This window comes from Neobacillus citreus (assembly GCF_018343545.2).
In the GTDB taxonomy this organism is placed as follows: domain Bacteria; phylum Bacillota; class Bacilli; order Bacillales; family Cytobacillaceae; genus Neobacillus; species Neobacillus citreus.
Map to the genome: position 1 here is coordinate 13,931 of NZ_JAGYPE020000007.1, position 57,671 is coordinate 71,601.

The 57,671-nt window shown below is 34.9% G+C and carries 55 protein-coding genes (1 of these 55 cut by a window edge); 46 read left to right on the forward strand and 9 right to left on the reverse strand.

Annotated features, from left to right (window positions below):
- Positions 1-395 precede the first annotated feature (395 nt).
- Complete coding sequence (locus tag KHB02_RS05925) at positions 396-827, reverse strand: VOC family protein (protein WP_213147753.1); 432 nt, start codon at positions 825-827, stop codon at positions 396-398.
- 143 nt (positions 828-970) lie between these two features.
- Here KHB02_RS05925 and KHB02_RS05930 point away from each other — a divergent pair, with 143 nt between their 5' ends.
- Entirely contained in the window at positions 971-1,504 is a 534-nt protein-coding gene (locus tag KHB02_RS05930) for a DUF1697 domain-containing protein (protein WP_213147752.1), read from the forward strand.
- A 449-nt stretch (positions 1,505-1,953) separates the two neighbouring features.
- Here the strand turns inward: KHB02_RS05930 and putP are convergent, their stop codons facing one another.
- Positions 1,954-3,432, reverse strand: a complete 1,479-nt coding sequence (gene putP, locus KHB02_RS05935; RefSeq protein ID WP_213147751.1) for a sodium/proline symporter PutP — start codon at positions 3,430-3,432, stop codon at positions 1,954-1,956.
- Positions 3,433-3,655: 223 nt separating this feature from the next.
- On the opposite strand from putP, the gene KHB02_RS05940 reads away from it, so the two are divergent.
- Positions 3,656-4,210 carry a thioredoxin family protein gene (locus KHB02_RS05940; RefSeq protein ID WP_213147824.1) on the forward strand — a complete coding sequence of 185 codons (555 nt, stop codon included), beginning with the start codon at positions 3,656-3,658 and terminating at the stop codon, positions 4,208-4,210.
- Positions 4,211-4,256: 46 nt separating this feature from the next.
- Here KHB02_RS05940 and plsY read toward each other — a convergent pair whose 3' ends face one another.
- Positions 4,257-4,883: a glycerol-3-phosphate 1-O-acyltransferase PlsY gene (plsY, locus tag KHB02_RS05945; RefSeq protein WP_213147750.1), complete on the reverse strand. Its 627-nt coding sequence runs from the start codon at positions 4,881-4,883 to the stop codon at positions 4,257-4,259.
- Positions 4,884-5,180: 297 nt separating this feature from the next.
- Here plsY and KHB02_RS05950 point away from each other — a divergent pair, with 297 nt between their 5' ends.
- The 3 genes from KHB02_RS05950 (at position 5,181) to KHB02_RS05960 (ending at position 8,351) form a co-directional block, all read left to right on the forward strand.
- A complete protein-coding gene (locus KHB02_RS05950; protein ID WP_213147749.1) occupies positions 5,181-6,122 on the forward strand; it encodes a diacylglycerol kinase in 942 nt (313 codons plus the stop codon).
- Between the two features lie 144 nt (positions 6,123-6,266).
- A complete protein-coding gene (locus KHB02_RS05955) occupies positions 6,267-6,818 on the forward strand; it encodes a cysteine hydrolase family protein (RefSeq protein WP_213147748.1) in 552 nt (183 codons plus the stop codon).
- A gap of 63 nt (positions 6,819-6,881) precedes the next feature.
- Positions 6,882-8,351: a nicotinate phosphoribosyltransferase gene (locus KHB02_RS05960; RefSeq protein WP_213147747.1), complete on the forward strand. Its 1,470-nt coding sequence runs from the start codon at positions 6,882-6,884 to the stop codon at positions 8,349-8,351.
- Positions 8,352-8,557: 206 nt separating this feature from the next.
- Here the strand turns inward: KHB02_RS05960 and KHB02_RS05965 are convergent, their stop codons facing one another.
- Complete coding sequence (locus tag KHB02_RS05965) at positions 8,558-8,878, reverse strand: hypothetical protein (protein ID WP_213147746.1); 321 nt, start codon at positions 8,876-8,878, stop codon at positions 8,558-8,560.
- A gap of 235 nt (positions 8,879-9,113) precedes the next feature.
- On the opposite strand from KHB02_RS05965, the gene rlmD reads away from it, so the two are divergent.
- Positions 9,114-10,499 (forward strand): 23S rRNA (uracil(1939)-C(5))-methyltransferase RlmD, encoded by a 1,386-nt coding sequence (gene rlmD / locus KHB02_RS05970; protein ID WP_213147745.1) that lies wholly within the window; start codon positions 9,114-9,116, stop codon positions 10,497-10,499.
- A gap of 24 nt (positions 10,500-10,523) precedes the next feature.
- Here rlmD and KHB02_RS05975 read toward each other — a convergent pair whose 3' ends face one another.
- On the reverse strand, positions 10,524-10,970 hold the full coding sequence (locus KHB02_RS05975) for a hypothetical protein (RefSeq protein WP_213147744.1): 447 nt from the start codon (positions 10,968-10,970) through the stop codon (positions 10,524-10,526).
- Between the two features lie 658 nt (positions 10,971-11,628).
- Here KHB02_RS05975 and KHB02_RS05980 point away from each other — a divergent pair.
- Both KHB02_RS05980 and KHB02_RS05985 read left to right on the forward strand, forming a co-directional pair.
- Positions 11,629-13,137 carry a zinc-ribbon domain-containing protein gene (locus tag KHB02_RS05980; RefSeq protein ID WP_213147743.1) on the forward strand — a complete coding sequence of 503 codons (1,509 nt, stop codon included), beginning with the start codon at positions 11,629-11,631 and terminating at the stop codon, positions 13,135-13,137.
- Positions 13,138-13,192: 55 nt separating this feature from the next.
- Entirely contained in the window at positions 13,193-14,020 is an 828-nt protein-coding gene (locus tag KHB02_RS05985) for a hypothetical protein (protein ID WP_213147742.1), read from the forward strand.
- Positions 14,021-14,062: 42 nt separating this feature from the next.
- Here KHB02_RS05985 and KHB02_RS05990 read toward each other — a convergent pair whose 3' ends face one another.
- The gene (locus tag KHB02_RS05990; RefSeq protein ID WP_213147741.1) at positions 14,063-14,854 is read right to left on the reverse strand and encodes a hypothetical protein; all 792 of its coding nucleotides are present in this window, start codon (positions 14,852-14,854) and stop codon (positions 14,063-14,065) included.
- A 406-nt stretch (positions 14,855-15,260) separates the two neighbouring features.
- On the opposite strand from KHB02_RS05990, the gene KHB02_RS29740 reads away from it, so the two are divergent.
- The 6 genes from KHB02_RS29740 to KHB02_RS06015 all read left to right on the forward strand — a co-directional run bounded on the left by KHB02_RS29740 (position 15,261) and on the right by KHB02_RS06015 (position 17,993).
- On the forward strand, positions 15,261-15,392 hold the full coding sequence (locus KHB02_RS29740) for a hypothetical protein (protein ID WP_277398176.1): 132 nt from the start codon (positions 15,261-15,263) through the stop codon (positions 15,390-15,392).
- A gap of 322 nt (positions 15,393-15,714) precedes the next feature.
- Positions 15,715-16,257 carry a hypothetical protein gene (locus KHB02_RS05995; RefSeq protein ID WP_213147740.1) on the forward strand — a complete coding sequence of 181 codons (543 nt, stop codon included), beginning with the start codon at positions 15,715-15,717 and terminating at the stop codon, positions 16,255-16,257.
- 53 nt (positions 16,258-16,310) lie between these two features.
- Positions 16,311-16,502, forward strand: coding sequence for a hypothetical protein (locus tag KHB02_RS06000; protein WP_213147739.1), 192 nt, complete (start codon positions 16,311-16,313; stop codon positions 16,500-16,502).
- Between the two features lie 41 nt (positions 16,503-16,543).
- Positions 16,544-16,735: a hypothetical protein gene (locus KHB02_RS06005; RefSeq protein WP_213147738.1), complete on the forward strand. Its 192-nt coding sequence runs from the start codon at positions 16,544-16,546 to the stop codon at positions 16,733-16,735.
- Between the two features lie 90 nt (positions 16,736-16,825).
- On the forward strand, positions 16,826-17,578 hold the full coding sequence (locus KHB02_RS06010) for an HNH endonuclease (protein ID WP_241113745.1): 753 nt from the start codon (positions 16,826-16,828) through the stop codon (positions 17,576-17,578).
- Positions 17,579-17,624: 46 nt separating this feature from the next.
- A complete protein-coding gene (locus KHB02_RS06015; RefSeq protein ID WP_213147736.1) occupies positions 17,625-17,993 on the forward strand; it encodes a DUF2442 domain-containing protein in 369 nt (122 codons plus the stop codon).
- 103 nt (positions 17,994-18,096) lie between these two features.
- Here KHB02_RS06015 and KHB02_RS06020 read toward each other — a convergent pair whose 3' ends face one another.
- On the reverse strand, positions 18,097-18,534 hold the full coding sequence (locus tag KHB02_RS06020) for a hypothetical protein (RefSeq protein WP_213147735.1): 438 nt from the start codon (positions 18,532-18,534) through the stop codon (positions 18,097-18,099).
- A gap of 170 nt (positions 18,535-18,704) precedes the next feature.
- Here KHB02_RS06020 and KHB02_RS06025 point away from each other — a divergent pair, with 170 nt between their 5' ends.
- The 11 genes from KHB02_RS06025 (at position 18,705) to KHB02_RS06075 (ending at position 33,569) form a co-directional block, all read left to right on the forward strand.
- Entirely contained in the window at positions 18,705-19,178 is a 474-nt protein-coding gene (locus KHB02_RS06025) for a hypothetical protein (RefSeq protein WP_213147734.1), read from the forward strand.
- 171 nt (positions 19,179-19,349) lie between these two features.
- Positions 19,350-19,718 (forward strand): HNH endonuclease, encoded by a 369-nt coding sequence (locus KHB02_RS06030; protein ID WP_213147733.1) that lies wholly within the window; start codon positions 19,350-19,352, stop codon positions 19,716-19,718.
- 71 nt (positions 19,719-19,789) lie between these two features.
- Positions 19,790-20,509, forward strand: coding sequence for a hypothetical protein (locus KHB02_RS06035; protein WP_213147732.1), 720 nt, complete (start codon positions 19,790-19,792; stop codon positions 20,507-20,509).
- 489 nt (positions 20,510-20,998) lie between these two features.
- Positions 20,999-21,970: a PD-(D/E)XK nuclease family protein gene (locus KHB02_RS06040; RefSeq protein WP_241113746.1), complete on the forward strand. Its 972-nt coding sequence runs from the start codon at positions 20,999-21,001 to the stop codon at positions 21,968-21,970.
- A gap of 223 nt (positions 21,971-22,193) precedes the next feature.
- Positions 22,194-22,637, forward strand: coding sequence for a helix-turn-helix domain-containing protein (locus KHB02_RS06045; RefSeq protein ID WP_213147730.1), 444 nt, complete (start codon positions 22,194-22,196; stop codon positions 22,635-22,637).
- Positions 22,638-22,697: 60 nt separating this feature from the next.
- The gene (locus tag KHB02_RS06050; RefSeq protein WP_213147729.1) at positions 22,698-23,699 is read left to right on the forward strand and encodes a hypothetical protein; all 1,002 of its coding nucleotides are present in this window, start codon (positions 22,698-22,700) and stop codon (positions 23,697-23,699) included.
- Between the two features lie 210 nt (positions 23,700-23,909).
- Positions 23,910-24,149 carry a TIGR04540 family protein gene (locus KHB02_RS06055; RefSeq protein WP_213147728.1) on the forward strand — a complete coding sequence of 80 codons (240 nt, stop codon included), beginning with the start codon at positions 23,910-23,912 and terminating at the stop codon, positions 24,147-24,149.
- A gap of 93 nt (positions 24,150-24,242) precedes the next feature.
- The gene (locus KHB02_RS06060) at positions 24,243-27,344 is read left to right on the forward strand and encodes a DUF499 domain-containing protein (protein WP_213147727.1); all 3,102 of its coding nucleotides are present in this window, start codon (positions 24,243-24,245) and stop codon (positions 27,342-27,344) included.
- 12 nt (positions 27,345-27,356) lie between these two features.
- A complete protein-coding gene (locus tag KHB02_RS06065; protein ID WP_213147726.1) occupies positions 27,357-27,917 on the forward strand; it encodes a DUF3780 domain-containing protein in 561 nt (186 codons plus the stop codon).
- A gap of 15 nt (positions 27,918-27,932) precedes the next feature.
- On the forward strand, positions 27,933-30,854 hold the full coding sequence (locus KHB02_RS06070) for an anti-phage-associated DUF1156 domain-containing protein (RefSeq protein WP_213147725.1): 2,922 nt from the start codon (positions 27,933-27,935) through the stop codon (positions 30,852-30,854).
- A 15-nt stretch (positions 30,855-30,869) separates the two neighbouring features.
- Positions 30,870-33,569, forward strand: a complete 2,700-nt coding sequence (locus tag KHB02_RS06075) for a phospholipase D-like domain-containing anti-phage protein (RefSeq protein ID WP_213147724.1) — start codon at positions 30,870-30,872, stop codon at positions 33,567-33,569.
- Between the two features lie 58 nt (positions 33,570-33,627).
- On the opposite strand, the gene KHB02_RS06080 is transcribed toward KHB02_RS06075, so the two are convergent.
- Both KHB02_RS06080 and KHB02_RS06085 read right to left on the reverse strand, forming a co-directional pair.
- Positions 33,628-33,924, reverse strand: coding sequence for a hypothetical protein (locus KHB02_RS06080; RefSeq protein ID WP_213147723.1), 297 nt, complete (start codon positions 33,922-33,924; stop codon positions 33,628-33,630).
- On the reverse strand, positions 33,893-34,885 hold the full coding sequence (locus tag KHB02_RS06085; RefSeq protein WP_213147722.1) for a ParM/StbA family protein: 993 nt from the start codon (positions 34,883-34,885) through the stop codon (positions 33,893-33,895). The genes KHB02_RS06080 and KHB02_RS06085 overlap by 32 nt, the downstream gene beginning before the upstream one ends.
- 1,464 nt (positions 34,886-36,349) lie before the next feature.
- Between KHB02_RS06085 and KHB02_RS06090 the strand changes: the two genes are divergently transcribed.
- The 21 genes from KHB02_RS06090 to KHB02_RS06190 all read left to right on the forward strand — a co-directional run.
- Positions 36,350-37,651: a hypothetical protein gene (locus KHB02_RS06090; protein ID WP_213147721.1), complete on the forward strand. Its 1,302-nt coding sequence runs from the start codon at positions 36,350-36,352 to the stop codon at positions 37,649-37,651.
- A 111-nt stretch (positions 37,652-37,762) separates the two neighbouring features.
- Entirely contained in the window at positions 37,763-38,521 is a 759-nt protein-coding gene (locus tag KHB02_RS06095) for a hypothetical protein (protein WP_213147720.1), read from the forward strand.
- Between the two features lie 16 nt (positions 38,522-38,537).
- On the forward strand, positions 38,538-39,314 hold the full coding sequence (locus tag KHB02_RS06100; RefSeq protein ID WP_213147719.1) for a four helix bundle protein: 777 nt from the start codon (positions 38,538-38,540) through the stop codon (positions 39,312-39,314).
- A gap of 162 nt (positions 39,315-39,476) precedes the next feature.
- Positions 39,477-40,244, forward strand: a complete 768-nt coding sequence (locus KHB02_RS06105) for a four helix bundle protein (protein WP_213147718.1) — start codon at positions 39,477-39,479, stop codon at positions 40,242-40,244.
- A 265-nt stretch (positions 40,245-40,509) separates the two neighbouring features.
- A complete protein-coding gene (locus KHB02_RS06110) occupies positions 40,510-40,923 on the forward strand; it encodes a hypothetical protein (RefSeq protein WP_213147717.1) in 414 nt (137 codons plus the stop codon).
- Positions 40,924-41,137: 214 nt separating this feature from the next.
- Positions 41,138-41,437 (forward strand): helix-turn-helix transcriptional regulator, encoded by a 300-nt coding sequence (locus KHB02_RS06115; protein ID WP_213147716.1) that lies wholly within the window; start codon positions 41,138-41,140, stop codon positions 41,435-41,437.
- A 2-nt stretch (positions 41,438-41,439) separates the two neighbouring features.
- On the forward strand, positions 41,440-41,667 hold the full coding sequence (locus KHB02_RS06120) for a hypothetical protein (protein ID WP_213147715.1): 228 nt from the start codon (positions 41,440-41,442) through the stop codon (positions 41,665-41,667).
- A gap of 170 nt (positions 41,668-41,837) precedes the next feature.
- On the forward strand, positions 41,838-42,539 hold the full coding sequence (locus KHB02_RS06125) for a recombinase family protein (protein WP_241113747.1): 702 nt from the start codon (positions 41,838-41,840) through the stop codon (positions 42,537-42,539).
- A gap of 193 nt (positions 42,540-42,732) precedes the next feature.
- A complete protein-coding gene (locus KHB02_RS06130; protein ID WP_213147714.1) occupies positions 42,733-43,527 on the forward strand; it encodes a TnsA endonuclease N-terminal domain-containing protein in 795 nt (264 codons plus the stop codon).
- A 15-nt stretch (positions 43,528-43,542) separates the two neighbouring features.
- The gene (locus KHB02_RS06135; RefSeq protein WP_213147713.1) at positions 43,543-45,684 is read left to right on the forward strand and encodes an integrase catalytic domain-containing protein; all 2,142 of its coding nucleotides are present in this window, start codon (positions 43,543-43,545) and stop codon (positions 45,682-45,684) included.
- Positions 45,677-47,182, forward strand: coding sequence for an ATP-binding protein (locus tag KHB02_RS06140; RefSeq protein ID WP_213147712.1), 1,506 nt, complete (start codon positions 45,677-45,679; stop codon positions 47,180-47,182). The genes KHB02_RS06135 and KHB02_RS06140 overlap by 8 nt, the downstream gene beginning before the upstream one ends.
- Positions 47,179-48,696, forward strand: a complete 1,518-nt coding sequence (locus KHB02_RS06145) for a TnsD family Tn7-like transposition protein (RefSeq protein WP_213147711.1) — start codon at positions 47,179-47,181, stop codon at positions 48,694-48,696. The genes KHB02_RS06140 and KHB02_RS06145 overlap by 4 nt, the downstream gene beginning before the upstream one ends.
- A gap of 264 nt (positions 48,697-48,960) precedes the next feature.
- On the forward strand, positions 48,961-50,940 hold the full coding sequence (locus KHB02_RS06150; protein WP_213147710.1) for an ATP-dependent nuclease: 1,980 nt from the start codon (positions 48,961-48,963) through the stop codon (positions 50,938-50,940).
- A complete protein-coding gene (locus KHB02_RS06155) occupies positions 50,937-52,727 on the forward strand; it encodes a UvrD-helicase domain-containing protein (RefSeq protein ID WP_241113748.1) in 1,791 nt (596 codons plus the stop codon). The genes KHB02_RS06150 and KHB02_RS06155 overlap by 4 nt, the downstream gene beginning before the upstream one ends.
- A 59-nt stretch (positions 52,728-52,786) precedes the next feature.
- On the forward strand, positions 52,787-53,632 hold the full coding sequence (locus KHB02_RS06160; RefSeq protein WP_213147709.1) for an Nmad3 family putative nucleotide modification protein: 846 nt from the start codon (positions 52,787-52,789) through the stop codon (positions 53,630-53,632).
- Between the two features lie 53 nt (positions 53,633-53,685).
- Positions 53,686-54,222 (forward strand): hypothetical protein, encoded by a 537-nt coding sequence (locus KHB02_RS06165; RefSeq protein WP_213147708.1) that lies wholly within the window; start codon positions 53,686-53,688, stop codon positions 54,220-54,222.
- A 9-nt stretch (positions 54,223-54,231) separates the two neighbouring features.
- Positions 54,232-54,567, forward strand: coding sequence for a hypothetical protein (locus KHB02_RS06170; protein ID WP_213147707.1), 336 nt, complete (start codon positions 54,232-54,234; stop codon positions 54,565-54,567).
- A gap of 75 nt (positions 54,568-54,642) precedes the next feature.
- Positions 54,643-55,515, forward strand: coding sequence for a hypothetical protein (locus KHB02_RS06175; RefSeq protein WP_213147706.1), 873 nt, complete (start codon positions 54,643-54,645; stop codon positions 55,513-55,515).
- A gap of 31 nt (positions 55,516-55,546) precedes the next feature.
- Positions 55,547-56,272, forward strand: coding sequence for a hypothetical protein (locus tag KHB02_RS06180; protein WP_213147705.1), 726 nt, complete (start codon positions 55,547-55,549; stop codon positions 56,270-56,272).
- Between the two features lie 103 nt (positions 56,273-56,375).
- Positions 56,376-57,578: a hypothetical protein gene (locus tag KHB02_RS06185; protein ID WP_213147704.1), complete on the forward strand. Its 1,203-nt coding sequence runs from the start codon at positions 56,376-56,378 to the stop codon at positions 57,576-57,578.
- An 87-nt stretch (positions 57,579-57,665) separates the two neighbouring features.
- On the forward strand, positions 57,666-57,671 hold the 5' portion of the coding sequence (locus tag KHB02_RS06190) for an SMEK domain-containing protein (RefSeq protein WP_213147703.1). Its footprint extends 975 nt past the window's final position; only the first 6 of its 981 coding nucleotides appear in the window; it begins with the start codon at positions 57,666-57,668; its stop codon lies beyond the right edge, outside the window.

The window sequence follows — 57,671 nt, forward strand, 5'->3', positions numbered from 1 at the left end:
CAGGTAGTTATGAAGGGTTTATAACGCCCGAAAGGCAGGCGGGCCCGTGGACCAAGTAGTTATGAAAGGGTTCATAACGCCTTAAAGGCAGTTGAACCCGTGGCTCAGGTAGTTATGAATGGTTTATAACACCCGAAAAGTAGTCGAACCTGTGGCTCAGGTAGTTATGGATGGTTTATAACGCCCGAAAGGTAGTCGAGCCCGTGGCTCAGGTAGTTATGGATGGTTTATAACGCCTGAAAGGCAGCTGAGCCTGAGGACTAGGTAGTTATGAAATTTGCACAACGCCCGAAGGAGCACGGAATTCGATGCCAGGGAGTTATAATATGTTCATAAAGCCCTAAGTAGACTAGGCTCAGATTCCAGGTAGTTATGAAAATACCAAATCAAAATAATTAGAAAGAAATCATAGCTCCCCGCTCATCAAACACGGAACTCGGATTCCAGGCGACTTCCCAGAGGTTATTTTCTGGATCGGCGAAATAGGCTGTCCGCCCGCCCCAAAAGGCATCGCTTGGTTCCCTTAAGATTCGGGCCCCTGCCCCGCGGATTTCCCCAATCACTTCATCTACCTGTTCCTTATGGTCCACATTAATCGCCAAGGTAACAGGTCGATAATGTTCAACAGAGCCTCCAAATTCAATCCCGGCATCCTTCGCCAGCTCCTCAATAGGAAACAGAGAAAGAAGTACCCCAGCCGTTTTAAAAACAGCATATTGGTCAGAACTGAACTCAGTTTCCTCCCAGCCCAAAGACTTATAAAAGGCACGCAGCGCAGGCAGATTATAGGCACCAATGGTAACCAGGCTTACTCGTTGTGGAATCATCAATAAAACCTCCAAAAAATGTTTATTACTTATTTTTTCTCTAAACGTTCAAAAAACTCCTTCTCATACCAATTTCAATTCGTTTATCCATGATAAGAAATGGTAAGATTGAAAGAAAAGCGGGAAAAAGTGAGGGGCTAACTATGACCATTTATATTGCTCTGTTAAGAGGCATAAATGTTGGCGGGCACAATATTATCAAAATGGCAGACTTAAAAAGTCTATTGGAAGAGCTAGGGCTAAAAAAGGTCAAAACCTATATTCAAAGTGGGAACGTCCTATTTGAATCAAACGAGAAGCCGGAAAAGCTTACCAAACTTTTGGAAGATGAAATCGCCAAGAAATTTGGATTTCCGGTTCCGGTTGTTTTAAGGACAGCAGAGGATTTTGAACGAATCATCCGGACATGCCCATTCCCGACGGAGTCATTAAAAGAAGACGAAAGTGTACAGGTAGCTTTTTTGGCAGGGGAACCGTCACAGGAAGGAATCCAACAATTAGCCTCCATCCAAAGTAATCAGGATGAATTTAGAATAGAGGGAAAAGATGTCTATTTGTATCTCCGCCAAAGTATTCGGACCTCCAAGCTGGCACAACAGCTTCCGAAGTTAGGTGTTCCTGCGACCGTGAGGAACTGGAAGACGGTAGTTAAACTCGATTCTCTGGCAAAAGCATAAAGGTTGAGAACATTGGTGTTTTTTGTGGCTGGAACAGTATTCTTTTCAATGTGTTCAGTCGTATATTAAGGCTATATGAGCTCGAACCGCTGAACCCATAAGAGTTCGGTCGCATATAAAAGCTATATGAGCCCAAACCAACGAGATCCATAAGAGTAGGGTAGCATATAAAGGCTATATGGGCCCGAACCGACGAACCCCATAAGAGTTGAGTAGCATATAAAAGCTATATGAACCCGAACCGATGAACACTAGAAGAGTTAAGTAGCATATAAAGGCCATATGAACCCGAACCACTGAACCTCAGAAGAATTGAGTAGTATATAAAGGCTAAATTTAACCGAACTCGGTTAGTTTTTCTATTTTTAGGGAGGAAAATGCGATAAGCTACACTAGAAAATGCAAAAAAAACGCTCGGATCAAATATTCCGAGCGTTTCCCTCATAAATCTATTCCTGTTTCAACAACCGTACGCTTTCGTCAAACTCTTTCTCAACTACATCATTTTTCTTATATGTGATCATGCTGATAACAACAGATACGACAAGGTTGAAAACAAAGCCTGGGACAATTTCGTACAGCGTATCGCCAAGTCCGATATTTTTCCAAACGATAACTGTGATAGCCCCTACAATCATTCCAAACAGGGCGCCCCAGTTCGTCATCTTTTTCCAGAACAAGCTTAATAGGATGACCGGACCAAACGCAGCACCGAAGCCTGCCCATGCATAAGCAACAAGGTCAAGGATTGTGCTGTTTTGCTTAAAGGCAAGTGCAGAGGCAACAACAGCTACGATAAGTACTGCCATTCTCCCTAAGAAAACTAAGTGTTTATCAGATGCCTTTTTGTTCACGACTACTTTGTACAAATCCTCAACCAGCGCACTGGAAGTAACGATCAACTGAGAAGAAATTGTACTCATAATCGCTGCCAGAATCGCGGCTAAGGCAAAGCCGGCAAATAACGGATGGAAGAAAATCTGGCTTAGTGAAATAAAGACAGCTTCCGGATTTTTTAACACCTGCTCAGTATGCTCATGAAAATAAGCAAGTCCAATGAATCCGGTAAAAATTGTTCCAATCAACGAGATAATCATCCAGCTCATACCAATGCGGCGGGCACTTTTTGTTTCTTTAACTGTTTTAATGGCCATAAAGCGGACAATGATATGCGGCTGGCCAAAGTAGCCAAGTCCCCAAGCCATTGCTGAAATAATTCCAAGAGTAGTAGTTCCTTTAAAGAAGTCAAGTAAGGTCGGATCGATGGCGCGAATCGTATCAAACGTTTCTGCTGGGCCGCCTGTTTTAAAAATCCCAAGTGCTGGAACAAGAAGTAAAGCAATCAACATCATTAAGCCTTGAATGAAGTCAGTATAGCTTACGGCTAAGAATCCGCCAAACAAGGTGTAGGCCACAACAACGCCGCCAACAATATAAAGTCCGGTATGATAGCTTGTACCGAAGGAATTTTCAAAAAAGACTGCTCCAGAAACCATCCCTGATGAAACATAGAAAGTAAAGAAAATAAGAATGACAATACCAGATACAATACGGAGCAATTTCGTGTTGTCTTTAAAGCGGTTTTCTAGATAACTAGGAATTGTGATGGAGTCATTTGCTACTTGCGTGTAAGAGCGAAGGCGCGGTGCAACTAATAACCAGTTCAGGTAAGCACCAATTGTTAAACCGACAGCAATCCAGGCATCGGCTAAACCGGTTACATAAATTCCCCCAGGCAGTCCCATTAAGAGCCATCCGCTCATGTCGGCAGCACCGGCACTTAAAGCGGTTACAGCAGGACCCAAAGAACGTCCTCCGAGCATGTAATCAGTTAGGTTACTTGTTTTTCGATAGGAATACCAGCCAATAAACAGCATCGCGGCCAAGTAAATTCCAATCGAAACAAGTTGTAAAGTTTCATTGGTCATACATTTACCCCCTTTTTTTAAAAACAGAAAATATTTAGAATAATATTTTCTGCAGTATTTATATTTTATCTGTTTGCTGTATAAAATTCCACTACCAAAATATTGATTTACTAAAATAATTATTAATATTTTTAGAATAATATGATAACCAGCTGTAAGCGGTGTTTTAGTAATTCATATTTAAAATGTTTATCATAAAAGGAAAAAGAAGCGTTGGGAAATGATGAATTTAAATGAATGGTTCGAAAAAGGAATGACGGCCAATGAGTACATTGGCGCGATGACTCGAAATAAGGAACAAATGCTTTCAATCTATGAGAAGTTTGCTTTAAAAAAAGAGGATACAGCCAGGCTGGAAACGCTAAAGCCTCGGAAGTTGAGGGCGATTGTTTTGACAGAGGATTGGTGCGGGGATGCGCTGCTGAATAATCCGGTATTGCTGCGAATTGCCGAGGCAGCGGACATGGACGTACGGATGGTCCTGCGCGATCAAAATCTGGAATTGATGGACCAATACTTGACCAATGGTACATCAAGGGCGATTCCAATCTTTATTTTTATCGACCAAGAAGGAACTGAAATCGGAGTCTGGGGTCCGCGCGCACCGGAAGTGCAGGCGAGGGTGGAAAGAGAACGTGCTGCCCTGCCGGACAAGGATGCAGAGGATTTTCAGGAAAAACAGCTTGCTATGTATAAGCAACTAGCTGCCTCTTATCAAACGGATGCCTCCATTTGGCAGACGGTTGCAAACAGCATCATGGCTGTTTTATTAAAGTAATATGAAGGGCCCCGGCGACAAATACAGTTGATTCGGGGCCCTTTTTTTAAAATTTAATTCCGCTATTTTTAGGAGGAATCCGGTCTTTGCTTAAATTTTTGTCATTGATTTTTGGCTCAATCCCTAGAATGAAGTTTCTAATATTAGAACGGTGCAGAAAGATTAAAAAGAAGAAGAATAGGAGAAATATCAGTTCAAAATCCAGTTTCGGCGACATTAGATCAACGACCAGCAGGCTGAGACCGACAGATATAGAACCGAAAAATACATACTTGGTCAAAAAAATAACGGCAAAGAAAGTAATGTAAGCTATTGCGAGCAATGGAAGATTGGCAACCAACAAAGCGCCAGCGGTTGTGGCAATGGCTTTGCCGCCGCGAAAGCCGGCAAAGATGGGAAAGCAATGGCCAACTACTGCTGCGAGACCAAAGTAAAGCGGTTCTGCATCAAGCTGGAAAAAGTACGGGAGTGCCGCAGCCAATGCTCCTTTGGCTAGGTCGATCACCAGCACAAAGGCGGCGGACTTTTTGCCTAAAACTCTCAGCGTATTGGTAGCGCCGGGGTTTTTACTGCCGTGGTCACGGATATCAATACCGTAGACCAGTCTTCCTATAATCAATGCAGTTGGAATGCTTCCGATAATATAGGAAGCTAGCAGCAGCCACCAGAACATTAAATCATTCCCTTATAATAGAATTTTCTTTTATTCTATCATAAATAAATGGAATTATTTTGATTAATTTTCACGAATTGGAAACTATACGATATATGAAAGAGTTCGGGTCAGTGTCCGTACGTTTTTTATTTTTAAATTTAGTCCGCTTATTTTTTGCAAAAAAATAAAACAAAGGTATTATAGTAAAGGGACGTTTTTGCCTAAAAATAGGATGTAAGGCATAATTGTAACGCATTACAATAATTGGTAGAATATAGAAATAACAAGCCGATATTAAAATTAGGATGATGATGGATGAAAAGAGCAAGACTGATTTATAATCCTACTTCCGGACGTGAAATGATTAAACGTCATTTACCGGAAATCCTTGAAAAATTAGAACTCGCCGGATATGAAGCATCTTGCCACGCGACAATAGGTGCGGGCGATGCGACAAAGGCGGCGCGAATTGCTGTGGAACGTCAGTACGATGTGGTCATTGCTGCTGGCGGTGACGGAACAATTAATGAAGTGGTTAATGGTATTGCTGAGCAAGACTACCGTCCGAGACTAGGGATTATTCCTGCCGGTACGACCAATGATTTTGCCAGGGCTCTGCATATACCGCGTGATATTACGGCAGCAGTTGATATTATCACACGCGGGGAACTCATTCCTGTTGATATTGGCCGGATTAATGATAAATATTTTATTAATATTGGCGGCGGGGGCAGGATTACCGAATTAACCTATGAGGTACCCAGCAAGTTAAAAACAATGCTCGGTCAGCTTGCCTACTACTTAAAAGGAATGGAAATGCTGCCGTCAATTAAGGCTTCCCATCTCAGGATTGAATATGATGGAAAAATATTCGAAGGGGAAGCGATGATGTTTCTTATTGGGTTGACCAATTCCATTGGTGGATTTGAAAGGTTAGCTCCAGATGCATCAATTAACGACGGATTATTTTCACTGCTGATTTTGAAAAAAGTAAATTTGGCTGAATTTATTAGGGTTGCAACGCTAGCTGTTCGCGGTGAGCATGTCAATGACCCAAACGTCCTTTATACCAAAGCAAACCGAGTGAAAGTGTACTCAGATGAAAAGGTGCAGTTAAATTTAGACGGAGAATTTGGCGGCTTGCTGCCGGCCGAATTCGAAAACCTGTACCGCCATTTGGAAGTATTCGTCCGATTTGATGATATCCGTCCAAATGACCGGCCGACGGATTGGGTTCCGGGAAAGCGATATAGTTAGAGGAAAAATAAATACAATCGCAAAAGTTCGTTCCAGATGGAGCGGACTTTTTTATATGTTCTAAATTGTGTGAAAAGGTTTAAAAGACTGTGTATAATGAATTAAAGACATAAGTCATGACACGATTAAAGGGAGCGATTTCACATGGGTAAAAGGGCGTTAATAAATATTGATTATACGTTTGATTTTGTTGCCGATGCCGGGGCATTAACCTGTGGCGCACCAGGGCAGGCTATTGAGGGGAAGATTGTAGACCTGACAAAAGAGTTTATTGCAAGCGGCGACTATGTTGTTTTTGCGATTGATGTCCACGACCAAGGTGATGAATTTCATCCGGAAACAAAGCTATTTCCGCCGCATAACCTGCGCGGCACCTCCGGTAGGGATTTATTCGGGGCGCTGCAGGAAGTATATGAGGAAAATAAGGAACGGGAAAATGTCAAGTATATGGATAAAACCAGATACTCTGCCTTTGCTGGGACAGACCTTGAAATCAAGCTGCGCGAGCGCGAAATCACGGAGGTTCACCTAGTTGGTGTATGTACCGATATTTGTGTCCTCCATACCGCTGTTGACGCCTATAACAAAGGCTTTAAGATTGTTGTTTACAAGGATGCGGTTGCTTCTTTTAATCCGGCGGGGCATGAGTGGGCTCTCGGCCACTTCGAACAGTCGCTAGGCGTTGTGGTTAAATAGACTTATTAATGGTAATATGGGATATAATAGTAAAAAGCTGTATTAGTACCTCGGAGGTCAATTATGAAACACATTTATCATGATGATAGTTTAAGTCTGCATACAGATCTTTACCAGATTAATATGGCAGAGACGTATTGGAGGGACGGCATTCACAATAAACGGGCTGTCTTTGAATTGTTTTTCCGCAAGCAGCCGTTTGGTAATGGCTATGCCGTTTTTGCCGGTCTTGAAAAAGTCATCCAATTTATTCAAGGCTTTCGTTTTAGTGAGGAAGACCTCGAGTATTTGAAAAATGAAGTAGGCTACCAGGCTGATTTTTTAGACTATTTAAAAGGGATGAGTTTCACTGGAACCATTCGGTCCATGAAAGAAGGCGAACTAGTTTTTGCCAGTGAGCCAATTTTGCGAGTGGAAGCACCACTTGCGGAGGCGCAGCTCATTGAAACAGCCTTGCTTAACATTGTGAACTATCAAACATTAATCGCCACGAAGGCATCAAGAATCAAGCAGGTTGTCGGCAATGAAGTAGCGATGGAGTTTGGGTCAAGACGGGCTCAGGAAATGGATGCCGCTATTTGGGGAACGAGAGCTGCATATCTAGGCGGCTTTGAAGCTACCAGCAATGTTAGAGCGGGGAAAATGTTCGGGATCCCTGTGGCTGGGACACATGCTCATTCCATGGTGCAAGCCTATAAGGATGAGTATCTTGCTTTTCATAAATATGCCGAGACCCATAAAGATTGTGTTTTTCTAGTGGATACGTATGATACGCTTCGCCTTGGCGTACCAAATGCCATCAAGGTGGCAAAGGAACTGGGGGACACGATTAATTTCATCGGCATTCGCCTTGACAGCGGGGACCTTGCTTATCTTTCCAAGGAAGCAAGGAAAATGTTGGATGAGGCAGGTTTTAAGGATGCAAAAATCTTTGCCTCGAGCGATTTGGACGAATATACGATTATTAACTTGAAGGCGCAAGGCGCGAGAATCGACAGCTGGGGAATTGGCACGAAATTGATCACTGCCTATGACCAGGCTGCGTTAGGTGCTGTTTATAAAATCGTCTCGATTGAAAACGATGCGGGTGAAATGGAGGATACGATTAAAATTTCTTCCAACCCTGAAAAGGTAACAACCCCGGGCCTGAAAAAGGTTTACCGGATTATCAATAATACAAACCATCATGCGGAAGGGGATTATATCGCGATGGAGGGTGAAAAGCTTCCGGAAAAGAAGCTGCGCATGTTCCATCCGACCCATACGTATCTAAATAAGGTGGTCACGAATTTTACAGCAAAAGAACTTCATGAGGATATTTTTGTAAACGGGGAGTATGTTTATGAAATTCCTTGTTTGGAGGAATCCCGGGATTATTTAAAACAAAATTTGGCTGCTCTTTGGGATGAATACAAGCGGATGCTGAATCCAGAGCATTATCCAGTGGACTTAAGCCAAAAATGCTGGGATAACAAAATGAGAAATATCGAAGAAGTGAAAGATAAAGTAGAAGCGATGAAAGAAGAAGAATAACAAAAAGGCTGCCCCCGAGGTTCATCCTGATTGAGGGGGCAGCCTTATTTTTATTTTTACTTTTGTTTAAAGAAGTCGATAAAGGCATGGTAAATTTCGATGCCTTGGAAGGTCAGAAGTCCAGCTGCTGTTAAGGAAAAGTAACCAATCATTAATAGTCGGAACCACATTGCCATTTATATTTCCTCCCTTATTTTTAAATTTATTTAAAAAAGGGAGGCTTTAATCACATAGTTAGCTTGATAAAAAATGGGGATAAGAAAACTTTGCCTTCTTCTGAAGTTGGTCTGAAAAAATTGGAGAGGTATTGCTGCGAAAGGCATAATGGATGTAAGCAGGAAAAATAGATGCAGGTCAAATGGCTGTTTTTTCTCATCGTTCCATTGATGCTTGGCTGTCCAATCATCTAATTGAATGATTGCCTTGCTTTCTGGATGGTGGTGGGGAGGCGAATTTGAAGAATGTAAAAAGGTGAAGGCCAGAAAGGCAAGGAACATGATGATTGAGAAGCCTTTTATCATCTTCATCGCGATCCACTCCTTCCAAAAGGGATAATTTAATCATATACACTATCATTATATTTTAAAACAAAAATATTCTGACAATTTTTGTGCCTATTTTACAATATTATTTTTTCAAGGACAAATTCGCATCCAAATCAGATGAAAATGTCCTTGATAAGCTGGAAAAGGGTCTTTTCGCATTTGATACTGCTTTATGATAAAATTTTGCTAGTAAATAGAGACGTAAAGGAAGAAGCAAATGAACAGAGCATTGCCAGTCAATAAAAATGATTATATAGATGTTGTATTTGAAGATTTAACTCATGACGGGGCAGGGGTGGCGAAGGTGGAAGGCTATCCGCTGTTCGTGCCCAACGGCCTGCCGGGGGAAAAGGCGAAAGTCAAAATCATCAAGGTTAATAAAAGCTATGGGATTGGGCGGTTAATTGAGCTTTACGAACAAAGTCCGTATCGGGTGGATATCCCTGACAGTGAGAAAACGAAATACGGAGGCTGTCAGCTTGAGCATATCAGCTACGAGGGGCAGCTAAAGTACAAGGAAAATCAAGTCAGGCAGGTACTCACACGGATTGGTAAATTGGAGGATGTGACAGTTCACCCGATTTTAGGAATGGACAACCCTTTGTCTTACCGAAACAAAGCCCAGGTGCCTGTCGGTGAAAAGGACGGAAAGTTGGTTGCCGGCTTTTTTAAGCAAAGAAGCCATGAAATCGTCGATATGGATGAAAGTGTCATCCAGTTGCCTGAAGTAAATGAAGCTATCCAGACGGCCAAGGAAATCTGCAGACGGCTCGGGATTCCGGCTTATAACGAGGAAACGCATAAAGGTGTTTTAAGGCATATTATGGCCCGGTATGGAAAACAAACCGGAGAACTCATGGTCGTGCTGATTACCAGAACACCGGAAATCCCGCATAAAAAGGAGTTAATTGAAGAAATCATCGCCCGTCTTCCGAAAGTAAAGTCGATTGTCCATAACGTGAATTCGAAGCGGACAAATGTCATCCTGGGTGAGAAAACCAACCTTTTATGGGGCAGTGAAGTGATCTATGATTATATTGGCGATGTGAAATTCGCAATCTCAGCGTTATCCTTTTATCAGGTTAATCCTGTTCAAACGAAGGTGCTTTACGATAAAGCTTTGGAATATGCGGATTTAGACGGTGAGGAAAGTGTCATTGATGCGTATTGCGGAATTGGTACCATCTCTTTATTTTTGGCACAAAAGGCCCGGAAGGTTTTTGGTGTCGAAGTGGTTCCGGAAGCGATTGAAGATGCGCGCAGGAATGCGGCATTGAACGGAATGACTAATGCTGAATTCGCAGTCGGGGAAGCCGAGGTTGTTATCCCAAAATGGTACAAGGAAGGCAATAAAGCGGATGTGCTGGTCGTGGACCCGCCGCGCAAAGGCTGTGACGAGGCCCTCCTTCAAACCATCATCGACATGAAACCGAGAAAAGTAGTGTACGTCTCCTGTAACCCGGCAACATTGGCAAGGGATTTACGGATATTAGAGGACGGCGGCTACAAAACACTGGAAGTCCAGCCGGTTGATATGTTTCCGATGACAACTCACGTAGAATGCGTGGCGCAACTAATTTTAAAGTGTGACACCGTAAAATAAAAGCTACACGTTATAATAAACTCGCTACCACCTGCAACCGCCAGTGAAAATAAAGTCTGTACCGAAAAGCATGAGCAAACAGCCCGTCAGGGCTGTCCTATCAACATTCGAGAAAAAAGTCAGAAGGAAAATCTTTATTTTAACTCGATAAAAAACGTGAAAAAAAGCGTGAAAAAATCCCGAAAAACTGATGGTTTTTGAAGAGAAAAAGGGTGAAAAGCGGGAGAAAAGGAAAGACTTTATTTTAACAGCAAACGGTGGAATGCGGGTTTGAGTGGGGGAAAAATGTAGGGTGTATTTTTTAACGGCACATAGTAGTAAACAAAAATAGAAGAAAAAATTAAGATTTTTTTCTTTTTTGTTAAGGTATAAGGATTGAAAAATATCTCTGTTGATATGCGATGAAACTTTTGAAAGAGAATTACTGTAGTATTTTGGTTTAATGAGTGTTTTGTCTTGTTGTCTCACCATAATAATACCGCTTCTTACACAATTACAACGTACCTAAAATAAACAGAACATTTCAGAACCGAAGGTTTACTGATCCGATTCAGCAGACCTTCGGTCTTTTTATGCCCGAAAAAAGAAGGGGGGAAAAGGCGAGAAAAGCATGAGAGAAAGCATGAGTAAAAGTGGGAAAGAAAGCGGGAACGTTATTATTATTTAACGTGATTTGAGAAAGGGTGAGCAAAGGGCGTTAGCCTCAGAGTGAGAAGAGATTGAGGGGTGAAGGAGGGAGGAAGGGAGTGGGAAGGGTTATTTTAATTTGGGGACATAGTAGAGTATAAGGGTTAAGGATTTTAAATGAAAGTGAGTTTTATAGGAAAAGAAAAGTAGGCAAGAGAATTGGCATACCTACTTTGTTGCAGGATATGGCAAGAATACAAAATCTAAAAACGATCAGAACTCCCTTTACAAGTATCACAATTGTATATTCAACAAGGAAGGTTAAAGATACTTACTGATTAATGAGTTTGAAAACTTAAGACATCAGTATATATTCCTTGGGGAACATTTCAATGTTTCGTTTAAAAAGATTTTGGAAGAGAAAATTCCTCTAATAACCCAATTGGGCCACAGGTAGTGGTATTCTTGAATTAATGAAATGTTAAGATACATGGAGAAAAAGATGAAGAATACAAGAGGGTTCATTGCAAATGAACGACCAGATTTAATTGAAGAATGGCATCCATTAGAAAATAATGAGAACGCACCATTCAATGTAAGAGTTGGTTCAGATAAGAGAGTTGTTTGGAGTTGCAAAGAGTGTAAGCATGTTTGGGAAACGCAAGCTAAAAGTAGAGCAATAAAGAATACTGGATGTCCAAAATGCCATGAGAGATATAATGTTGGCTTTCCAGAACTCGCAATTTATTTTTATATTAAACAACTTTTTAGGGATACCAAGCTAAATGCTCCTATTAAGGAAATTGGTACGTATAAATCCGTAGATGTTTTCATCTCTTCACTGAATCTTGTCATTGAATATGATGGTGGACATACTCATAGGGAAAGAATAGTAATTGATAAGAACAAGAGCCAATTATTAATAGATAAGGGATATCGTCTAATAAGGGTTAGAGATAATGGACTACCGCCTCTTGATATTGAGGGAGTACAGGAATATCTATATGAACGCTCTTCTAATAAGACGATAGGTAGCATGATAAAACACCTATTATGTATAATTGACGAACAATTTATAGGATTTACAAATGATATTGATAGATTAATAAAGAAGGTCAATGTTGATATTGACAATATCCCTATTCTTGCTCAGATTCCCCCTATCATTGAAAAAGATAATCTATTAGAAAATTGTCCAGAAATAGAAGCAGTATGGGACTATGAGAAAAACTATCCTTTAAGACCTGAACATTTCAAGCGGTATTCCAATTTCAAGGCTTGGTTTATCTGTGAGGAAAACCACACTACGTTAGCCCAAATTGGTAGTAAAGCAAAAGGTCATGGATGTAAGGTTTGCGATGGTCAAGTAGCAACGGAAGAATATAACTTGGAACTATTATTCCCCCAAATTGCTAAAGAATGGAATTATGAAAAAAACGACAATACTTCACCTAATTCATATTTACCTTTTTCAAATCAACTTGTGTATTGGGATTGCCCAATATGTCAATCAACTTACGATAAGATGATTAATGAGCGTACTGGTGGAGGAGAGAACTGTCCTTATTGTGCAGGTAAAAGAATAAATGAAACGAATTGCCTTTCTACTACGCACCCGCAATTGGGGTTGGAATGGGATTACAAAAAGAATGGTGATTTAACACCAAATGATGTGACAAAAGGTTCTCATGATAAAGTTTGGTGGATTTGCGAGAGAAACCATAGCTACCCGTCTGTTGTTTACAGTCGAGTTGACGGAAAGAGTTGTCCTAAATGTTATGAACTTTATGGGCGTTATAAGCCTAAAAAAGCCAAAAGGGAAAACTCCTTGGCTGTTAAAAAAGCAGAAATAGCTAAACAATGGCATCCAATCAAAAATGGTGATATTACTCCTTATGAAGTAGGAGCATATGCGAGAGAAGAATATTGGTGGCAATGTGAGAATGGCCATGAATGGAAGAATGCACCTAATAGTAGAAGAAGTGTTAAGTGTAGATATTGTAAAATCTAATAAATTTACTAATTTTGATCATCGTCTTAAATAGATCAAATAGATGGAGTTATTTATGACAGAAAAATCTTTAAATGACCAGACACTAAGATTCATTATAGAATTTGAAAAAAGTATTCCATATGGCACTCGACTTGAAAACAAAAAGTTAGTTGAATTGTTTCGGCAATCATCGTTTTACAATAGAAAATTTGATACATATATTGTGAATGCGATAAATAAAGCAATTTGGTATGCAATAAAGAGGAGCGGAAACTGGTCTATGGAAAGAGGAGTATATATCAAAGGATATATTGCAGATCAGAATGTAGGAGAAGTGACTATAGAGAATACTCCAGATCCGAATAGAAATATTGTTAGTAAAGGATTTATTTCAGATTCGAATAGAGACATTTATATAAAGCACCTAAGTGTAAATTTATACAATGTCCTCATGTTGAAGAAACATATCGATGACGAAGTTTTAAAAGCGTACCACCTTAGTGCAAAAGGAATTGGTGACGATCTGTATTATCTTACTGAAAGTTACTATAGGCAATTGGGTGTTTTTAAGGGAAAACACAGTATGTCTGACTTTATCACTCCAAAAGCAAAGATGATTTTGGATACAGGACAAATTTCAAAGAAGCTCATGTATGAGCATATGGTTCCTAAGAATCTTTATATCGGGGAGATTGCACAAGCAACCAAGATGGGTGATCTTAGAGAAGAAAGAATTAATGAGCTACTATCAAATTATTACTATGTCTGTACTGTTACTATTGAAGAAGATAAAATTCTTCCTTCAATAAAAATGCATGAAGATTGGGATAGTAAAAATCCATTTCATAGGTATGAAAAAGCGGGGATAACCTTCTTCAGTAATGTGGAGAGATATGCTTAGATTGTGAAGTCATGAAAAAGAACCGAACTTGTACAGTCGGTTCTATTTATTTGTTTCATTGTTTATCAGGTTAATTATTGTTTTTTCAATTGGAATGAATACCTCATTTTCTTTACGAAGTGAATAGCCTGGATGATAAGTCCTGTATGTATGATATGGTAGGACAGGGTGAATTAAACGTATTAATTCGTTTTTCTTGAATCCATTAATTAACTCAAATTTCAGATGGTCTCCTAATACATAAGAATTAATGAATGTTTCTCTTAATCTATCATCATAATCAGGCCCCGTTAAAAAGATGACAATATCGGGATCTAAAGCCTTAATTTCCATAGGTAATACATTGTATTCCTTTTGTAGCAAATCCTCGACATCTTGTGGCAGTCTCTTTTGGTTTAAATCGAAACGTACCAATTCAGTATGTAGAAAACCATCATCAATACCATTCGCATCAATTGCTTGATAAAGTCTTCGCATCCCCTTCCAAAATGGAGTGTAATCCCATTTACGATGAAATCTGAGATCCTCATACATCCATTGAAGATAATTAATGATATCATCCCTATTTGATTCTTGATTTCCACCATGAAATGTTTCTAATGTTACACGAAAGGATTCCCAACCATTTGTTTCTTGACCAACAAAAAGAACCTTCTTCTTTGCTTTTTTGTAAGCAGGTAAGCATTTGATTAAGAAAGGATTAGATAAATGGGAGAAATCCTCATTGGACAAGTTAGGAACAGCTCTGATTAATCTTGACCAGCATTCCTTATAAGCATCTTGAAGTTTTAGATCGAATTCTGTCTCTTTTATAAATGAGTTAATACTTTCCAATTGCAACACCACCAATTATAGATACCACTTTTTACGATGTAGATTAAGATAAGTTTCAAATTTATTGATAGTACATGTTGAATAACCGATATTTATGTATCAAAATCTCTCTGTTGACGTAGATAAGCAGATGGAATATGATAAAAATATTAATAAATACAATAATTGGTTATAGGATGATTGCTATGGATATTACCATTGATTCGACAATTCTATATTCAAAATTTTTAACCGCTTAGTCCTTTGGGCTATGCGGTTTTTTGTTTTTTCTGATGTCGTTACTCTGACAACAGAGTAATAAGGGATTATTTTCAAATAAGTAGGGAATGAAAGAGGAACTGATAATTGGTGACAAAGATTATATGGAAATCCAAAAGATAATTAGAAATAAAGGAGGCGAAACAAAGTGAAGAATTTAGTTGAAAAGATTGGTTCTCATGTATATATGCGTTGGTTCTTTATTGAAAACATAATTAATTTATCTGCTTTAATCGTAGGGCTTATGATTGGTGCATTCCTAAAAATGCTATTTTTCTAAGCCCATTCTTTCAAGGAACCAAGTCAATGACAGAAATTAAATAGAGTAGGGGAGTCCAATCATGTTTTTAAACAAAAAAGTAGGAAGTGAAATCCATGGTAGCTTCAATGAAAAAACAAGAGATTGTGGTAAGAGTGTATGTTCAATCCTATGATAATGAAACTATTTTGCTAATGTGACAGGCTTTACCTTAAATCAGGCCAATAAACAGATTCACGTTAAAAGTGGTGTGCTAATAAAGAGCTTCGAAATATCTTAGAAGGATGTAGAAAATGATTGGGATTTCAATTAAATAGCTTTTTAAGAATTGGAGGTATCAATAATGGGGCAATATCTGCAAATGGGAATATGTAATCGCATCGTTATCGAAAAAGAAAGTATGAATAAATTAAACATTTCAATAGAAAAAGTGATTGAATCAATAAACAAAGAAATGGAAATATCCTTATTCGAACAAAGCGAAACAGAGAATCAGTTCATATTCACTATAAGGGATGCTATCGTGACGGAACAATTACTGGAATTTTTACGGTTCCAGTATTCTCTTTATGACCAAGAAGAGCCGTATAAGCAATGTTTTGAATCTGTGCTAAAAATGGTTTCTGAAAGTTCGACGCTACAAGAAATAGAAGAAATTGCAAAGGATAAGAGTTTCGCATGCTTTCAGAAGAGTGTAATCGATGATGAAATAATGGTCAATGAGTGGTATTGGTTAAGAATTGAATATTCGATTTGGGTAATGTTTGTGGAAGGAAAAATATATATGGAAGCCTACAGTAATTTTCTGAGATATCTTGAACATCAAGTAAGGGTTTCGAGTAATAAGTGGTCAATCGCAGGGGTATTTCGGAGCTTTATTCAATAAAATATTTCAAGTTCCATTCTTTCTATAATCATGCAATTTGGAGGTTTGGAAGGATGAATACTGTACAGATAGCAATGCTTTTTATAGCAGGAGGTTTTATCCTTTCAATAATGGGAGTTAATCAGATTCTAAAGTGTTCGAACGTTGTAAGTATAGTAAGGAAAAAGGTTGTAATTGCTTTGTTTACATTAGCGATTATAGTTCAAGGCTTACTTACAATTGTATTGTGGAAATTAAGTATGTAATGTAAAAGCAATTTAATTAGAAGTTATAGGAGCGATTAATTATGAAGGAATATCTTACACCAAAATATGAACAATGGGAGACAGTAGGTACTTGTCCTAATTGTTTGACTGGCGAAGTTCATTACCGATATGAGATACATCCAGACAGTTCTGATTTAGCGGATTGGGGCCAGTGTGATTGGTTGTTATGTAGTGCAGTTTTAGATATTCCCCTGCAAAAAGCAAAAGGTTGATTTTAATATATTTGGTAAAGTAGCAGATTAAGGAGGTACATGGGGGAAAGCCAATAAAATAGTAAAATAAATAGGATTGAAGGTGTGGAAATGGAGGTAGGATGCTACTGTAAGTTGTATAAAACATGCGTTGACTGCTGTCGTACCCTTCATTATAGAAACTTTAAATCAAGAGGGAAAAGGAAAAGAAGATCATTCTGCAAAGAGTGTGGATTAAAAAGAAAAGAAAATCTGAACAAAAGGGTGTATAGACCAACCTTAAAAGAGGGTTCAGAAATAAAAGTCAAAGCAAAACTATCGAATAAGAGAACGATTAGTTATAAGGTCTCGTATGACAAGGCTATTCATTTAGTTGCTGAAGGAATGGCGGAGATTATTCATGATAACTTAATCTATAAGCTATACGACAGAGTAACCTTTCGAAATATGATTTTCGAACGAGACAATTACAAATGTGTGTATTGTGCGAAACCAGGAACAACGATTGATCATGTTATTCCTTATAAGTTTGGTGGAATTACTTCCTTTTCCAATTGTGTTTGTAGCTGTAGGCGGTGCAATCAGATAAAGTCTGACATTCCTTTGGAGGACTTTCTATTTTATTATGAACCGTTTAAAGAGAAATCGAATATTACCATTGAACAATATTTAAGTAATGCGATGAACAAATTGAGCGAGAAAATTAAGGAGATCGAAGAGGTAATCAAGATTTATACAGTAATAATAGAAAGAAATGAATTAAATGATTTATCCAAACAAATACAAAATCTTGAAAGAAGCCTACTTAATCTGAAATTACAATTGATTTGGCAAAAGAAAAATCGTAGAGTTATAGGTATTTGAATTTTGGCAATGAGTTATGTATTCTCTAAAAAAAGGAGAGGTAGAATTGAAAATCCTATCTTTTTATCCAACCAAATCATTCAAGCTCATTATGGAATTTGAAAATCAAGAATATCGATTATTAGACACAAAGGAATTTTTGAAAAATGAAGATGGGCTTTTACAAGGATTGTGTAATGATATAAATTTGTTTATGACTGCCGAATTAGATGAAATTACAGGGAATATTAAATGGAGAAATGGTGTAGAATTCGAGCCAGAAAGTTTATATAATTCTGCACTTGATTTAGATAGATTGAAGAATCGTCAAAAGAAAGGTATTACCCCTCGAAAAATTACAAGGTTGCCAGAAGATTATAAATCAAAAATATCAATAGAGAATGCAAAACTACTTAAATTACTTAGACGTCTTTGATATCCGAAATGAACCCCCCCTTTTTGAAAAGGGGGATTTTTCATTAATGTATCCTAATTGAATTAGGTACTTACTTTCAATTATATTTTTTATATTTACGGAATTAATAAACAATTCCCCAACGCTCAGACGCACAACCAAAGCACGTATCTTTATCAAATCGATGTTCTACTGGTAATTTTTCCTCGCAAAATTGGCACTTACGATATTGCCTTTTTCTGGAGTGAATCGTCTTCATAAGTAATTCAAGAATCATTTCTTGCTGTTTCTCGTTATTTAATGACTGCAAGGTCTCCCAGGTTAATAAATGTTTTTTCATCAAACCAGCAACAGGCGTATGTCCATCCAACCACAGAGTAGCTTCATATCCAATCTCTAATCCTAAAAGAGTCGATTTTATATATACCTCTGGTTCATCAGCAAATCCCTCTAACTTAAAATTAAAGAAACAATCCATTAATAATTTCTCTTTATCATTTATTGAACACTGTTCGCATATTGAAATAATCCAGTCAATTGCCTTTGCTTTCAGCGGTTTCATATCATTCAATCCTTTTAAGTATCATAGTGTTTAGCTTAATTATAACATCTGCAAATCATTAGATTCCTATGGATAAAAATTACTATTGGTGTTCAAGGGTTTTGAATGCTTTTGTCGAATAACATTATCAAGAGCGATAGAACATTAGGATTATAGGGGTTGTTGTTTAGATGGCAAGGCATGGGGAAAGTGGTTTAGGATATGAAATTGTTAAAGCCGTTATCAGTGGTGAAATAATCGAGCCAATTACATATGAAAAGATAAAACTCTTTTGCAAGAAGAATAACATTGATGCTACCGAAAGTCATATGCGTGTTATTCTATCAAATTCGAGTGAAAATACGCATAGTCCAACTTATAAGAAATATTTTAAAAGAGTTGGTCGAGGTGAATATGAAGTTCTTTCTGAATACAAAAATCAAATGCAATTCTATTGGCTAAATGTTGATTCATCGGGATACGACTGGACTTTTTCGGATATAAAGATAGGCAAAACCCAGACATATTCTAATTTCAATCCTAATGGGAACCAACGTAAAAATCCAAGATGTTTTCAAGAGATTGATGTTGGGGATTTAGTAGTTGCCTATGAAACAGGCGATGTAAAAGCGATTACTACTCTGTGCAAAGTGTCCGATAAATAAGAAGAGGATGAGGAAATCTTTGTTGAGTTTCAAAAAATTAGCGATTACGAAAATGTTTTAGAATGGAGTATTTTAAGAGACTCCGAGCAATTAGAAAATTGCCAAGCAGTCCATTTTCATCGTGGGACATTATTTGAACTTGATAAAGAGCATTATGAAATTATCATCCAAATGCTTGAAGAGAGAAACACAACCGTAGAGACCGAGGAAGAACTTTATCAAGCTGTTAAACAAGCGATGAAGGATGACAGAATAGAGAGAAAGAGACACTTAGAAAATAGGAAATCCATTTATCCAGAGGTATATGAAGTGGCAACAAAGGCTTTTAAACGCAATCCTTATGTGATAACAGAGGTGTTAATTAGAGCTAAAGGTGTTTGTGAAAAGTGTAATAAGAAAGCACCGTTTAATAGAGCATCCGATGGTAGTCCCTATTTAGAAGTTCATCATATAAAAAGACTGGTAGATGGTGGAGAAGATACAGTTGAAAATGCAATGGCAGTCTGTCCGAATTGCCATCGAGAGTTACATTATGGTTGATCAACTGCGAAGTTAAGTAAATTAACTTTATATACTCAGGTTTAAATAAGAAAGAGATGGAGGAAGGAACTTTGGAAATAGACTATGGAAATATAGAGTTTACCCCAATATTAAGAGAGGACACTTTAACAAAGTTTAAAGAGTTTTGTAGGGAAGAATATATTGATTTTATGAAAACCTTTGCGATATTTGCTGATGTTGACAAGTTTTTAAATTCCAAGTGTCAGGAAGGGGATAATTCTTCCATACAATATTTCACAAGAATCATGAATATCAGAGTTAAGGATCATTTTTCATCATCAATTATCTTAATTTCACAGGGATATACTGTAGATGCTCTTTCATTAACAAGGGCATCCCTTGAAGATTTATTTGTAATATTGAATTTCTATTTAGAGCCAGGTTATTTTGGTAAATGGAAAGCTAATAAAAGGTCGTTCAAGATAGTGCCTGCGGAACTAAGAACACATCCTAAAATAGATCCTGATGATCAAAAATTATATCAAAAGGTTTATAAGCTACTTTCAAACAGTATTGTTCATCCAAGAATTGATAGTTTAAGTCACATGCTAAAATATCATCCTACTGCTTACTCAGAAGGTTCAGAAGGAGTAATTCAATTAAAAAAGGATACGAGATTAATCAACCTCTCCTTTTTCGTATATTTGCATAATTTATGTAGGCTTCTAAAATTAGAATATAAGGATAAAGTTGATGAAGAAAATTTAGATGACATTCTCAATCAATTAAAATCCCTTCATATTGGACTGGTAAAATACTTTGATAATTAATCACAAGAACTTGAAAAGGAATGAATGCAGTATTCAGTGACGTTATTTCATCTGGATGATTCTTCACTAAGGATAAATAAGCAGTAGTAATAGCTGATGTTTAAGAAACCAACTGAGAATAAAACTATGAAATAATATAGATATGTTTTATCAATTTATTAGATAAAGTGGCTCTATTTTGTAATTAAGTGTTATTGGTCAGCATTATTTAAAGTAGGTAATTACTGACTACTTTTTAGATATAAGAGGCTTATAATGAACATAATGTTCTACTTAGAAGTTTCGTTTACGAACGAACGTTCCTATGATATAATGCTTGAAAAGTAATGATTATATAGGAGTTAATAACAATGACTATTTCTAAAAAGAAATGTTCAATTTCATATAAAACGGGTAAGGCACTTTCCAATCAATAATTGGCAAGTGTCTTTTTTTAATACAGTTACTCTGGCAACAAGAGAAATAGAATCTGAAATAGGGGTGAGTTTTTTGTATAAAAATCAACAACCTTCCTGGTCGCTGTCGAAACACAGGATGCTGATGGAATGTGAATTAAAATGGGTATTAAATTATTATGTTGCAAAGTGGGGAGAGACGAATAGTAAATCAATAACACTACAACTTGCTTGGAGATTAAAACATTTGAAAAATATGTATATGCTTTTTGGGGAATTGATGCATCAAATTATTGAATCAGAGATAAAGACACTTTTGGAGACGGGAGAAGTGTTATCGGAAGCTAAAATAAAGAAACTGTTACGAGATATGCTCAATCGAAATTATAGTCAAACTAAATATGGTCTAAACTTGTGGTACAAAGAACCGAGAGTTAATCCAATGATTTTTGAAATCTATTATGGTGGGAATTTAGATAAGACTTTAATCCAGATTATTGCCAAAAAGATAGATGAATGTGTTAGTGGGTTTATACAATCTAAAACAATAAATGAGGTTATTGCTAAACGAAATGTAAAAATAGTGGAGGCTGAAAAATATAAATCTTTTTATTTGGATGGAGTGAGAGTGGTTCTTTCAGCCGATCTTGTTTATCTTGATCAAAATAATGATATTTATGGAATAGTAGACTGGAAGAGTGGAAAGAGGTCAAAGGATGATTCACTACAGCTTACTACTTATGCACTCTACTTAGAAAAGACCTATGGAGCAGACTTATCCGATATCGAATTATCCAATGAATACTTGGAAGAGGGCATAAATAAAAATTATACGGTAGATACATATGATTTTGAAAACCTAAAAAGTATTATTCAAGCAAGTTCCAAGCGGATGACAGAATTAGAAGAAAATCTTCGATATCCTGATGATAAAATTTTGAGTACATTTCAGAAAACAGAAAATGAGAGAGTTTGTGAGTGGTGCAATTTTAAGGCTATTTGTTCAGATGAACTAAGGAATACACATATGAACAATTTTCTAAAAGATAAAGGGAGAAAACATTGAAATAAAAGGATTTTTAGATAATGCGAGAATGTATGAAGGCCATGGAAAATGGTTTGATGTCGTTAAAAGGGTAACATTATCATATTTAAACTTTGTAATTTTCCTTCAATATTCTACATATTTCACCTGTTTCTAAGTTATTTTTTTGAACTAACTATCTACAATATAGGGTTCAGCATAAAAAGGAGTTTCGCTTAGCGAAATACAGGAGGAGTGGTAGGAAATGAAAGAGGTAAGATCAATTAATCAGAATTTTGGAAAAATGTTGAAATATTTAAGAAGTAAGCAGGGGTTAAGCCTCAGACAAATCAGGGAAATGACGGGGATAAGTGAAAGCTACGTAAACCGTTTGGAGAACCATGGTCGTCTTTGTCCAAGTTATCCAGTCATTGAAAAATTAGCTTCTGCATTATCAGTCGAACCTGCTGATCTTTTAGAGGTAGGTTCAAATAAGACAAATGGCAGTGTAATTCCATTGGAACAGCTATTATTTTCTTGCGAATTTACAATTGATGGAGTTAAAACAGTTAGTCCAAAAGTGATTGAACAGCTTTTAAATTTGATTGATGTCATAAATGACGTTGCTTGGGAAAAAGACACCTTAATTGCAGATATTTATGAAATCAAGGAAGTTGTAGACGAATTGAAGCAGGTATTAACTATATAAAAAGTTTATGAGAGGAGATTAGTTATTTCCTCTCTATTTTTTATAAAAGGAGCAGTAAAGATGGGGAATGCAAAAGGTGATAAAGAAAACTATCTGAATTTGTATATTACGTTGTTAGTTAAGGGAGCAATTGAAGACATAATCTCCGAAAAAGTGGAGCATTTAAAATGGGAGCATTATTTCGAAGGAAAGAAGATAGATATTTTTGGACAGTCAATAGCGGGCAGATTCATATTCGTTGAAAATCAAATTAGCTTTGCATCTAAAGAGGATCGACACTTAAACTCTATTGCGGAAATAATAGAAAAAGCCCCTCACAATAGCATAGTCATTTGGGGAGCTACAGGGTTTTCTGAGGAAATCATCAAAAAGATAGCAAAAATAATTCATGAGGTAAAAGAGAAGTCGATTGAGTTTTATGCAGTAGAAGTTAATTCTTGCGTAATACCGTTACTTGAACAACTGGATAATATGCATGTCCTACATGTCATGGATAACTTAAAGTTGTTAAATGAGGTAGACGTTTACAATGACATCTATGATAAATATAAAAGTCATTGTAATGATATTGATAAGGAAGGTGAATTCAAGTTTGATAGAATTACAGACCGAGAAAGAACCAATGCCTATATAATTAAGGAACTGCGGAGTAGAGTGAAATACCCCAATATATATCGAGAGAAGAGAACGCTTGATATAAATAAAATTCAATATGGACTCGGTAGAGCAGGAATCAATTTGGAGCTGGTTTACAACAATCGTAATGGTGAATCTTATGTAAGCTGTCAGTTTACAAATCAAACAGAAGACCTTTACCAAGAGATGGTGAAACGCAAAAATATCTTTGAAAATAAAATTGAAAATGAAGTAGAATGTGACAATCTCAATTTGAAATTAGTCACATTTGTAAAGCAGTTTGAACACAAGTTCGAAAAGATTGATCAATTGGTCGAGCTGATGAATATGTATATCTTCTATTTAACCAATTACACATTTTATTATGGTACGGCCATTCAAGAACAGATGTGGGAAAAGCACAAAGAAGGATGGTTGGAAAACTAACATTTAAGTGAGGTAGTGGATTTTAATTCCTGCTTACTTGTTTCTAAAAGCAGACATAGAACATCAATGTTTCAAAAATTGATGTACATGTCTGTTTTTTCTATTCCAATTTATAGGTATTTTGGAGTGAGATATTAATTGTTTTATATAGAGAGTAAAGATAAAATATAAGTAAAGTATAAGTTTAGTAAAAATAGGGGAGGGGAAAGTTTGGAATTAAAGTTATTTCATAAAACGCAGAGGGATTTGGCATCAGCGGTTAATCAGACAATTGACTGCTATTGGGATAGCGAAATTTCTGAGCAAGAAATGATAGACACCGTTAAGGCCTTGTATGAAAATAATCCCACCAAATTTTTAAAAGATCAGTCCTTTACAAAGATCATCCAACAACAATGTGGGAAACGCCGATTAGAGGTAGTCAAAAAGATACTTAATATAGATCTATAGCAATGTTTTTTTTCTGCCTTCTTTACTTTTTTTGTTTATAAAATTTTTTTAATATGTTTATTTTTTGATACTAACTTTTTAGGGGGATAAGACATGAAAAGTCTTTTCGATGCATGTAAGCCAAGAGAAAGTGTTTTTGATGAAGCAAAAAGAGACGATACATTAGATTTAGCTAATTTAATTGATAATTCAATTGATGCAGAGGACTTTTTTAATGAGACATATGTTACAGAAGGTATGCGAAGAGTATTTGAAACTGCATTTAAAAGATTCGAGGGAAAAGCACCAAGCGGGTTAGTAAAACTTACTCAGTCGATGGGTGGTGGGAAAACCCATAATATGGTGGCTCTTGGTCTATTGGCACAAAACCCTTCACTCAGAAAGAAAGTATTAGATGGTATATCAACATTTGATGAGGAAATTAGGGTTGTTGCCTATACAGGGCGTGAAAGTGATATTCCATATGGAATTTGGGGTGAAATCGCAAGACAGCTTGGTAAAGAAGAGTTGTTTAAGGATTATTACGCACCATTAAAAGCACCTGGACAATCAGCATGGATCAACTTATTAAAAGGTCAACCTACATTAATTCTACTTGATGAATTACCACCTTATTTGGAATATGCACGTACAATTACTGCGGGTACAGGTACACTTGCGGATATTACGACTAATGCTTTGTCCAATCTTTTCAATGCCCTTGGTAAATCAGAACTTCATAATGTTTGTCTTGTAATTTCTGATTTACAAGCAACATATGAAACAGGTTCAGGGCTAATACAAAAGTCATTCAAGAATTTAGAAAATGAAATTGGCCGCAGTTCCATAAATATTGAGCCAGTTGGAACTACCAGTGATGATTTGTACCATATTTTAGAAAAGCGTTTGTTTGAGACTACTGCAACAGAAGATGAAAAACATGAAATAGCAATGGCTTATAAAGAAGCAGTTAAAGAAGCGAAGCAAATGAACTATACAAACTTATCTCCTGAACAGGTTTATACAGGTATTAAGGATGCATACCCGTTCCATCCTTCTATAAAAGATTTGTTTGCCCGATTCAAAGAAAATCCAGGATTCCAACAAACAAGGGGTTTTATTAGGCTTACAAGAATCATGGTGAAAAACTTATATAGCGGAAGCGAACCAAAAGCAAAATCAAATTATCTGCTTAATGCATTTGATATGGATTTGAATAATACCGAAATGTTCTCTATGGTACGTAGTATCAAGCCGAGATTGACAAATGCTATTTCACACGATATTGCTCAAAATGGGAAATCGGTATCCGAAGAGATTGATTCTATTATAAATAGCCAAGATATGCAGGATCTTAGTAAATTACTCTTGGTTTCATCTTTAGGTGATGTAACGGGAGTTATTAACGGACTGTCCCTACAAGAAGCAGTTGGGATAATGGTGAAACCAGGTAGAAATATTACTGAGATCAAAAGTGTGTTGGAACAATTCAAGGTAAAAGCGTGGTATTTATATACTGACCGTGATAATCGTCTATTTTTTAAAGATGTGAAAAATGTTAATGCTGAATTACTTTCATTGGTAGACACGTATTCAGATGAAATTGCAAAACAAGAGATTAAAAAGGTATTAACTGATAAATTTGCACCTGGATTAAAGGACTGCTACCAGGAGGTTGAGGTCTTTCCTGCTATCGACGAAATTGAAATTAAACAGGATAAAACTATGCTAATCTTATTTGAGCCAAATCCAAACGGAGTAGGGTTAAAGAAGGATTTAGAAGAGTTTTATGAAAATGTAAAATATAAGAATAGGGTTATGTTTTTAACTGGTCAAAGAAATTCTATGGAAAACTTATTGGATGTATCCAAACAGTTAAAAGCCATTCAATCTATTATCGATCGGATGAAAGAAGAGAAAGTTCTTGAAAGTGATTCACAATTCCAATCGGCTCAGGAAATTCTGCATAAAGTAGAGTTAAACTTGCTACAGACTTCAAGGGAAACGTTTATCACATTGTATTATCCAACATCAGATAGCTTTGAATCCAGTGACTTTAAAATGGAATTTAAAAACAACAAATTTGACGCAGAAGAACAAATCCGAAATGTACTGATTGATGTAATGAAATTTGATAAAGATACATCAAATGATATATTTAGAAGAAAATTTGAGTCACGTATATTTACTTCTCGCCAAATGCGATGGATAGATCTCAAAGAACGTGTAGCAACAACTACGTCTTGGTCGTGGCATCATCCGAAAGCATTAGATGATTTAAAAAGTGAATGCCTGAAAAAAGGAATTTGGGTTGAAGAAGGTGGCTACCTTGACAAAGAACCACCTGCACCTGAGACTTCAGTAAATGTTAGAGAGCTTGAACATTTAAGAGATCCAGTTACAGGTGAAGTTGTATTAAAAATCACACCGCAAAATGGAGATAAAGTCTATTACGAAATTAATGGTGATGCAACTCCTGGATCATTAGAGGTGACTGATTTTAATACATTTAAAACTTCAGAGCTGTCTTTAACATTCTTATGTGTTGATACTACTGGAAAACATGCTACAGGTACATTAACACGATGGAAAAGTAATGTTCAGTTGCAATATGACACATTTGATAAAAATGGGAATAACTATATTGAACTAAAAGCAACATCTCCTAAGGTTACGATTAAATATACCACTGATGGTTCAAACCCCAAAAATAGCGGTGGGGTTTATGATGATGTGTTTGAAGTTCCAAAAGGGACAAAATTTGTACAAGCGATTGCAGTACATGAAGATTTAGGAATATTTTCTGAACCAGTAACGATACCGATTACAGAATCCAAATTCGAGGTAGAGAAAGATAAGCCTTTAACACTTAGTCATTCTTTAAGGGCATCTGTTACATCAGAGGTCTACAAACAACTTGAAATACTTAATAAACATAAGGCGAAAGTGGCAGGAGTTACTTTAGATGTGATGGAAAAAGCAAATTCAATGCAACAAAGTTGGATGTCCCTTTCATTTGATAACTATGCTTTCCATGAAACTGAATCTTATGTAAAACAATTAGATGAATTACGGAACGTGTTTTTTAAAGATAAAAACATTGAAGTTTCGATGAATATAGAAAAATGTAGTTTTGAAAAAGGTCAAAATTTTGAGGATTGGGTTGCGGAAAATAAACAAAGTTTAGAAACGTACAAAAATAGTATTAGCCAATAGGGAGGTAGTCTTATGGCGAAAAAAAAGGCGTTAGGTTTTGGCTATAACCCCGAAGAATCTAAGCATCACTTTTTACTTGTAACGCCTAAAAGCTCAAAAGAAGATGTAGCAGTGTATGAACGATTTGAATGGGATGAAGAATCAGAAGAACAGCATACAGGTATCCTTGAAACCAATTTAAAAGTAGTATTGGATCGACATAAATGGAATTTAATTAAAGATCCTTTGACAGCTTCTTTTAATAATAGATTGAAGGAAAAAGATATAACTGTTGGCAGATTCAAAACTGGGCATATACCAGTGGAACGACTGTTAGGAAAAGAAATGGTATTACTGATGTGGGCAATCGAGGACTCAGATCCGCAACTTATCTCAACCGCCATAAAAAACTGGTCGGGACTAAGCAGAGAAGAACGATGGTGGTTATTTACAATGGCAAATGCAATTACTGGACATGCTGATGATAAAAGAGGCTGGAGAAAGGCAATTAGATTTGCTTTAACAGAAAATCCTGTAGATGATTTAGAAAATAACCAAGGAAGCATTTTAGAAATGTTATATAAAAATGTTTAGACTGGGGGAAGTTTTTTGTTAGATTACAGTAGATCGTTTATTGAAACACAATTTCCTGTTTCAAAAGTATCGAAGGAAAGTTATAAAGAACGTAAAGCCAACCTTGGCCAAACTTTAACAGGATTGGGTAAGTGGTGGGGGCGTAAACCCCTTATCCTTGTTAGGGCGACTGTGTTAGGTGTATTACTTCCTGTTTCTGATAATCCTAAGAAAGACAGAGATATATTCCTGAAAATTCTTACCATGGATGATGAAGGACTATTACTAAGAAAGTCCAAAAACCTAACAACTAAGGAAGTATATAATCTACTCACAAATAAAGAAAAGGAAAGCTACTATACTTCAACATCAACCGAGGAAAAACCGACATATAAAAAAGGAATAACAAAGGCTGAAAAAGAACATTTACAGGAACTCACTTTTAATAGAATGTCTTACGATGAAAAGATAACATACTGTGATCGACCTGAACATGTAACAGGCCTATCTGAAATAGCTTGGACAGAAATTAATAGCCATTTAGAAACCTCAGCTTCAAATCTTCAAGAACTTATACAGCAACTTGGAGAGAAAAGATTTAGTCAAGCTCCAATAATTGGGGACTGCTTTGCAGGTGGGGGGAGTATTCCATTTGAATCGGCAAGAATTGGTGCAAAAGTTTTTGCATCAGATTTAAACCCTGTAGCTTCGGTATTAACATGGTCAGGACTGAATATTGCGGGTGCATCTTCAGATGAAATCAACCAGTTAAGACATTTTCAACATTTTATTTATGATGAAGTTGATAAACAAATAGAGGAATGGAAGATTGAACATAATGAAGAAGGGCATAGAGCTGATTCTTATTTATATTGTAATGAATCAGTTTGTCCTGAATGTGGTTATAATGTTCCGCTCTCACCTTCATGGGTAATTGGTAAAGGTACAAAAACTGTAGCTATATTAAAAGATGATGGTAAAAATGGTTTTGATTTTGATATAGTTCAGGGTGCTTCAAAGGAACAGTTTAATATTGCTGAAAGAATGAAAACAATTAAAGGCAACAATTTATATTGCCCACATTGCAAAAAGGAAACACCGATTGCTGTTCTTCGAAAAGACAGAAAAGATGATCAAGGAGAAACCATTTATGGTTTAAGAAAATGGAATAAGAATGAATTCACGCCAAGACAGAGTGATGTTTTTCAGGAACGCCTATATTGTATTCGTTATGTAAAAAATTATGTTGATGAAAAGGGTAATAATAAGACAGAAAGATATTTTAGGTCGCCGAATTCTGATGATATAAAAAGAGAAGAAAAGGTAATTAAGCTGTTATCTGAAAGATTTCCTGATTGGCAGGAAAAAGGCTATATACCATCATCGTTAATTGAAGGTGGCTATAATAATGATCAACCAATAAGGGAACGTGGATGGCATTATTGGCATCAATTATTTAATCCAAGACAGTTGCTAATATTAGGTTTATTTAATAAGGCAGTTTACGAGCATCATAAAACTAAAAAAGAAGCAGTTTTAGGCTTATTGGGTGTGAATCGATTAGCAGACTATAATTCAAAACTCAGTAGATGGCATAGTGGTGCTTCGGCAGAAAAAAGTGAGCAAACATTTTATAATCAGGCACTGAATACTATTTTTAATTATGGTTTAAGAGCTTTGACTTCTTTAAGAACAGTTTGGTTTATGAATATTAACAACGAACATATAAATGGTAAATCGATTGTAAAAAGTATTGATGCAAGAAGTATTAATGAAGTTTGTAATGTCTGGATTACAGATCCGCCTTATGCTGATGCGGTAAATTATCATGAGCTAACGGAGTTTTTTTTAGCATGGGATAAATTGCTATTAGATAAAATATTACCCGAATGGAGTTCTGATAGTAAAAGAGCATTAGCGGTCAAGGGAACTGGAGAAACTTTCAATAAAAGTATGATTGAAGTTTACAGAAACCTTTCTAACAATATGCCCGATAATGGTACACAAGTAGTTATGTTTACCCACCAAGATGTAAAGGTGTGGGCAGAATTGGCGATGATTTTATGGTCATCAGGTTTAAGAGTTGTATCCGCATGGAATATTGCAACGGAGACAGAGTCAGGTGGTTTAAAAAATGGTAACTATGTAAAAGGAACTGTAATCCTTATATTAAAAAAGCAAACATCACATGATATTGCTTTCCAGGATGAACTTTATAGAAAAATCAAAAAAGAAGTTCAATTCCAGATTGATAGCATGAGAGATCTTGATGACAAAGAGGATCCTAACTTTTCAGATGCAGATTATTTATTGGCATCCTATGCATCTTCCTTAAAGGTACTAACAGCATATAAGGATATTGAAGGTATAGACGTACAGTATGAGTTGTCAAAGCCAAGGAATGCTAACGAGGAAAGCCCAATAGAAGCCTTAATTAATAAGGCAGTAAAATTAGCATACGATTATTTAATTCCAGAAGGAGTAGACAATCTAATTTGGAGAGATTTACTACCTGAAGAGCGATTTTTCATTCGAGGTCTTGAATTAGAAATCGGTAATATTCATCAAATTAGTGCCTACCAGGAATTGGCAAGGGGATTCGGAGTTGGTGACTACCAAGACATGTTTGAAAATTTCAAAGCAAACACTGTCCGATTAAAGACAGCTTCAGAATATCGAACAAAAGGAATCGATAGAGACACTTTCAGTAGTTCTTTAATGAGGCATGTTTTGGTCTCTATTTACCAAAGTGTACAGGCAGAATCAACAGCAGAAGGTAAAAATTATCTAAAAGCAAAGTACGACCAGAATAATGAGTATTGGGATAAACGTTCTGCAATTATGGAGATTCTTGGTTTCATTGCAAGATTTGAAAACATTTCTCATATGAATCATTGGCATCAAGACGCATACTACGCACGATTACTAAGAGAAGCTGTACGCAATGATGGTATTTAAGGTAGGTGCGGACATATGATACGAAGGTATTCTACAAGAAGAGAGGCAGTTAGTGCCTCTCTTTTAAACAATAAATTAAAGAACGCAAAGAATTATGATCGAATTGCAGGATATTTTAGTTCTTCTATTTTAGAAGTTGCAGGAGAGACCTTAGAACAGATTGAGGGGAAAGTTAGAGTAGTATGTAATTCTGGTCTTCACATTAAAGATGTAGAAACTGCAAGGCTTGCTCAATCTGCAATTAGAAGAGAATGGTGTGAATTCAAGCCAGAAGAGTTACCTGATGCATCTAATCGATTTAAAAAATTATATGAATTGCTTTCAACTGGAAAGATGGAAGTAAGAGTTATTCCCGATGAAAAGTTTGGTTTAATTCATGGTAAAGCTGGCATTATAACATTAGATGGTGGTACTAAGACTACCTTTTTAGGAAGTGCTAATGAAACGTACAGTGCTTGGAAGCTAAATTATGAATTAGTTTGGGAAGACGACTCAGAGGATGCAGTTGAGTGGGTGCAAGAGGAATTTGATGCACTCTGGAATGATCCAAGTGCGGTACCATTATCAGAATTCATAATTGAAGATATTAAGAGGATTTCGGAACGAGAAATTATCGATACGGTTGATGAATGGAAGGTAAACCCTAATCCTGCTTCAACAGCGGTAGAGTCTCCTGTAATTAGGGGGGAGTTTGGGCTATGGGAACACCAAAAATATTTTGTGGATTTGGCCTTTAGAGATCATCAACGTAGTCATGGGGCAAGATACATCCTTGCCGATCAAGTTGGTCTTGGAAAGACAATTCAACTTGCGATGTCTGCACAATTAATGGCTTTGTATGGTGAGAAGCCTATTCTTGTGATCGTTCCTAAAACGTTATTGTGGCAGTGGCAGGATGAATTAAGTACATTGTTAAACATTCCTTCTGCTGTTTGGAACGGAAAAGAATGGATTGATGAAAATGGCTTTAATTATCCAAATAGGGGTTTAGAAGATATAAAGAAATGTCCAAGGAAAATTGGTATTGTTTCGCAAGGTCTTATTGTCTCTAAATCTCCAATAATTGAGCATTTGTTATCCAAGGAATATGAATGTGTAATTGTAGATGAAGCACATAGAGCAAGAAGAAAGAATTTAGGTGAAAGCAAGGAAAACCAAAGTCCAGATCCTAATAATCTTTATGATTTCCTATTAAGTATGTCAACAAAAACAAAAAGCATGTTATTGGCAACAGCAACTCCAATTCAATTATATCCTATTGAATTATGGGATTTGATGAATATTCTTTCTCAAAAAAATGAAAGTGTACTTGGAAATCGCTATTCATTATGGAGAAAGAGAGAGCAGATTCCAAGGAGTTTGAAACTTATAACTGGTGAAGAAACGATGGACTTTTTTAATCCTGAAAATTGGGAGTGGCTTCGAAATCCTTTTCCACCGTCTCATGAAGATGAAATGACATTTGGAATGATTAGGAGAAAACTGGGAATAAAAGACGATCAGTTTGTTATCAATACTAATATTCTTGATTTTTCAAAACCAGATCAGGCGAAAATTGGGAGAATTTTAGATAATAACTTTTATCAAAGATATAATCCGTATATACGGCATGTTGTCCGAAGAGAAAGAGGTTATTTAGAAAACAACATTAATCCTGAAACTGGAGAACCTTATTTACAGAAGATTGAAGTGGAATTACATGGTGAAACAGATGAAGATGCTCTCGTTTTATCAAGCTACCTAAAGCAAGCCTATATGTTTGCAGAGGAGTTCTGTAATTTATTAGGAAAGAGGAATAAAAGCAGTGGATTCCTCAAAACATTACTTTTGAAAAGAATTGGTAGCTCCGTTGTAGCAGGATTAAACACAGGCAGAAAAATGCTGAACGAATGGAATACTTCCTTTGCTGAATGGGCTGATGAAGAAGATGACGTTTACGATGAAGGGGATATTAAAAACCTTACTCCCGAAGAAGAAGAACTTCTTGTAAAATATGTAAAGGCTTTAGAGACGAATGAAGCTACTGATCCAAAGTTCGAAAAGGTTGTTCAATTATTAACCGAATGGAAATGGCTTGAAAAGGGTTGTATTATTTTCTCTCAATACTTTGATACCGCCAGATGGGTTGCTCAAAAGCTATCTGAAAAATTCCCAGGAGAAAGTGTTGGGTTATATGCAGGTGGAGATAAATCAGGTATTTTTGTAGATGGTAGTTTTACTAAAAAGGAAAAAGAAGAGTTAAAGTCTTTAGTAAAACAGAGACAACTAAGATTATTAATTGGTACTGATTCTGCAAGTGAGGGGTTAAACTTACAAACATTAGGTACTCTCATTAACCTCGACTTACCTTGGAATCCTACAAGATTGGAGCAACGAAAAGGGCGTATTCAACGTATAGGTCAAGTGAACGATATCGTACATGTTTTTAATTTAAGATATAAAGATTCAGTTGAAGATAGGGTACACAGCTTGCTATCTGAGCGTTTTAAAAATATCCATGGTGTGTTTGGTCAGCTACCAGATGTATTGGAAGATGTCTGGGTTGACATCGCACAAAATGATATAGAAAAGGCAAAACAACGTATTAATGAAGTTCCTCAAAAGCATCCGTTTGAAAATAGATATAACAACTCTGTAGGTAAGATTGATTGGGAAAGCTGTTCTAAAGTGTTAGATCGTAAAGAAATGAGAAAATACTTCGAACAAGGTTGGTAGATAATAACTACAACTAATACTAAAGAGACGCACACATCATTGTGAACGTCTCTTATTTTTAATCAAATAACCTTTTCAATATATCTATCTCTTCATCCATTAATTGAGTATTAGGTTTGGAGGGTATTGCCGTTGTTTTGTCAGTTGTGAAAGATAGTTGTCCACTTTCGATATATTGTTGGATAATCTTATATACTTGCTTCTCCAAACCCTCTTGTTTAGTAGCATTTTTCATTTCCCTCTGTAACAACCCACAGACGAATTTACTTGTGTTTTCTTGTGCGTTCAGATAATGAAAAACATCTTCATATTGTTGGCTGAAACTAATTGTTAATCTTAGAGGTTTCTTTTCCATGGACAGCTCCAATGATTTTGAGGAAGCTATTGCAGTTTGAAAATTGTGGATTGTTTTCGAAGGTTGCCAGAGGGAATTCCTTTTGGAGTAAATCTTGCAAAATGATACTACCACCACCGACAAAAATAATCTCTCGGTTGTTAAAACTAATACCTTTTCCAATTGCTTGATTAAAAATATCTTGAACATGCTCTTGTGTTAGGGATTGGATGATTTCAATGCTTTTCTCTTGTTTTTCTCCACGAATGACAAGATAGCCGTTTTTCATAATACGAAGAGCATCATCACTATTTACGTAGGTTCCGAATTTTTCAGTGAGTTTTTCAGCAATTTTGTTTTGGAGGGTGCTAATGCCTTTGTCTAAGGAAATCATACTGTTCAAGTCGTATTGCACCCCATTGTAACTACAAAATGAAACGTTTAAAGAGCCAACATCAACGACTAAAGAATCTTTCATTCTGAACTCCCCAATACGGTCATATATCGGCCCAAGGGCTTCATTCATTACCATAATTTTTGTAATCCGAAACGTAAACAATTGGTTGTTCACATTTAGAATAATCAATTCCCCATTATTCGTTAGTTCGTATTTGTACATATCTTTAAGTAATCGATCTTTAAATAGACTAATTGGGAAATTAACTGCTAATTGAATGTTTGCTCCTTGTAGGGTGTTCAGTTTTCCTAATAATTGGGCAATGGCTGTGTAGATAGCGATTTTATGCTCTATCGTATTTTTAGTAATTTCATATGAAACCTTATCTTCTCCAACAACATCACCCACCATATACGATTTCCCTTGAAAATGGACATTGAAAGATCCGCTAATTAGGTCAATATCAACATTTTTTGCTTCTTGCACTTTTGTACGGAAAATATTTGAGTATTCTTTTCCATCGTGTAAACATTTTGATTTAGTGCTGTGCTTACCTGAATCGCAAGCTACTAAAATCTCATTCATCTGCTTCATTCCTTTCTATGATTTATTGTTAAATACCTTTTATCATATGCAACTCTGTATGAAATATAAGAAGTTATATGAAAATATTTGTCTTATAGTGTCATATATTTCATACAAAAAAAATTGTTTGAAGAACTTGCCCCAAACCCTTGTTACTAATAGGTTTGCATTATTTGTAATTACGGAACAATAAACTCTACTATATATATTTAGATTCAACATAATCCTATTGAGAAATTGCTTAGGGGTAATCTCTACAACAATTGATATTGTGGTAAAACACTGCAAATTTTTATCTGGGGAAGCCTTAAAGACCTCTTGTACTGTAGAATCCTCGCATCATGCGAAGCCTAAAGATGATCGGAATAAAACATTTCATATATCTTAGAGCCTGTATAGGTTGTATTCTGACTGACTTATTGCAACGTCTATCAGCGAATGGATTTGAAAATTGGCAACAAACAATATTGGTTTTTGATTCTATGTATAACAACTGATTATCGAGTATTTAAAAAAGTATCACCTATATTGAATTTACATCCATCTAATGGCTTATCCCTTTGGTGAAGTGCAGATACCTTTATGGACTTCCAAGCGTAAGCGACCATTAAAAGTTACCCTCTAAGATGAACGAAGGTTATCTAAAGGGAACTGCAAAAAAGAGCCGATTGCTAAAAGAATTTGCAAGAAATATTGCCAATGACCTCAGAGTTTGCAAGCATTCTCGTAAACTATCTTTTTTGAATGCAATATATAGGTATTTGTTTTGACCTACTTGACTATTTAGTCAACATTAGGAGGAATTTGCAACCTAAGACAGCCAAAGTATATGGGTGAATCCACATCAACAAGCATAGCTTGTCAGTTAAAAGTTACGGTTTTCATCCTTATGATGTCGAGTGATTCATATAGAAATTGAAAAAAGAAACCGCATATCAACAACGTTTATTGCTGTATCGAAACCATAAATGATTTTTGTAGTTGCAATATATAGGTATATGTTTTGACCTACTTGATTTTTTACTCAACATTTATAGGCATTTGCAACCAAAGACAGCCACAATATACGGATGAACCCAAATCAACAAGCATAGCTTGTCAGTTAAAAGTTATTCTTTTCATCCTTTTATTGTTGAATGAATCCTATAGCAATAGGATAAAAGGAATTTATTTAGCAACAATGGATATTGTAATTTGAAATTTGCTTTAATTCTGGAATAACACATTTCTCAAAGAGAATTTTTATCATAGACATTAGGCTCTTCCTTTTGTGCAACGGATATTTACTGGAAGCATTGATATTAAAGGGCTTTAGGGGATTTGGGAAATCTTATTTTGCAGATTAATTGACCAAAAACGATCATGAAATGGCTTAGACGGTATAAAGCATAAAACGAATTGTACCTAATAAATAAACTTCATATAATCATTGTGTAATTAAAGTTAAGAAAGGATGATTACTCAATGAAAAGTTTAGATCATATATTCAAGTTAAAAGTTTCAAAAAAGTATTTAAGAAAAAAGGCAAATAAAAGAATAAAAGAAGAAAAAATAAGATTAAAGAATGTGGGGCTACTTGGTGACGCTTTAGATGAAAGAATTAAAACAATTCGCCTTACTGAGATGAAAAAGGTAGATGATGGTAGACTAACAGGATGGAGGATAATTAGAAAAAGCCAGAAGAATGATATGAGAAAATATCTTATCTATAATGGTAGATTAAAAGGTATTGTAATCCAGAAAATAAATTTCAACCTACCAAGAAGTGTAAAGACTCATGAGGATTTTACGAGGTATGTTTTAAGACAAAATTTATTTGCTGAGATATTTACTGAATTACAGCAATATGAAGGAAAGCGTTCATTTCCATGTTTCCTATTTGCTGAAAATTGGGCTTCTATCAGTAAAGATAATAATGGAATATTCCATTACTTTACCAATCGACCTAATGGTTCTTCGGTTAGCCTTAATGTCTTTGACCTTTTTGAAATAATATGTTCAAAGGAAGGGGAATCTTTTGCAGTTCATCGTAGAATATTAATACAAATTCTTGGGTGTTCTTACTCAGAGCATAAATGGGAAATGAAACAAATGAATAAAGTGCAAATTAATAATGATAACATTCAGAATGCTAAAATAGACTGGCACAATCAGTACCACTCATTACTAAAGTTGACTCAAAGCTACTTGGACATCCTCTTAAAAATAATCACCCACAGTGAAAAGCACGTAATTTCAAAACGATATTCCTATAAGAATGAATCGCTCTTCTATGTATCATCTCGATACTTAGGTGATGCTCTTAATAGAGATCCTTCAAACGTTAGACGAGCTGTTAATATGTTTGCTTGCCTCGGTCTTATAGAAAAAGTGCCACCAACTATTGAAGGCTTTCCATTGGAATTTCTCAAAAGTGCTATGAAGATTAGAGGAAATATTGACAATTACAAACTTGTTACCTTCTTCATTATCCCTCAATATACAAAAAAGCTCCTTCGAATAGCGGAAGCAAAAGCACAAAAACTCCTCAAAAATAAAATCACTAATATCACAAAATTAAATGAGAAAACGATGACTGCTGTATTTGGAGAGAACTATGCAAAGTCGGTTTACTTTGTAAAGGAGATTGATATACAGCAGTTGGTAAAGCAATCAAAAGTTGACCTTTCAAAATGCAAACAAGCTGATACATTCAGAAGCAAAAGGGAAATTGAACGGTTAGAGTCTCAACCAGGCACTTTTGGTAATGATATGCTTCCTTTTTAGATATGGTTAAGGCTCGAACAAGCTCCAACCAAAATGTTGTTAAAAGTAGTAGCGTTTAGCTGTAAAATATAATAGTAAACAAAACTACTATAAATAAAGGAGAAATTAAAATTGAATGAATTATATCTACCGAATGGTTATGAGCATACAAACTTCCAAAACTTCGACTTAATCTACGAGGGAATAAAAAGTAAAGGCATCTATTTACTGGAATACGATGACACTTACTTGAAAGATGCATTTGTTACCCAACTTGCAGAGAAGTTTATAAATAAAGGATCACATGTATTGATTGTTCAGAAAGAACAGCCGTCATGTTCCATGAAAGATATAATTTTGAGCCGAATGCTATTCAGACAAAATCCTCATAATTTCACTTCAATAGCTGAAATTGAACATGAAGCGGTTGAATTACTATCTTCCTCATTCCAATCCCAAGTCGATTCTCTTATTATCAATACAGAGATCGTATTCCCCCAATCTAAACAACCACATGATTGTCTTCAACTTATATCTCAATCATTAGACCAAAATCCTGAAATAAAATTTATTATATGGGATAGCAATACAAAGTATTTTCTTTCGTCAAACCTAATTCCTGTATTATCAAGGATCACATTCAAGTATAAGATTCCCGTTCTAATCACCTCGAAAATCTCCGTTGGGAAGTTCTTCAATCAGGATGTGTTTCTTCCTGCATACCTTCCATTTTCCCTATATCTACACTCTGATCATCCAAACTTATTCTCTCGTTCAAATTTAAAAGATGTCGCTTATGAGTTTCAGCTTGACGTTAGAACTACTTCAAACAAGAAACTGCGGAGTTATTTTACTTTTCGCCCCGCAAGTGCTTATTGTCAAGAAGGTTAGAGGAGGAACGAAATCTATGCAAGCATTGAGAAAGCAATATAATAACAATTCGAGGAAGTCGATGGTATATACAAAATCCCTTAGTTTTGCTAAGGATGTGTATGCTACTTCGGAACATTTCCCTGATTTAGTTATTCGTGAGAAGTTAAGGGAATCAGCAATTTCAATCGGAACAAATATTGCTCAAAGTCGTGTAACAATGTATCATGCCAAGGAGTTTAACTATCTAAATGGTGCGTTATTATGCATTAGCCAATGTAGAACGCTTTTGCAATTGGCATTAGTACGTGGGTTTCTAATGTATGAGGAATTTCAAGAGGCTGAATGCAAGGCAGTTGAACTTCTAAAAATGTCATTTACTCTGATAAAGAGGCTTGAACAGTATGTTACAAATATAGAGGTGGAAAAGTGGATGGTAGAGGACTTTCGTCAATCCCACTTGTATAATCGCTCCATCGACCTAATGCAAACTATTTATTGGTTGGTAGATAGTGTAGATTTCGAAATCAATTATGAAATAGCAGAGGAAGCATATCGACTGGCAATAAATAACCCACTATTCATAGCAACTGGTATAGGTCAATTGAACGTTAAAGTAAGGATTAAAAAATTCAATGAAGCAAAGGACAATTTGGGAAAATTGAGCAGGTACTTGCGACAATTCAACAAAACAGCCTGTAACAATAGAGCAGAGTTGAAAGCCATTGAAGAGTGTAGGATTCAAGTAGTGAAATTATTAAACAGTTATTTTGGGCGATTGAAAAGCTCGAACACAATAGAGCAAGTCAAGTAGATTCAAAACTTGATAATTGCTATACCATTATATTAGTTGATGGTCTTCGAATATCCCCAATAAAAATCCTCTAAATTATCAACCCCAGTTAAGTGATACTCTCTAAATGAATCACAATTTCAGCGTTGACTAAGAGCCAATATTATTTGTAAGGAGATTTATATGTTAGCAATAAAGGAGTATATTGGAAACTTTCGAGATTTGATTGTCTATAAAAAGGCACTTCTGCTCCGAAAGGAAATCTATACAATGATTAAGACTTTGAAATCTTCCGATAGGTTTATAAAGAATTCGTTGAAAAAAGCGAGTTGTGCAGTTGTTGCAAATATAGCGGAAGGAAATGGGAACTATTATTATGGTAGAGAGTATGACCATTTAGATATTGCAATGTGTAAGTTAGAAAAATGCCAGTCCTTGATGGATATATTGTTTATACAAGAGAAGTTAGTGGCAGAAAAATATAATAGATTTCAAGCTCATACAAAAGAAATTGCAAGAATGATAAATGCTTTAATGAAAAGAAATGAACCTTATCTATCATCTGAATTTAAGCCAGTTTCAAGGTGTTCAATTAGCTTGGACAAGATTACAAGCCAAGAAGACACTTTTGATAGAGTAAAGGTATTTAGAAATGCTATTAAAAAGATGGCAGGAAGACTCCCTAAAGAAGAGTCGAGTAACTTATTCGATCAATTAAATAGGGCAGTTGATAGCGTCTATAACAATTTCACCAAATCAAATGGTGCAAATTCAGGTAGGCGGTTTCAAAAATTAAATTATTCGATTGGAAGTCTATCCGAGATTCGCTCTTTTTTGGACATCGTGGTAATGGAGAATTTCATCACAAAATCTGAATACGTTCATTTGGATGAAGAAGCTGGGGAGATTCAACTGGAATTTGTAAAGAGATGCAACAATTTAATTGTTTAATATGAGGTAAGTTAGTTGAACCTGCCCCGTTTTAGGAGCCGTATTTAAAAGGCATGATGGTGACGGGAATCTGTATGGTAAGGTGTTTGTTAATAAAGGATGCTATTAGAAATAGATTGTACATTAAATTTTATAGATGAATCAAAAGATTTATCACCTGAATTACTGTTTCGTTAGCCAAAACCAGGTAACAACAGGTATTAGTTATAAATGAAAGACAGCGATAGTCAGATATGAAATCAATATTTTAAAGGAGGAATAGTAAATGAAAACAATTATTAGATTTCCAGATGGTCAACAAATTATCGGAGAACCAGAATCAATATTAGAGGTAATTGCAGTATCCCAAATGTATTATGTAGGTGAACTTTATAAATTTTTTGTAGATACAATTAAAGGAGATTATGAAGGAATCGAAGGTTTCATTGAATCCGATGGTGAACACCCGAAATACAAAATAGAATTTTCCTTTGATAAAAAGGAGGATAGAGATTTATACCTTTTACTAAATAGTAAACTATATTTGGAAGATCACGTTAAGATAGTGGAAAATTTATTAACGAATGCTGTGAAAATAAACCATTTGTCGAAAAAGAAATTCGAAGCGGCTATGAAATCCTTGAAACCTGTTCAAGTAGAATTGGATCGAATAAATGAAATGATTTCAAAATCCTCATAAAAATCCTCAATAGCCCCTAATAAGAAGAAGCCTATTCATAATAAAATATCCTGCTGTTCTTAGATTCGCAATATATTGAAACTGTCTACAGAAATAAGAATTATGTACAAGGTTTATCCAAATAGAATATATCAATATGCCTCGGCATTATGCAATCTCACATTGCATAATGCCGAGGCATATATTATAATTTGTTTAACGGAGGTGGAAAATCATGGGTTCACCACAACTAAAAGAAAAAGATGCGGAGTTAGTAATAAAGAATCTAAAACTTCTACGTCAGACTATGAAATGGACACAAGAAGATTTGGCAAAAAGAGTTGGTGTTACAAGACAAACCATCACGGCCATAGAAAGTGGCAAAATGATTCCATCTAAAACGTTAGCACTCGCTATTTTAGGTATATTTACTTCTTTGGCTCTTCTTCCAACTGTGGGTGTAGTAGTGAAAGCAGTATTGGATTCAACTAAATTGAATGACTTATGGAAGAAAGTTATCAAAGGAGAGGAATAGTAATGGAGAAGAATAATCAAGAAAAAGATCGAGTAAAAGTTGGGTTTGGTAAATTTAGTTTTGAAATGAGTGGAGACTTTGTAAAAGAAAACGGTAAAATTTTATCAATTGGTGCTGTTGCCTGTGGGATTATTTTTGTATCAGGTATTACATATGCAGTTACTAAGAATGGGGAAGTTGCTAAAGAAGTTGCAGATAAAGTAACAAAACTCATACCGAAGTCAGCGTAATATCCTTAAATAGTTTAAGCACTCTTTTTTCCAAAGAGTGCTTTTAGTCTTTTTCCATTGTAAGCTAAAATCAAAATCCTCTATGCATACAGCCAAATCAAACAGATCCAATGGGGAGGTCTGCGATTTTTTGTAATCGGGATAGTCACAAAATCATACGATTGGGGAGTATGAAAATAAGCATCCCAAAACCTCTAATTTATAATTTAGGAATGTTACAGGCCCTTCACATACGTTTTGAAACGTCTTATAATGATCATATACAAACGTACATTCGCAAGGAGGGGATTGTTATAAAAATTGGATATTGTCGGGTTTCGTCTTTGTCGCAAAATCCTGCAAGGCAGATTAAAGCACTTGAAGAACAAGGTGTAGAGAAATGCTTTATTGAAAAGTTAAGTGGTAAGGATAAAAATAGACCGAAATTGCAAGAAATGATGAACTTTATTAGAGAAGGAGATACTCTGGTAGTCGAGTCTATATCAAGACTTGCTCGCAATACGAAAGATTTTCTGGAAATTGTCAACGATTTAACAGATCGAGGGGTAGAAGTAGTAAGTTTAAAAGAAAGCATAGACACCTCAACTCCCCAGGGGAAATTCATATGCACCATATTTGGAGCCTTGTATGAACTCGAACGGGAAAGTATTAAACAACGGCAAATGGAGGGAATTACCATAGCCAAAGAGAAAGGAGTTGCTTTTGGAAGACCGCCTATTCAAATTGATGACAACTTTATGCGGGAATACAAGCGTTGGAAAGAGAGAAAACAAACAGCGGTTCAAACTTATAAGAAGTTAAATATATCCCGCACATCTTTTTATCGGAAAGTTCAACAAATTGAAAGGGATAAGGATGTAGTAGAAAGTTAGTCTTGTTTGAGTTACTTCTATTATATAGCTTTAGCTTGTTCACAATAGAAAGGAGAATAAAAACATTGAATGAAAATTTGAATAACATGAAAAAAGCCACGATTTCTTAGGCAAAACCTCAAAAAAAAACTTTGGGTGTTGCCTAAAAAGAAATCGTGGCTTTTGCTTTGCCCAGAGTGAATGAGGTGGATTAATGGTTCAAGATAATTGTAGTCCCAAAACAAAAAGGTTAATAGCTGATGGTCGTGGACAAGGGCTTGGTAAGGACTATCAACCTTGGACAAAAACTCATGAATATTCTTCTAAAGGAAGGGCAACCCGAATTCTTGGAATCAAGACTGGGAGAATTCATCATCTGCAATCTGATAACCAATATAGAGCTTTTTTAACATTTGAATATTGTGGGAAAGTTGTGGATATCAGGGAGACCTATCCACTTTTAGATGTATTAGAAGTAATAGATGATAAAGATGATTTACGGTTCGATAAGTTTCAGGATAAAGAGACCAAGGAACTGTACGTAATTACTACTAACTTTGTATTAACAGTACGAGAGCCAAATGGAACCGAAAAGTATGTTGCAAGAACAATTAAAAATACGTCTGAGCTAAAAAGAAAAATAACTATAGAAAAACTGGAAATAGAAAGACGTTATTGGTCTCAAAAGGGAATTGACTGGAAGGTAATAACTGAGAAGCAACTACCTCGTCAACTTGCAAAAAACATTGAATGGGTAAGAGAAACACTGTTAGAAGGAAGTGAGGAAGAATTAAATAAAGAGAAGCTATCGATAATGTTACTCAAACATCTGTTAGAAAATGATGAACAATCAATAATAGAATTACTAAAGCTCTTTGAAAGAGCGGAAGGATTGAAGAAAGGATCAGCTCTATTCTTATTTAGATATTTATTAGCAAAAAAGGAATTAAAGATTGATATGAGTAAAGTAATTGATTTATCAACAAGCGTTAGAAATCTCATTTTGTAATTTGGCGGTGATGGAATGAAATTTTCAGAAAATATGCTTCTTCAATACAAGGATGGCAAAGTAATTAGAATTGCATTTAATAATCGACTTTCTTCTATTGTATATGTAGTAGACATGGAAGGGGACAGATGGGCTTATTCAATGGAAAGGGAAACACTAATATCATTATTTGAAATAAGTGAAATTAGTAGATTAACGGATAATTACTTTCATCGTCATGTTGATGAAGAAGAGCTAACTAATGCTGAAAAATTGAGAAGAGATCATGCATGGGAAGTTGTAAATTACGTTTTTGACCAATTGGAAAGTGAAGAGCAGATATTCATAACTAAATATAGAAATCAGGCAATTAAAAATGCAGTAGTACATTTTCAAATTAATTATCGAACAGTAAAGAAGTACCTAATAGCAATATGGAGAAATGGAAAGACTCGTAATTCCCTGTTACCGTCTTTTAATAGGTGCGGTGGGAAGGGACAAGAGAAGAAAATGGGCGAACGAAAGAGGGGAAGACCAAGATCAAGTGAGAATGAACAGGGAGTTAATATTGATGAAAAAATAAAGAAATATTTTCAGATAGGCTTAAATCGCTACTACTATAATGACAAACAGAATTCTTTGAAAACTGCATATGAATTGACCATTCGAGATTTCTTCACGGTAAAGAAAAAAGAGCAGAATGGAGATATTGTATCTATATTAAAGGATTCTTCGAAAATACCAAGTTATCATCAATTTTTATACTGGTATAAGAAGTTCAATAATCCTAAAAAGGAAATCTCCAAGAGAAATGGTTCAAGGGTATATCATCAAAAGTATAGAGGTATTATTGGAAACTCAACCCAAGATGCAGGATTAGGGCCTGCTACTTTGTGGCAGACAGATTCTACACCACTCGACATACACTGTGTTTCAAGTATAAATAGGAGTATTTTGGTAGGGAAACCCTTGCTTCATATTGTAATAGATGTATATTCACGAAAAATCGTAGGGTTTAGCCTAAGTTTTGAATCATTAAACTCTTATAGCGGAGCAATGATGGCTCTATTAAATAGCATGATTTCGAAAAAGGAATTTTGTAAGCGGTATGGTATTGAGATCGAAGATGAATGGGATGTTGCTTGTATCCCACAAAAAGTTTTTACAGACCGAGGGGAACTTAACGGTAAGCAAATCGAAAGTGCGATAGAAGGGTTAGGTATTTCAATTCAAAATAGCCCCAGCTATCGACCTGAGACAAAGGGAATTATTGAATCTATGTTCTATCATATGACAGCAAGAATAAAACCTCACGTAGATGGAGTGATTATAAATGGGAATCGAGTTCGTGAACGAGGAGAGATCGATCCCCGATTGCAAGCAAATCTTTCGATTGATGAAGTAGCGGCAGTCCTTATAAAATGCATCATTTTCTACAATAATTTTCATGTTATTGAAGATTACCCATTAACAGAACTAATGATTGAGAAAGGAATTGAAAAAATCCCAAGGCAAATATGGGAATTTGGGTTAAAACATGAGAAAGGACAACTGCGAGTTTTACCAGAAGAGATGATTAAAATGCATCTTTTCCCCAAAAGTGAGGGTTTAATTACTTCAAAAGGTGTGAAACATAAGCAACTTCTCTATGCATCGCAATTCAGTTTAAAGAATAATTGGTTTGAAACAGCAAGGATTGAGGGGAGTTCTAAAATAAAAATCTGGTATGATCCAAGAGATTTAACACATATTTATACAAAAAACGAAGAAGATAATGGATTTCATCAATTAACGCTTTTAGATCACCTAATAAAGTTTCAAAATAAAGCAATTGAAGAAATTGAGCAAATCGTAAAGCATGAAAAAGAAATTGATAAGAAGGGTAAGGCGAGGGAATTACAAGAAAAAATGAAGCTATTTGATGATATTGAAAAGATTGTTAGCAAAGGAAAAGAAAGAACGGAAGCTGATAGAGATGACTCAATCAGCAAAACTCAAAAGATTAAAGGAATTAAAGAGAATCAAAAGAAAGAGCGAGAACTACAACGAGAATTGAGTAGAGCGGAAGGAGGAGAGGTTAATATTGAGTACCAACAAGCATTCGTTTCAGAAGAGCAATACGATGATGAATTAGATTTATTTAGAAGTCTACAAGATTGGAAGGATACGGATGGATAAAATTATATTTTTGCAGAATGGTATGGAGGCTGTAGAGGCTAATTATACACAATTTCCATTGGAAGAATTCAATCAAAATCCTTTTATTCAAGCCCTTCCACCTCTCGCAGATAAAACTGAAATAATAAGACAACTTACTGTCAAACCAGTGTATAAAAAAGAAGAAAGGGATATTGATAGTATCTATCGTCTGCATATGACTCAAAGGCTATATCAATTCTTCCAACCGCTTCCGATTCATCTTGAAATGTATAATATGGTTCATTCTCTGATAATACAAGGATATTTGGCAAGAAATCCTTTTGATAAAAATTATAATCGTTATATTAATGAAACAGGTAAACAGATTATTAACAGAGTATATGATATTAATAGTAGAACGAATTTTAGGACAACCGCCTCCTGTGGCACATTAATAGGTTTTTCTGGAATGGGGAAAACCACGTCACTCAATAGAATACTTTCCAATATACCCCAAGTTATCATTCACAATGAATATAATGGTAATCATTTTAATCAGATACAGCTTGTTTGGTTAAAGCTCGATGCACCGCCAACATCGAGTCTGAAAGCATTGTGTTTGCAATTTTTTATGAAAGTTGATGAATTACTTGGTACAAATAATTATAAAACGTATGTATCGAGAAATCTGTCGGTAGATTCAATGTTACCTTTGATTGGACAGCTTGCAAATAATATTGGTTTGGGCATGCTTGTAATCGATGAAATCCAAGTAATTAATCGTAAAACAGATCAAATCATGAATTTCTTTGTGAATTTAATTAATGTAGGTGTAAACCTTGTACTTATAGGTACACCAGGTTCGTATGAATTATTCAGAAAAGAGTTAAGAATTGCAAGGCGATTAACTGGGAATGCAGAAATCATTTACAATAATATGGAGAATAATGCTGAGTTCAAGTTTTTATTAGAATCAATGTGGAAATATCAATGGACAAAAAACTTCACGCCAATAAATGACGAATTCTTAAAGTTATTTTATGAGGAAACACAAGGGATTTCAGCCTTGGTAGTCTCTCTTTTTGTCTACTCTCAGCAAGAAGCAATAAAAACTGGGAAAGAGGCATTAGATATTAAATTAGTAAGAAAAGTGGCAAAAACTAAATTCAAGCTCATGAAGGAAATGTTAGATGCGATTCGATCAGGGAATCCATATAAGATTGCAAAGTATGATGATATTAGAAGAATTGATATTAACGGTGAAGAAAGAGTACCAACAGATGTGTACGTAAATAGGGGTAAAAAAGGTGAATCTCAAAAACAAGAAACGTCAAAAGTTTCTGGCATAAGTAAGAAAATAAATGAGACTAATAATACACCAATATCAAAACCGAAAAAAGTATCCGAATACAAAAAAGAGGATCTTCGGCAATTTTCAAATCAAAAGAATAGTGAGAACAAAAATGTTTACGAATTATTGCTGGAAAATGGGATGGTAGACGAAATGGCTTTTTGGATTAAGAGTGATTTGGAATGATTAATTTTTTTCCAATTCTATATAAAGATGAACTTCTTTTTAGTGCTATTTCAAGATATAAGCAAATGTGTGGAATAATAAGTAATCAGGCTTTAGAAAGGGAATTATTTAATAAAATAAGGCAGAAGTTAGTCTTTTTTCCTATTCATCTTGATGCATTGATTTCCAATCTCCCTCCTAATTCAAAAATAACGGTTGAAGAAATTATTAAATTTCACAGCATGGCTCCATTCTACACATCGTTTTTATCAAGTGAAAAAACTAAGGAAATATATAGTGCTATGACTAAAGGTAATAAAAGCAATGTAGAAAGGATAGCGGGAATTGGGGGAAGTAGAGTCAAGTCTGGTGATCGATTAAGATATTGTCCTCTATGCTTTAAGTATGATCTTAATGAAAATGGAATTAGTTATTGGAGAAGACTTCATCAGATTCCAGGTGTTCTTTACTGTCCAAAGCATAAAGTTCTCTTAAAAGATAGTAAAGTTATAATAACTGATTATTGGTCAGAATATTATTGTGCAGATGAAGATACTTGCAACAGTAAATTAAAAGACGACAATTTTCCTGCAAGAATTAGAGAACTAAATATGAGGTATATCGAAAATGTATGCGACTTGTTATATGGAAACACAAAAAGAAAGGAATTATCTTTTATTATCAGCTTCTATATTGATAAACTGCGGGAAAGAGGACTTGCTTCACAGGGCGGAACAATTTATATGGAAAAATTAGTAGAGAACTTTTTGCACTTTTACCCATTGGACTATTTAGAACTTATGCAAAGTGAGGTAAATACTGAACAGGAGGCAAATTGGTTAAGAATCTTTGTTAGGTACAACAATAAAAATAGAAGTCCGTTGAGACACCTGTTGTTTCTTCAATTTTTAGAGATTGATGTAGTCGAATTCTTTAATACTAAGAAAGTTATAGGCAAACAAACGACAGATAAAAAACGTACGCCCCTTTATAAAATCGAAGAAAAGAGGAATGAATGGCTCAAATTAATCAATGATAATCCTCATGCAAATCGTAGTGAGTTAAAACGAATAGGCAAGGGATTACATACGTGGATTTATAAGTATGACAGAGAATGGTACAACCAGGTTACACCAAGAAGTAAAACAAGAAAGAAAAGGGCTGATGTAATCGATTGGGAAAAACGTGATGAAGAGTGTTTAGAACTTGCTAAAAATGCAGTAGGAGAACTCTATCAAACTGAAGGAAAGCCAAAGAGAATTTCTCCACTTAATATAAGAAAGATAATTGGTGTAAAGCGATGGTTTAATCACCAAAAACTTGTTAAAACCAGACAATTTATAAAGGAAATTACCGAAGATATAGACAGCTACAGAATAAGAAAAATTGAATGGGCTATTAAAGAAATGAAGAAGGATGGGGAATTGTTGACGGCTTATAAAATTCAAAGGAAAGTAGGGTTTGATGGAGGGGATACACATATCAAGGAACTAATAATGAAAGTATTGAGCAAATATGAACGATTTGAAAATTAATGATGGATGTTAAAGAAATAATAAATCTATAAGAAGGACTGTTGGAAAAATTCAACAGTTTTTTTATTTTTTCAATGGTTAAATCTACATTATATTGTTTCCATAAGTTGTGAATTTGTCTTTAGTTTAAAACTGTTATAGGCAATTGTAAGCATCGAGTAAACAAGTATTTTTTCTGCAGGACTTAATACGAAAAAATGAATTTCTTATGATACGATAGTCTTAGAATTAACAAAAAGGAAAAATGTAGAAAAGGGGAGTATAATGTTTATTTCAGGTTTAAATATCAAAAACTTTAGATGCTTTGAAGATATATTCATAGAATTCAACGAAGGGATGAATGTTTTAATAGGTTCAAATAATGCTGGGAAAACTACGGTAATAAAAGCCGTAGAGTTGTTATTTAATCGATCAAAATCTAAAACTTTTACAATTGATGACTTTAACAAAAAGGTAGATTTATCCTCACCGCCTGAAATTACAATTGTGGCTACTTTAAAATCTTCTTCAAAAGATACCATAGATGATAAAGCAATTGTAGCAAGCTGGCTGACAAAATTAGATTCACCTTGGGAAGCAACATTAACCTATAAATTTTTTCTCCCTGAACAGGATCATAAGGTTTATAAGGAACAATACGAAAAATTATCAAATCAAAAAGAGCGATGGGCATTATTAGAATCAACTTTAAAGCGTTATGTATCAAGAGTATATGGGGGTAATTTAATAAGTAAATTACGGGCAGAGGGTGAATATTTAGATAAGATCCATTGTGAAACCTTAGATGCACTTCGAGACGTTGAAAGTAAAATGTTTACTGGAAGAAATACTTTGTTAAAACAGCTACTTCTACATTTTAAAAACTCAAATTCTGAAAAGAATAAAAAAAAATCATCTACTAATAATGAACAACTCTCAGAGAATTCATTTACACATTATTCACAGTTATTAGTAGAGAATTTAATTGGGAAGATAGATCAACAAGAGGTTTTAGATTTTGCAGAGAAAACGGGAGCTTCAATAGGAGGTACTCCTGCATTAGATGGTTCCTTACAGGAAAGTGATGTATTGTCGGTATTACGTCTAATAATTAGGGATCATACAGGAATAGAAATACCAATTATCAATAATGGTATGGGGTACAATAACCTAATTTTTATATCTTTGATCTTATCTAAATTCAAGATGATTACATCAAAAGAATATGGTGAGAATGCAAAAACTTTTCCTATTCTATTAATTGAGGAGCCAGAAGCACACTTACACCCAGCTCTCCAATATAATTTCTTAAAGTTTCTAAGTGAAGAGGTGAAGACTCAAAGTTTTAGTAGACAAATCTTTATTACTACACATTCTACACAGATTACTTCTGCTGTTGGATTGGAACCAATAATATGCTTAGAGAAGAATAACAGCGGTAAGATTTTCGCAAGATATCCAAATAAAGTTTTTTCTGAGACTAAAGAGGATCAAGAATCTAAAAGGTATGTTGAACGATTCCTTGATGCAACAAAATCAGCTATGTTATTTTCAAAGTCTGTTTTATTAGTTGAAGGTATGGCAGAACTTATTTTGCTTCCAGAATTAGCTGAAAGAGAAGAATATGATTTAGACAAGCATCATGTATCGATTGTAAGGGCGGATGCTCTTACGTTTAAACACTTTATTAAATTGTTTGGTGCAGGGATAAAGGCAGAAAGGTCTAATTTTGCATTACAAAAAAGAGTGAGCTGTATTATTGACGCAGATCCAAGAAAGATAGAAAAGAAAAAAGAAGGCGAAGAACATAAAGTAAGAAGGTGGAAAAAATGTTGGCCCTTTGAACTTAACTTTGACACTGAAAATTATGAGTATAAAGGAAACTCAGGTGCTTTGCAAAATCTATTGATTCAGAATGAGAATTGCATAAATGTAAACATTTTTTATAAAAAGGAGAAGGGTAAAACTTTTGAATACGATTTAGCGTGGGACAACTATCAAAGTAAATGGTTATTTGATGATGAATCAATAGAAATAGTTGAACTTCCAGAATTAGCCCAAAGTGGTTGGACTGGAAAAGAAAAAGAGCGTGCAAAGATAGCTTCCAGCTTTCTAATATATGCGGAAAATCAAAAGGGAGAATTGGCATTTAATTTAGTAACTAAGTTAGAAGAAGAAGAAAATAAATTAAATATTCCTATTCATATCAAAGATGCTTTCAAATGGGTTTGCTATAAAGATGATAAAAAGGGGGGAAAGGAATGATGGACAATCAGATAGTAATTTCTTCTGACGATCGATTTGCTGACATAGATAGTCATTTTAGAGTTACTGCTGGGCCAGGTGCGGGAAAGACTTTTTGGCTTGTCGAGCATATAAAGAATGTTCTTCAAAACACTACGAAACTTTTATATACATCAAAGATTTCTTGTATAACATATACAACGATCGGAGCCGAAGAAATCCTTAATCGTTTAGGTGATAACTTGGATAAGGTAGATGTTTCAACAATTCATAGTTTTTTATATGCCAATATTGTAAAGCCATACGTACATCTTCTAAAAGATAGTTCAGGAAATATGATTGTTAATGTCGAAGATATGGAAGGACATTTTGAGAATATAGCAACTCAGGGGAAAATCTATACATGGCAAAAACAAGTTAATAATGCTCGTTTTATAAGTGACAAAAAAAAGATAAAAAAGTGTTTGGAAAATTTAGATTGGATTTTAGAAGATGGGGATTTCACTCTAAAACCAAGAAAAGATTATCTAAGAAAAATAGGAAAATATAGCATCAAGATAGAAGACTTTCCTATTTATAAACAGCTTTATTGGGCTGAGGGAATTATTCATCATGAAGATGTCTTGTATTTTTCATACAAAATTCTAAAGGAACACCCGTTAATTCTTGAACATATAAGTGCAAAATACCCTTATATGTTTCTGGATGAATTTCAAGATACAAACCCAATACAGGCGGAAATAATAAAATGGTTAGCCAAAGCTGGAACAGTAGTTGGTGTAATAGGTGATCCAGCCCAATCTATTTATAGTTTTCAAGGTGCTTCCAGGACTGATTTTGTAAACTTCTATCTTCCAAACCAAAAAGATTATAAGATTGAAAATAACAGAAGGTGTGGAAAAAAGATAGTTGATCTACTGAATCATGTCAGGAAGAATGATGAATTAATTCAACGGTCTGTTCGTAATGAAAGTGATTACTATGTTCATTACATTGAGTGTTCTGATGATTTATCTCAAACACTTTCAAATTTTCACAAGTTGAGAAGTGAATTAGGCTTGAAAAATAATTATTGCGTATTGACTCGTAATAATGAATCAGTGAAGAAACTCAAAAATACGGAACTTACAGATATTTGGATAACTTTAAATGAGGCTGATCAGAACAGAGAAAGGCTCTTAAAGGGACTATTAACGGCATATAAGTTAGTTGTAGATGGTCGAAATGAACTTGCCGTAAAAGAGGTTATTCGATCATTAAGAACGGATAAAAACAGATTAATTAAACCACCATTTCAGGATAATCAGTATATTGATGATATTTCTAAAAGAAGCATTGCTGTTGATTTGCTTGAATTTTTACTAAATGAAATAAATCAATCTCTAAATTTTACATTATTTGTTTTCTATGAATCTTTACTTAATTTCCTCCAATCAAAGGGATATAGATTAAAAAAAGTAGCAAATGGAAAATTTAAAACAACTTCCGAACGTTCTACTATTCAAGAGTTACTCGATAACTTAATTTTACCTGAAGAAAAATCTACAGAAATAAGAACAATTCATAAAGCAAAAGGTACAGAATTTGAATCTGTACTTATCTATCTTAATGACATTAAGGAAATAGAAAATTTACTTACACCAGAAATTGATTCGGAAGTGAATGATGATACACGAATACTCTATGTGGCCATGAGCAGAGCAGAGGATTTATTGTGTATTGCATGCCCTCCATTAGAGAAAAGTTATAAGGAGAAATTTACTAATCTTAATATTATTGAGAGGCAATTGGTTACTATTCGAGTATAAAAGATACAGTTCAACGATTTCTAAGCATTGGTATTCTTAGTGTTGAGAGGAGCTTTAAGATGGTAAGAAAAGTAATTCTAAGTAGAAAAGGATTTGATAGTACTACAGGTGGTAAACCAAGTCCGATTATAGATAATAAATTTGTTTCCTTACCTATTCCAAGGGCTGATTCAGGAGATTTTTATAAAAGCCTAATATTTTCTCCGACAGAAAGCTATCTAAAGGTAATGAAGGACTTAGGAATAAAGCTGTATTCGGAAGCTCACTTAGATCCTGATTTACAAAAGTCGATTCTAAATGAAAGACCAGAAAATTGGCGTGGTTTATTTGGACAGAGTGGAATTTCACAAGGTACGTTGCACAATCGAAATGTAGGCGAAGGTGACATATTTCTGTTCTTTGGTTGGTTTAAAGAAGCAAGTAAAGTAAATGGTGTATGGAAATATTCAAATAATGCTCCTGATATTCATGCGATTTACGGATACTTAGAAGTTGATAGAGTCTTAGATATACAAGCGAGAGATTCTGTTCCCACTTGGACAAAATACCACCCTCATATCAAGAGAAGAAGAGAGTATGGAGAACAACGTAATAGTGTTTACATGGCAACTGAAACATTTTCGACTAACCCCAATAAACCAGGATGGGGGAGTTTCAAATATAGTCCTCAACTTGTACTTACAAAGGAGGGAGCAAAAACTAAATCCTTGTGGGAGTTGCCACCTTGTTTCAAACGAGAACAATCTAATTTTACACACTCGTTAAAAATATGGAATGTACTTCAAAATAAATGTGTGGAAATGCAAACAAACGGAAGAGGAGATCAAGAAATGTTTATTAGTAGTAATCCAAAAGTGGTTGCTTGGGCAGAAAATTTGATTAGTTCATGCTCTTTATACGAATAGAATTTACTACTTTTTTAATTTTCTTGTTCAAAATAAGAGAATCGGAGGGTAATATGACAATTGGAAAATGCTCTGAATGTGGAAAAGAAGGAGAATTGTTCACAACTACTTCTACCAAAATTGAAAATGGAAGAAGCTATTCCTTTTCAGTCCAAAAGGATAACAAACTTTGCCAAACTTGTTTGGACTTAAACATGTGGTCAAGTCTCATTATCTCTGATTATAGAAGACTTGATTTGTGGAAACAGTTTGCTAAAAGTAGAAAATACGATATAAAACTGCTTGAATTTAACCCTACTTATCCGAAAATCATTTCTGTAAAGGATCGAATTTATAAAAATAATGAGTATGAACATGAATATATTAATATTGGTTTTGGTATGAACGGTTTTATGTTTACTGGAACTGTTCATGTTTATAAAGGTGATGTAAATGGAATGACTCTTTTAAATATGGAGTGCGAAAATAAGAAATTTACATATCCAAATAATGAGAAACTATTAAAATTTGTTGAGAAAAGACTTGTTCCAAAACTAAAGAATAAAATTGATCCTTATATCATGGGAGAAACATTTAGACAAAGGAGTTAGGAGGATGTTATGAAAATATCAGAGAGTTCTCTAAAAAGAAATAAATATATCAGAGAAGTGAAGGAGTCGAAAATCCATAACGATTGGTATGTTTGTACGTGGACAAAATTAATTGAAGACGAAAAAGGTAAAAAGTTTACTATAGAAATTATCGAATATGATATTGGGAAATTAGGGAAATTTGGGTTTCCAAAATACAGCTTTGAAGGCTCATTTTTTAGAAATGATTATAAAGAATCCTTTACGGTTTCGTATAGAGGAGAATCTGAAACTTTAAAAGATATTGAGAAATTCTATGAGGAAATTTGGCTAAAAATGTCTTGTCAGTATGATTATGAAGATTAAATCTAATTAGGTACTGATGTATTAAAGGAAAATGGGATTTTCCTATGCATACGATGAGGAGTGTGTATTTAAAAAATGAGTAAACCAAAGGCTTATGGCACTTTCGTTAAAAGAGGAGACAATATTTATCGAACATCAGCTTACATTCAGTGGGGAAACTCAGAAAAATCTATCGGGGCTTGTCTCTTACTCAATCCAGGCTCAGCCACACTTGATAAAGATTTAATTTATTCACTTGATACGGTAGGTTCAGCCAGTGGATGGATAAAAACAGAAGATCCAACGATGGAGCAATTAATCTCATTTATCGAAAAAACTCATGAAAAGAATCAACTAATTTCAGGCAGGTTACACATCTATAATTTATTCAATCTTCAAAATACCAAATCCGAAAATGCAATTGATCAATTTGAAGAGCTTGTATCATCTGGTGAATATGATATTAATGAGTCTTTAGTGGCTTTAGATGAATTAGTATTGCATCCATGGATTCTTCTTGGATGGGGAGTCAAACAAGAAATACGATGGAAAAACCTTCAACATATTAAGGGGAGATGGAGAGAACGGATTGTAGAATCAAAGATTCCTACCTTCGGAAAAAAGCATGCAAAGAAAAATGAGTACTACCATCCTTGTCCGCTAATACCAACTCAAAGACCATTAATATTGAATGAACTCGTTGAGTTATATAAACAGAGGGTTTTTGCCCAAAGAAAGGAACATGAACTACTGAAAAGATATACATTACTTAAATGGAATGGTGAGTATGGGATAGAGACAAAATTTATTGTAAAAGATAATTTAACAAATATGCAAAGTTTGCTTATTCCTGGAAAGTTGGAAAGCATGTATTGGTTTGAAGCTAATTTAGCTAATGATGTTGCTGTTACAAATTGGGAAGATTTTGGTGACACAAGTTTGGATGACTTAGAAGATGTGATGATGTAAAAAGTTATCGGAAAAAGGTTGGTGGTAAAAAATGAATAAAGCAGAGTTTGAGAATTATATTAAAGGGTTTGTTAAAGACATAAAAAGAGAATTTGATAAAAACTTTAAAAACAAGTTAAAAGGAATTATTGGAGATTCGATGATAAGGGGTAATAACCCCACTTTATCTAACATTGTTGAAGATAGATTTGCTCAGCTTCTATATACAATCTATTTAGAAAAGAATTATTTGTACTTAATTGACGTAAGTTTTTCTACTAAATTACATGGAGAAAGCAAGTCAATTCGGCCAGATATAGTTGTAATCGAAAGAAAGAGTAATAAAATCGAAGCTATTTTTGAGTTGAAGATAGACGATGCCAGGGCAGATGACAATTGGGTTGAACAATCCCAAGCAAAATTGAAACGTCTCAAAGATATTAGCAAAAATGAAGATAAGGAGAAAAATTATATCCATTATACGACAATAAAGATTAACAATAATGGTGAACCAATGAAGACAAGAACTGGGCGTTTTAGCAATACCATCCATAATATCAGTTGCTCTCAAAATGCAAAATTAGCTTGTATAACTTTATGTAAAGAAAATAGTAGGAAAAAAGCAAATTCTGAAGTATTCAGAAGTTCAGGTGAATTTGCAATGTATCTCTCAAACAAGCATTTTAATAATAAAAATCATACCTTACAAGATTTATTAGATGAAAAGAATCTCAATACAGTACAGTTATACGATTTACTAATACAAATGAATCTGTAGTAAATATGCAGTAGTATTAAAAATGGAAGCAGATTATTAAAGGTTATTAAATGCATAATAGAATAACTTTCATAGGAGTTACATATAGAAGGAGTCGAAAGTTATGGTATCAATATCTCGAAAAGACCTTTATTCAAAACTCTGGTCTATCGGAATCACAAAAACGGCCATAGAGTTAAATATTCCATATAATAAATTAAAAAATGCTTGTCTGTCTAATGATATACCTTTACCAACGGCATCATATTGGAGTAGTTTACATATGGGGAAGGAAAAACCTACACAATTATTTCTTCCAAATCCAAATCAAAATCCAATCATTACAATCGAAGTAGTAAAAGCAAAAAAAGGCACTCCACAAAAAATAACATTAAAAAATGATAACTCTGAATCCACAATTAATACCGAATTCATTTCTTCAAATAGTGATATACCAAGTCAACATGGATATTTCATTTATTTCACCAAAGACGAACAAATATTGTTTGCTCAGATATATAATTCATTGAAAGTAAACAAAACTATATCATCAAAGCCACATAAAGAAATCCTAAAATATCAGCAAAAGAAAAAAGATAGCATTTCATATTATGATAGGGAAGCAAAGTTAAAGATAAATTCATCGTCTGGAACAGTTATTCCTGAAACTCTGCCTTTTATCGACTGTTTATTCAAATCTCTTGAAAAAGTAGGAGCAAAAATAAGCATTACAAACAAGGAAACTCAGGTAATATACAAAAGCTATACTTTTATACTGAATTTTAAACTTCCTTCTAATAAAGTAAAATTATCTCCTGATGATAAAGATTATTCAAGATATAACACTTATAAATATGTTGCTACTGGGAAAATGAATGTTGAAGTAGGATATTACCTCGAATGGTATAAGTGGAGTCAAAATGAAAAGCTGATTACACAAACAAAAAAAGAAACATTTGATGATCTGTTAAAGAAAGTGTTTCTTTATATTTTCTCACTACCTCAAAAAATTGATGAAGAAACGGAAAAACATAAAGTTGCAGAAGAGAAAAAAAGACGAGAAGAAGAACAAAGAGCCATCTTAAAGGATCAACATGATAGGGAATACCAACGTACCGAGGGATTAATAAAGAAATCAATAGAATTTTTCTATTCTCAATTAGTCAAAAATTATGTTGAATCTGAATTACATAAAAACTCAGATGAATATAATTGGGGTATGAATAAATCAAATTGGATAAAAGATTGCGATGCCTCCCCTGATTCTATATTATCAACTAAGGATAAAGAAAATTTAATTAACTTTAAATTTCCAAAAGGTTTTTAACCGTTAAATTTTACTTGATTATGGAATTGTATGGTTTAATTAATCAGAATTAGTAAATGTTTTTGGAACAAATTGGAGGAGTGTGTTTTGCTA

Excerpts from the sequence above, each read along its gene's own strand:
- KHB02_RS06005 (WP_213147738.1), top strand. The coding sequence starts at position 16,544 with ATGAAGGAATATCTTACACCAAAATATGAACAATGGGAGACAGTAGGT.
- KHB02_RS05985 (WP_213147742.1), top strand. The coding sequence starts at position 13,193 with ATGACAGAAAAATCTTTAAATGACCAGACACTAAGATTCATTATAGAA.
- KHB02_RS06150 (WP_213147710.1), top strand. The coding sequence starts at position 48,961 with ATGTTTATTTCAGGTTTAAATATCAAAAACTTTAGATGCTTTGAAGAT.
- KHB02_RS05995 (WP_213147740.1), top strand. The coding sequence starts at position 15,715 with ATGGGGCAATATCTGCAAATGGGAATATGTAATCGCATCGTTATCGAA.
- KHB02_RS05960 (WP_213147747.1), top strand. The coding sequence starts at position 6,882 with ATGAAACACATTTATCATGATGATAGTTTAAGTCTGCATACAGATCTT.
- KHB02_RS06125 (WP_241113747.1), top strand. The coding sequence starts at position 41,838 with ATGAAAATAAGCATCCCAAAACCTCTAATTTATAATTTAGGAATGTTA.
- KHB02_RS05975 (WP_213147744.1), bottom strand. The coding sequence starts at position 10,970 with ATGGTGAGACAACAAGACAAAACACTCATTAAACCAAAATACTACAGT.
- KHB02_RS06135 (WP_213147713.1), top strand. The coding sequence starts at position 43,543 with ATGAAATTTTCAGAAAATATGCTTCTTCAATACAAGGATGGCAAAGTA.
- KHB02_RS06120 (WP_213147715.1), top strand. The coding sequence starts at position 41,440 with ATGGAGAAGAATAATCAAGAAAAAGATCGAGTAAAAGTTGGGTTTGGT.
- KHB02_RS06085 (WP_213147722.1), bottom strand. The coding sequence starts at position 34,885 with ATGAATGAGATTTTAGTAGCTTGCGATTCAGGTAAGCACAGCACTAAA.
- KHB02_RS06180 (WP_213147705.1), top strand. The coding sequence starts at position 55,547 with ATGAATAAAGCAGAGTTTGAGAATTATATTAAAGGGTTTGTTAAAGAC.
- KHB02_RS06050 (WP_213147729.1), top strand. The coding sequence starts at position 22,698 with ATGGGGAATGCAAAAGGTGATAAAGAAAACTATCTGAATTTGTATATT.
- KHB02_RS06155 (WP_241113748.1), top strand. The coding sequence starts at position 50,937 with ATGATGGACAATCAGATAGTAATTTCTTCTGACGATCGATTTGCTGAC.
- KHB02_RS05930 (WP_213147752.1), top strand. The coding sequence starts at position 971 with ATGACCATTTATATTGCTCTGTTAAGAGGCATAAATGTTGGCGGGCAC.
- KHB02_RS06165 (WP_213147708.1), top strand. The coding sequence starts at position 53,686 with ATGACAATTGGAAAATGCTCTGAATGTGGAAAAGAAGGAGAATTGTTC.
- KHB02_RS05980 (WP_213147743.1), top strand. The coding sequence starts at position 11,629 with ATGAAGAATACAAGAGGGTTCATTGCAAATGAACGACCAGATTTAATT.
- KHB02_RS06105 (WP_213147718.1), top strand. The coding sequence starts at position 39,477 with ATGTTAGCAATAAAGGAGTATATTGGAAACTTTCGAGATTTGATTGTC.
- KHB02_RS05955 (WP_213147748.1), top strand. The coding sequence starts at position 6,267 with ATGGGTAAAAGGGCGTTAATAAATATTGATTATACGTTTGATTTTGTT.
- KHB02_RS06020 (WP_213147735.1), bottom strand. The coding sequence starts at position 18,534 with ATGAAACCGCTGAAAGCAAAGGCAATTGACTGGATTATTTCAATATGC.
- KHB02_RS06025 (WP_213147734.1), top strand. The coding sequence starts at position 18,705 with ATGGCAAGGCATGGGGAAAGTGGTTTAGGATATGAAATTGTTAAAGCC.
- KHB02_RS06090 (WP_213147721.1), top strand. The coding sequence starts at position 36,350 with ATGAAAAGTTTAGATCATATATTCAAGTTAAAAGTTTCAAAAAAGTAT.
- KHB02_RS06185 (WP_213147704.1), top strand. The coding sequence starts at position 56,376 with ATGGTATCAATATCTCGAAAAGACCTTTATTCAAAACTCTGGTCTATC.
- KHB02_RS06080 (WP_213147723.1), bottom strand. The coding sequence starts at position 33,924 with ATGGAAAAGAAACCTCTAAGATTAACAATTAGTTTCAGCCAACAATAT.
- KHB02_RS06075 (WP_213147724.1), top strand. The coding sequence starts at position 30,870 with ATGATACGAAGGTATTCTACAAGAAGAGAGGCAGTTAGTGCCTCTCTT.
- KHB02_RS05965 (WP_213147746.1), bottom strand. The coding sequence starts at position 8,878 with ATGAAGATGATAAAAGGCTTCTCAATCATCATGTTCCTTGCCTTTCTG.
- KHB02_RS06100 (WP_213147719.1), top strand. The coding sequence starts at position 38,538 with ATGCAAGCATTGAGAAAGCAATATAATAACAATTCGAGGAAGTCGATG.
- rlmD (WP_213147745.1), top strand. The coding sequence starts at position 9,114 with ATGAACAGAGCATTGCCAGTCAATAAAAATGATTATATAGATGTTGTA.
- KHB02_RS06130 (WP_213147714.1), top strand. The coding sequence starts at position 42,733 with ATGGTTCAAGATAATTGTAGTCCCAAAACAAAAAGGTTAATAGCTGAT.
- KHB02_RS05950 (WP_213147749.1), top strand. The coding sequence starts at position 5,181 with ATGAAAAGAGCAAGACTGATTTATAATCCTACTTCCGGACGTGAAATG.
- KHB02_RS06140 (WP_213147712.1), top strand. The coding sequence starts at position 45,677 with ATGGATAAAATTATATTTTTGCAGAATGGTATGGAGGCTGTAGAGGCT.
- KHB02_RS06010 (WP_241113745.1), top strand. The coding sequence starts at position 16,826 with ATGGAGGTAGGATGCTACTGTAAGTTGTATAAAACATGCGTTGACTGC.
- KHB02_RS06110 (WP_213147717.1), top strand. The coding sequence starts at position 40,510 with ATGAAAACAATTATTAGATTTCCAGATGGTCAACAAATTATCGGAGAA.
- KHB02_RS06175 (WP_213147706.1), top strand. The coding sequence starts at position 54,643 with ATGAGTAAACCAAAGGCTTATGGCACTTTCGTTAAAAGAGGAGACAAT.
- putP (WP_213147751.1), bottom strand. The coding sequence starts at position 3,432 with ATGACCAATGAAACTTTACAACTTGTTTCGATTGGAATTTACTTGGCC.
- KHB02_RS06115 (WP_213147716.1), top strand. The coding sequence starts at position 41,138 with ATGGGTTCACCACAACTAAAAGAAAAAGATGCGGAGTTAGTAATAAAG.
- KHB02_RS06060 (WP_213147727.1), top strand. The coding sequence starts at position 24,243 with ATGAAAAGTCTTTTCGATGCATGTAAGCCAAGAGAAAGTGTTTTTGAT.
- KHB02_RS06065 (WP_213147726.1), top strand. The coding sequence starts at position 27,357 with ATGGCGAAAAAAAAGGCGTTAGGTTTTGGCTATAACCCCGAAGAATCT.
- KHB02_RS06160 (WP_213147709.1), top strand. The coding sequence starts at position 52,787 with ATGGTAAGAAAAGTAATTCTAAGTAGAAAAGGATTTGATAGTACTACA.
- plsY (WP_213147750.1), bottom strand. The coding sequence starts at position 4,883 with ATGTTCTGGTGGCTGCTGCTAGCTTCCTATATTATCGGAAGCATTCCA.
- KHB02_RS06030 (WP_213147733.1), top strand. The coding sequence starts at position 19,350 with ATGCTTGAAGAGAGAAACACAACCGTAGAGACCGAGGAAGAACTTTAT.
- KHB02_RS06145 (WP_213147711.1), top strand. The coding sequence starts at position 47,179 with ATGATTAATTTTTTTCCAATTCTATATAAAGATGAACTTCTTTTTAGT.
- KHB02_RS06170 (WP_213147707.1), top strand. The coding sequence starts at position 54,232 with ATGAAAATATCAGAGAGTTCTCTAAAAAGAAATAAATATATCAGAGAA.
- KHB02_RS06045 (WP_213147730.1), top strand. The coding sequence starts at position 22,194 with ATGAAAGAGGTAAGATCAATTAATCAGAATTTTGGAAAAATGTTGAAA.
- KHB02_RS05925 (WP_213147753.1), bottom strand. The coding sequence starts at position 827 with ATGATTCCACAACGAGTAAGCCTGGTTACCATTGGTGCCTATAATCTG.
- KHB02_RS06000 (WP_213147739.1), top strand. The coding sequence starts at position 16,311 with ATGAATACTGTACAGATAGCAATGCTTTTTATAGCAGGAGGTTTTATC.
- KHB02_RS05940 (WP_213147824.1), top strand. The coding sequence starts at position 3,656 with ATGAATTTAAATGAATGGTTCGAAAAAGGAATGACGGCCAATGAGTAC.